General features: G+C 68.5%; 53 protein-coding genes (1 of these 53 running past the window's edge). 32 read left to right on the top strand and 21 right to left on the bottom strand.

The features are described from left to right. The first annotated feature begins 688 nt into the window (after positions 1-688). From H5398_RS15290 to H5398_RS15270, 5 genes are all read left to right on the top strand, one after another. Positions 689-991, top strand: a complete 303-nt coding sequence (locus H5398_RS15290) for a hypothetical protein (protein WP_182800634.1) — start codon at positions 689-691, stop codon at positions 989-991. 445 nt (positions 992-1,436) lie between these two features. Continuing rightward, positions 1,437-1,955, top strand: a complete 519-nt coding sequence (locus tag H5398_RS15285) for a hypothetical protein (RefSeq protein WP_182800633.1) — start codon at positions 1,437-1,439, stop codon at positions 1,953-1,955. Then, complete coding sequence (locus H5398_RS15280) at positions 1,952-4,195, top strand: MMPL family transporter (RefSeq protein WP_182781060.1); 2,244 nt, start codon at positions 1,952-1,954, stop codon at positions 4,193-4,195. The genes H5398_RS15285 and H5398_RS15280 overlap by 4 nt, the downstream gene beginning before the upstream one ends. Beyond that, positions 4,188-4,937, top strand: coding sequence for an LmeA family phospholipid-binding protein (locus H5398_RS15275; RefSeq protein ID WP_220489537.1), 750 nt, complete (start codon positions 4,188-4,190; stop codon positions 4,935-4,937). Before H5398_RS15280 ends, H5398_RS15275 begins: the two co-directional genes overlap by 8 nt. 73 nt (positions 4,938-5,010) lie before the next feature. Then, complete coding sequence (locus tag H5398_RS15270) at positions 5,011-7,056, top strand: SEC-C domain-containing protein (protein WP_182800632.1); 2,046 nt, start codon at positions 5,011-5,013, stop codon at positions 7,054-7,056. A 23-nt stretch (positions 7,057-7,079) separates the two neighbouring features. On the opposite strand, the gene H5398_RS15265 is transcribed toward H5398_RS15270, so the two are convergent. Further along, entirely contained in the window at positions 7,080-8,420 is a 1,341-nt protein-coding gene (locus H5398_RS15265; RefSeq protein ID WP_182800631.1) for a protein kinase, read from the bottom strand. 316 nt (positions 8,421-8,736) lie between these two features. Here H5398_RS15265 and H5398_RS15260 point away from each other — a divergent pair, with 316 nt between their 5' ends. Both H5398_RS15260 and H5398_RS15255 read left to right on the top strand, forming a co-directional pair. Beyond that, positions 8,737-9,285, top strand: a complete 549-nt coding sequence (locus H5398_RS15260; RefSeq protein ID WP_182800630.1) for a potassium channel family protein — start codon at positions 8,737-8,739, stop codon at positions 9,283-9,285. A gap of 30 nt (positions 9,286-9,315) precedes the next feature. After that, the gene (locus H5398_RS15255; protein WP_182781055.1) at positions 9,316-9,486 is read left to right on the top strand and encodes a hypothetical protein; all 171 of its coding nucleotides are present in this window, start codon (positions 9,316-9,318) and stop codon (positions 9,484-9,486) included. Between the two features lie 38 nt (positions 9,487-9,524). On the opposite strand, the gene H5398_RS15250 is transcribed toward H5398_RS15255, so the two are convergent. The 7 genes from H5398_RS15250 to glpA form a co-directional block, all read right to left on the bottom strand. Further along, positions 9,525-9,923 (bottom strand): VOC family protein, encoded by a 399-nt coding sequence (locus H5398_RS15250; RefSeq protein WP_182781054.1) that lies wholly within the window; start codon positions 9,921-9,923, stop codon positions 9,525-9,527. A gap of 10 nt (positions 9,924-9,933) precedes the next feature. Further along, a complete protein-coding gene (locus tag H5398_RS15245) occupies positions 9,934-10,365 on the bottom strand; it encodes a helix-turn-helix domain-containing protein (RefSeq protein ID WP_182781053.1) in 432 nt (143 codons plus the stop codon). Between the two features lie 118 nt (positions 10,366-10,483). Next, positions 10,484-11,329: an HAD-IIB family hydrolase gene (locus tag H5398_RS15240; RefSeq protein WP_182781052.1), complete on the bottom strand. Its 846-nt coding sequence runs from the start codon at positions 11,327-11,329 to the stop codon at positions 10,484-10,486. A gap of 135 nt (positions 11,330-11,464) precedes the next feature. After that, the gene (locus H5398_RS15235) at positions 11,465-12,952 is read right to left on the bottom strand and encodes an HNH endonuclease signature motif containing protein (protein WP_182800629.1); all 1,488 of its coding nucleotides are present in this window, start codon (positions 12,950-12,952) and stop codon (positions 11,465-11,467) included. A gap of 207 nt (positions 12,953-13,159) precedes the next feature. After that, a complete protein-coding gene (locus tag H5398_RS15230) occupies positions 13,160-14,431 on the bottom strand; it encodes an anaerobic glycerol-3-phosphate dehydrogenase subunit C (protein WP_182800628.1) in 1,272 nt (423 codons plus the stop codon). Continuing rightward, positions 14,428-15,672: a glycerol-3-phosphate dehydrogenase subunit GlpB gene (glpB, locus tag H5398_RS15225; protein ID WP_182800627.1), complete on the bottom strand. Its 1,245-nt coding sequence runs from the start codon at positions 15,670-15,672 to the stop codon at positions 14,428-14,430. Before glpB ends, H5398_RS15230 begins: the two co-directional genes overlap by 4 nt. Then, positions 15,669-17,246 carry an anaerobic glycerol-3-phosphate dehydrogenase subunit GlpA gene (gene glpA / locus H5398_RS15220; RefSeq protein ID WP_182800626.1) on the bottom strand — a complete coding sequence of 526 codons (1,578 nt, stop codon included), beginning with the start codon at positions 17,244-17,246 and terminating at the stop codon, positions 15,669-15,671. Before glpA ends, glpB begins: the two co-directional genes overlap by 4 nt. 328 nt (positions 17,247-17,574) lie before the next feature. Here glpA and H5398_RS15215 point away from each other — a divergent pair, with 328 nt between their 5' ends. Beyond that, entirely contained in the window at positions 17,575-17,826 is a 252-nt protein-coding gene (locus tag H5398_RS15215; RefSeq protein ID WP_182800625.1) for a type II toxin-antitoxin system Phd/YefM family antitoxin, read from the top strand. 5 nt (positions 17,827-17,831) lie between these two features. Then, positions 17,832-18,269, top strand: coding sequence for a PIN domain-containing protein (locus H5398_RS15210; protein ID WP_182800624.1), 438 nt, complete (start codon positions 17,832-17,834; stop codon positions 18,267-18,269). A gap of 42 nt (positions 18,270-18,311) precedes the next feature. Here the strand turns inward: H5398_RS15210 and H5398_RS15205 are convergent, their stop codons facing one another. Continuing rightward, positions 18,312-19,325 carry a LacI family DNA-binding transcriptional regulator gene (locus tag H5398_RS15205; protein WP_182781047.1) on the bottom strand — a complete coding sequence of 338 codons (1,014 nt, stop codon included), beginning with the start codon at positions 19,323-19,325 and terminating at the stop codon, positions 18,312-18,314. A gap of 215 nt (positions 19,326-19,540) precedes the next feature. On the opposite strand from H5398_RS15205, the gene H5398_RS15200 reads away from it, so the two are divergent. The 5 genes from H5398_RS15200 to H5398_RS15180 all read left to right on the top strand — a co-directional run bounded on the left by H5398_RS15200 (position 19,541) and on the right by H5398_RS15180 (position 25,618). Next, positions 19,541-21,007, top strand: a complete 1,467-nt coding sequence (locus H5398_RS15200; RefSeq protein WP_370586148.1) for a sugar ABC transporter ATP-binding protein — start codon at positions 19,541-19,543, stop codon at positions 21,005-21,007. Beyond that, positions 21,007-22,038 (top strand): ABC transporter permease, encoded by a 1,032-nt coding sequence (locus H5398_RS15195; RefSeq protein ID WP_182781045.1) that lies wholly within the window; start codon positions 21,007-21,009, stop codon positions 22,036-22,038. Before H5398_RS15200 ends, H5398_RS15195 begins: the two co-directional genes overlap by 1 nt. Further along, positions 22,038-23,105 (top strand): ABC transporter permease, encoded by a 1,068-nt coding sequence (locus tag H5398_RS15190; RefSeq protein WP_182800622.1) that lies wholly within the window; start codon positions 22,038-22,040, stop codon positions 23,103-23,105. The genes H5398_RS15195 and H5398_RS15190 overlap by 1 nt, the downstream gene beginning before the upstream one ends. 51 nt (positions 23,106-23,156) lie before the next feature. Beyond that, positions 23,157-24,221 carry a rhamnose ABC transporter substrate-binding protein gene (gene rhaS / locus H5398_RS15185; protein ID WP_182800621.1) on the top strand — a complete coding sequence of 355 codons (1,065 nt, stop codon included), beginning with the start codon at positions 23,157-23,159 and terminating at the stop codon, positions 24,219-24,221. A 1,037-nt stretch (positions 24,222-25,258) separates the two neighbouring features. After that, a complete protein-coding gene (locus H5398_RS15180; RefSeq protein ID WP_182800620.1) occupies positions 25,259-25,618 on the top strand; it encodes a hypothetical protein in 360 nt (119 codons plus the stop codon). Between the two features lie 52 nt (positions 25,619-25,670). Here the strand turns inward: H5398_RS15180 and H5398_RS15175 are convergent, their stop codons facing one another. After that, positions 25,671-26,237, bottom strand: a complete 567-nt coding sequence (locus H5398_RS15175) for an FAD-binding protein (RefSeq protein WP_182800619.1) — start codon at positions 26,235-26,237, stop codon at positions 25,671-25,673. Between the two features lie 242 nt (positions 26,238-26,479). Here H5398_RS15175 and H5398_RS15170 point away from each other — a divergent pair, with 242 nt between their 5' ends. From H5398_RS15170 to H5398_RS15155, 4 genes are all read left to right on the top strand, one after another. After that, on the top strand, positions 26,480-27,487 hold the full coding sequence (locus H5398_RS15170) for a TerC family protein (protein WP_182800618.1): 1,008 nt from the start codon (positions 26,480-26,482) through the stop codon (positions 27,485-27,487). 43 nt (positions 27,488-27,530) lie between these two features. After that, a complete protein-coding gene (locus tag H5398_RS15165; protein ID WP_182800617.1) occupies positions 27,531-28,460 on the top strand; it encodes a hypothetical protein in 930 nt (309 codons plus the stop codon). A gap of 70 nt (positions 28,461-28,530) precedes the next feature. Then, the gene (locus tag H5398_RS15160; RefSeq protein ID WP_182800616.1) at positions 28,531-29,517 is read left to right on the top strand and encodes an SPFH domain-containing protein; all 987 of its coding nucleotides are present in this window, start codon (positions 28,531-28,533) and stop codon (positions 29,515-29,517) included. Positions 29,518-29,545: 28 nt separating this feature from the next. Continuing rightward, the gene (locus H5398_RS15155) at positions 29,546-29,746 is read left to right on the top strand and encodes a hypothetical protein (protein WP_255421928.1); all 201 of its coding nucleotides are present in this window, start codon (positions 29,546-29,548) and stop codon (positions 29,744-29,746) included. A gap of 17 nt (positions 29,747-29,763) precedes the next feature. On the opposite strand, the gene H5398_RS15150 is transcribed toward H5398_RS15155, so the two are convergent. The 5 genes from H5398_RS15150 to H5398_RS15130 all read right to left on the bottom strand — a co-directional run bounded on the left by H5398_RS15150 (position 29,764) and on the right by H5398_RS15130 (position 36,503). Beyond that, positions 29,764-30,681: a hypothetical protein gene (locus H5398_RS15150; protein WP_182800615.1), complete on the bottom strand. Its 918-nt coding sequence runs from the start codon at positions 30,679-30,681 to the stop codon at positions 29,764-29,766. A 108-nt stretch (positions 30,682-30,789) separates the two neighbouring features. Next, positions 30,790-32,574: an alpha-amylase family glycosyl hydrolase gene (locus H5398_RS15145; protein ID WP_182800614.1), complete on the bottom strand. Its 1,785-nt coding sequence runs from the start codon at positions 32,572-32,574 to the stop codon at positions 30,790-30,792. Between the two features lie 273 nt (positions 32,575-32,847). Next, positions 32,848-34,365 carry a bifunctional UDP-sugar hydrolase/5'-nucleotidase gene (locus H5398_RS15140; protein ID WP_182800613.1) on the bottom strand — a complete coding sequence of 506 codons (1,518 nt, stop codon included), beginning with the start codon at positions 34,363-34,365 and terminating at the stop codon, positions 32,848-32,850. Between the two features lie 23 nt (positions 34,366-34,388). Beyond that, positions 34,389-34,979 (bottom strand): DUF6518 family protein, encoded by a 591-nt coding sequence (locus tag H5398_RS15135; protein ID WP_182800612.1) that lies wholly within the window; start codon positions 34,977-34,979, stop codon positions 34,389-34,391. Positions 34,980-35,105: 126 nt separating this feature from the next. Then, positions 35,106-36,503: an MFS transporter gene (locus H5398_RS15130; protein WP_370586147.1), complete on the bottom strand. Its 1,398-nt coding sequence runs from the start codon at positions 36,501-36,503 to the stop codon at positions 35,106-35,108. 239 nt (positions 36,504-36,742) lie between these two features. On the opposite strand from H5398_RS15130, the gene H5398_RS15125 reads away from it, so the two are divergent. Next, the gene (locus H5398_RS15125) at positions 36,743-37,288 is read left to right on the top strand and encodes a pyridoxamine 5'-phosphate oxidase family protein (RefSeq protein WP_182800611.1); all 546 of its coding nucleotides are present in this window, start codon (positions 36,743-36,745) and stop codon (positions 37,286-37,288) included. A 212-nt stretch (positions 37,289-37,500) separates the two neighbouring features. Here the strand turns inward: H5398_RS15125 and H5398_RS15120 are convergent, their stop codons facing one another. The 4 genes from H5398_RS15120 to H5398_RS15105 form a co-directional block, all read right to left on the bottom strand. Continuing rightward, on the bottom strand, positions 37,501-39,126 hold the full coding sequence (locus tag H5398_RS15120) for an ABC transporter permease (RefSeq protein ID WP_182800610.1): 1,626 nt from the start codon (positions 39,124-39,126) through the stop codon (positions 37,501-37,503). After that, positions 39,123-40,016 carry an ABC transporter ATP-binding protein gene (locus H5398_RS15115; RefSeq protein ID WP_182781032.1) on the bottom strand — a complete coding sequence of 298 codons (894 nt, stop codon included), beginning with the start codon at positions 40,014-40,016 and terminating at the stop codon, positions 39,123-39,125. Before H5398_RS15115 ends, H5398_RS15120 begins: the two co-directional genes overlap by 4 nt. Before the next feature lie 40 nt (positions 40,017-40,056). Continuing rightward, complete coding sequence (locus H5398_RS15110; protein WP_182800609.1) at positions 40,057-40,734, bottom strand: TetR/AcrR family transcriptional regulator; 678 nt, start codon at positions 40,732-40,734, stop codon at positions 40,057-40,059. Between the two features lie 322 nt (positions 40,735-41,056). Further along, positions 41,057-41,323, bottom strand: coding sequence for an HPr family phosphocarrier protein (locus tag H5398_RS15105; RefSeq protein ID WP_182800608.1), 267 nt, complete (start codon positions 41,321-41,323; stop codon positions 41,057-41,059). 202 nt (positions 41,324-41,525) lie between these two features. On the opposite strand from H5398_RS15105, the gene H5398_RS15100 reads away from it, so the two are divergent. From H5398_RS15100 to H5398_RS15070, 7 genes are all read left to right on the top strand, one after another. Further along, positions 41,526-42,983: an NAD(P)/FAD-dependent oxidoreductase gene (locus H5398_RS15100; RefSeq protein ID WP_182800607.1), complete on the top strand. Its 1,458-nt coding sequence runs from the start codon at positions 41,526-41,528 to the stop codon at positions 42,981-42,983. A 5-nt stretch (positions 42,984-42,988) separates the two neighbouring features. Next, entirely contained in the window at positions 42,989-43,183 is a 195-nt protein-coding gene (locus tag H5398_RS15095; RefSeq protein ID WP_182781028.1) for a hypothetical protein, read from the top strand. 70 nt (positions 43,184-43,253) lie between these two features. Further along, positions 43,254-44,495 carry an ATP-binding protein gene (locus H5398_RS15090; protein WP_182781027.1) on the top strand — a complete coding sequence of 414 codons (1,242 nt, stop codon included), beginning with the start codon at positions 43,254-43,256 and terminating at the stop codon, positions 44,493-44,495. 51 nt (positions 44,496-44,546) lie between these two features. Beyond that, positions 44,547-45,236 carry a FadR/GntR family transcriptional regulator gene (locus tag H5398_RS15085; RefSeq protein WP_182781026.1) on the top strand — a complete coding sequence of 230 codons (690 nt, stop codon included), beginning with the start codon at positions 44,547-44,549 and terminating at the stop codon, positions 45,234-45,236. Between the two features lie 152 nt (positions 45,237-45,388). After that, complete coding sequence (locus H5398_RS15080) at positions 45,389-46,822, top strand: four-carbon acid sugar kinase family protein (RefSeq protein ID WP_182800606.1); 1,434 nt, start codon at positions 45,389-45,391, stop codon at positions 46,820-46,822. Positions 46,823-46,848: 26 nt separating this feature from the next. Further along, positions 46,849-47,730 carry an NAD(P)-dependent oxidoreductase gene (locus H5398_RS15075; RefSeq protein WP_182800605.1) on the top strand — a complete coding sequence of 294 codons (882 nt, stop codon included), beginning with the start codon at positions 46,849-46,851 and terminating at the stop codon, positions 47,728-47,730. A gap of 3 nt (positions 47,731-47,733) precedes the next feature. Beyond that, positions 47,734-49,092: a GntP family transporter gene (locus H5398_RS15070; protein ID WP_182800604.1), complete on the top strand. Its 1,359-nt coding sequence runs from the start codon at positions 47,734-47,736 to the stop codon at positions 49,090-49,092. Positions 49,093-49,165: 73 nt separating this feature from the next. Here H5398_RS15070 and H5398_RS15065 read toward each other — a convergent pair whose 3' ends face one another. Next, on the bottom strand, positions 49,166-49,675 hold the full coding sequence (locus tag H5398_RS15065; RefSeq protein WP_182781022.1) for an Lrp/AsnC family transcriptional regulator: 510 nt from the start codon (positions 49,673-49,675) through the stop codon (positions 49,166-49,168). Positions 49,676-49,735: 60 nt separating this feature from the next. On the opposite strand from H5398_RS15065, the gene H5398_RS15060 reads away from it, so the two are divergent. Both H5398_RS15060 and H5398_RS15055 read left to right on the top strand, forming a co-directional pair. Next, positions 49,736-50,371 carry a LysE family translocator gene (locus tag H5398_RS15060; protein WP_220489535.1) on the top strand — a complete coding sequence of 212 codons (636 nt, stop codon included), beginning with the start codon at positions 49,736-49,738 and terminating at the stop codon, positions 50,369-50,371. 103 nt (positions 50,372-50,474) lie between these two features. Then, entirely contained in the window at positions 50,475-51,002 is a 528-nt protein-coding gene (locus tag H5398_RS15055) for a GNAT family N-acetyltransferase (protein ID WP_182800603.1), read from the top strand. A 175-nt stretch (positions 51,003-51,177) separates the two neighbouring features. Here the strand turns inward: H5398_RS15055 and arr are convergent, their stop codons facing one another. Beyond that, positions 51,178-51,645 (bottom strand): NAD(+)--rifampin ADP-ribosyltransferase, encoded by a 468-nt coding sequence (gene arr, locus H5398_RS15050; protein ID WP_182800602.1) that lies wholly within the window; start codon positions 51,643-51,645, stop codon positions 51,178-51,180. 128 nt (positions 51,646-51,773) lie between these two features. Between arr and H5398_RS15045 the strand changes: the two genes are divergently transcribed. From H5398_RS15045 to H5398_RS15030, 4 genes are all read left to right on the top strand, one after another. After that, the gene (locus H5398_RS15045; RefSeq protein ID WP_182800601.1) at positions 51,774-52,247 is read left to right on the top strand and encodes a GNAT family N-acetyltransferase; all 474 of its coding nucleotides are present in this window, start codon (positions 51,774-51,776) and stop codon (positions 52,245-52,247) included. Between the two features lie 110 nt (positions 52,248-52,357). Then, entirely contained in the window at positions 52,358-54,973 is a 2,616-nt protein-coding gene (locus tag H5398_RS15040; protein WP_182800600.1) for a Z1 domain-containing protein, read from the top strand. Further along, positions 54,954-55,934: a PD-(D/E)XK motif protein gene (locus H5398_RS15035; protein ID WP_182800599.1), complete on the top strand. Its 981-nt coding sequence runs from the start codon at positions 54,954-54,956 to the stop codon at positions 55,932-55,934. Before H5398_RS15040 ends, H5398_RS15035 begins: the two co-directional genes overlap by 20 nt. Then, positions 55,931-56,177, top strand: partial view of a hypothetical protein gene (locus H5398_RS15030; protein WP_182800598.1) — the beginning only. The gene runs 1,583 nt beyond the window's last position; 247 of the gene's 1,830 nt are visible here — the first part of the coding sequence; it begins with the start codon at positions 55,931-55,933; its stop codon lies off the right edge, out of view. Before H5398_RS15035 ends, H5398_RS15030 begins: the two co-directional genes overlap by 4 nt.

Here is a 56,177-nt window from a genome sequence, read left to right as displayed (position 1 = left end):
TTTGCGGTCCGGTATTCGTACTTTCGCGAGTCTCGCCTCCGCCTGGCCCGGTAGTGCCGAAGGATCGGTGATGACCAGCCCTGGTTCGGCGGATCTGGTGCCGACTACGCCATCAGATCCGCCCCCGAAGCACGCATCGTCTAGGCCCGGACCTCGATGACCACGCCGGCCCCGATGGGGCACAAGGGCTCGGCAGGCTCAGGCGTCTTGTGAGATGCCTTGCCGCAAGGCTTTGAGTTGCCCAGCGACGAGCGAGCTTGGGGGTGGTCGCCGTCTCGATGCAGGATTGGCAAACCTATTCGTTTCTGTGAAGCTCTCTGTTGTGGGGTTGATGATGGTTTCCGAGGCGGCTGAGCGTCTTGGGATGTCCACACGGCAGGTGCAGTATCTGGTCGCACAGGGAGAGCTGCGCCAATTGGCGCGAGGGGTCTTGGACGGGACCTCGGTGGAGCGGCTGGTGGCGGTGCGTGGCGGATCACATCAGCGGGCATGGTCTGAGTCCACGGCGTGGGCGGCGGTGTCGCTGCTGTCGGGTGGGCATGGGTCATGGTTGGGGCTGACGCAGCGGTCGCGTCTGAGGTCGCGGCTTCGGGGACTGACTGCGTCCGAGTTCGTGGAGCGTGCGCGAGCTCGTGCCGTCGTAAGGCGGTATCGGGCGCATTCGAGCGCGGGTCAGTACCGTCTCGGCTTGCTCGTATGCGCCACGGATGCCGGGAGGCAGCTTGGGCTGGCCGAGACCACCAGTATCGACGGCTATCTGGCGGTCAGCGAGGTCGAGGACGTGGTCCGTGCTCATGGGTTGATCCGTGACGACGAGGGTCGAGTAACTCTCCGCGCCACGGGGATGGATCTCGATATTGTCGGCGACCTCGCACAGCGCGGTGTTGTGTTGGCCGCCCTTGACTTGGCGGAGTCACTCGATGTGCGGGAGAGGCGGGCCGGCCTCGAGGCCCTGGACAATGCGCTGGGGGCCTTCCGTCGCACGACGTAGCTCGGCCCGTTCATGGCTGCCAGAGCGCGGCTGCGAGAGTCCGTGGAGGCCGGCGTCAGATCCGTCACCGTAGCCGCGTGGGGCCCCCGGATCATGACCAGTCGGCTGCCCGCGACTCCCGTCGCTCCCGCAACGCCGCGCCGAGGAACCGGAATGTCCATTCCTGGGCCAGTTGCCGTGTCGCGGCGAAGATGACCGGCACAATCGGCACCCCCACCGGGCACTCGGCCAGCGCCTAGGTGACCGTTGACGCCTCCGCGTGCCTGAGCTTGACGAGCGCCGAATAGCACCTCCTCGACGACGACCGCGGCCCTCACTGCCGTGTCGCGTCCGGGTCACGTGCTGATCCTGTCCGCAAACGCGGTGCCACTCGCGTTTGACAATTACGATCGCAGTACCGCTAGGCCCATCGGGCCAGGTGACGGCCTCACCACGAGGAGGATCGATGACAGGTGACGATCGCGGGAGCGCCTCGCGCCGGGGTGGCAGTTCACTCAGCGGCGGGGTGATGCTTTTCATCGGCCTTCTTGCCGGGATTGCGCTGGCCGCGGCTGCTGGCGTCTTCCTGCTGGGCATCGGGTGGGCAACCCCGATCAAGGCGCAGTCGGTCATCAGCGCCAGCCCGTCGCCGTCGCCGACGGCGGACAGCTCGAGCACGGAGCCGGGTGAGGTGTCCGACGCGTGCGTGCGGGCGGCGGAGTACAGCCTGGTGCTCGACGAGGCCATCGACGACCTCGCCAGGGGTGTGGAGGCGCAGGACGCGCGCGCACTGCAGGAGACCCTGGACCGTCTTCAAGACGCTCGCGAGACGGCCGACGGGGCGTCCGAGGAGTGCCTTGCCCAGGCCGGGAGGACCCCACAGGCCGAAGAGTCCGCCTCTCCGAAGCCCAGCCTCAGCCCCACCGTCAGCGCCGACCCCAGCGTCAACTCGAGCGCCAACCCCAGCCCCAGCCCCACGTCATGACCGCAGCACCTGGGCCGGTCGAGGTGGAGCCGCGCCGCGGCTTCATGGCGACACTCTGGTACGGCTATGCCCAAGTAGTGGTCGCGCTGCGCTGGGTCATCGTCCTCGGATGGGTGGCGGCGGCCATCGCGGCGACGTTGTTTCTGCCGCCAATGCAGAGCACTGCCAATGACATCGAAGCGCTCGGGGCCGACGACGCCAGTTTCGCGGCGGAGCAGCGGTCGATGGAGCTGTTCGGAATCCCCCTCCTGAGTCGAGCGGCGATCGTGCAGCGCAACCCTGAGGGCCTGCCTCCATTGGTCCAGGCCGAAGCCGTCATGCGTGGCATCGCAGTCAACCAGGGGAAGCACGACACGGAACTCCTCGGCGCAATCCCGGTGCCCAACGCCGAGGGCGCGTTCCCCGGCGCCGGTGAGCAGAACACCACCGTCGTCACCTTCGTCTTCGCGGACCCCGCGCTGGACTTCTTCGAGCAGACCCAGGTTGTCGAGGACTTCGCCGCCGACCAGCTCACGGACGCTTCCGACGGGTATGTGGGCGTCACAGGCTCTATCCCTGCGCGCGCCGCCCAGGGCAAGGTCCTGAACTCCTACGTCCACATCGTCGAGGCGGTGACCGTCCTCGCGGTGCTGACGATCGTGGCGCTCACGTTCGGCTCCTTGGCCGCGCCCGCGCTGACTCTGATCTCGGTGGGGGCGGCCGTGTTCGTCACGCTCGGCGTCTCCGGATGGGCCGCCACCGTCATGGACGTGTCGATCCCGGCCGACCTGAGGCCACTGATCGTCGCACTCCTCCTCGGCATCGTCACCGACTACTGCATCTTCTACCTGTCCGGTCTACGCAGCCGGCTCCGGGAAGGCCACGAACGCCTCGAGGCAGCCCGCCTGGCCACCGCGTCCGTCACGCCGATCGTCACCGTCGCCGGCGTCACGGTCGCGGCGGGAACAGCCTCGCTGCTGGTCGCCGAGTCCCCACTCTTCAGCGGGTTCGGGCCCGCGCTTTCGCTCACCGTCCTCACCGGACTCGTGGTGGCCGTCACCCTCGTGCCCGCCTTGCTGGCCATCCTCGGCCGCGCCGCGTTCTGGCCGCGAACCCTCATCGCCGAACCCGCGACCGTGCGCGCACGTCCTTCCCTCCTCACCCGGGCGGTCGCGCACCGCGGCTCCGCCTTCGTCCTCGTGCTGCTGTGCGTGGCCGGCCTGGGTGCCGCCGCCTACCAGGCGCGCAACCTTGACCTCGGCCTCGGATTCGTCCAATCCCTGCCGGATTCGACGAGCGCGCAGCGAGCAGCCGATGCGGCCAGCCAGGGCTTTGCTCCCGGCATCATCTCTCCGACAGAGATCGTGCTCGAGGGACCGGGAGTGGGGGAGAAGACCGACGAAGTCGCCGAGTTGGGCGAGGCCCTCGAGTCCCAGCCGGGAGTGGCCGGCGTGATCGGCCCCGGCGACCTCCGCGCCGCTGTCGACGTCGGCGCCTTCACCACTGAGTCGGGCGACGCCGTCCGCTTCCTCATGGTCCTCGACAGCACGCCACTCGAGGCGACGGCGATCGACACGCTCAGGCAGGTTGAAGCAGCGCTTCCGCGGCTCGCCGCCGACGCGAACCTCGGCCAGGTCACCACCCACGTCGGCGGTGACACCGCGCTCGCCTCGGGCATCATCGCGGACACCACCAACGACCTCCTCCGCATCGGGCTCGTCGCGCTTGCCGTGAACCTGCTTCTGCTGGTCATCTTCCTGCGTGCGCTGATCGCCCCCCTGTACCTCCTCGCGTCGAGCGTCCTCGCGCTCGGGGCGACGCTGGGTCTGTCGGTGCTGTTCTTCCAGGACTTCCTCGGGCACGACGACCTCACGTTCTACGTCCCGTTCGCGGGCTCGGTGCTCCTGCTGTCCCTCGGGTCCGACTACAACATCTTCGCCGTCGGCCACGTCTGGCAGGAGGCCCGTCACCGGTCGATGAAGGACGCCCTCCTCGTCGCCACCCCGGAGTCGACCCGAGCGATCACCTCCGCAGGCCTGGCGCTGGCCGCCAGCTTCGGGCTCCTCGCACTGGTTCCGCTGGGACCGTTCCGCGAACTGGGCTTCCTGCTGGGGGTCGGTATCCTGATCGACGTATTCATCGTCCGAGCGCTGCTCGTGCCGTCGCTGATCACGCTGGTGGGTCCGCTGAGCAGTTGGCCGTCCGGCATCCTGCAGCGCGAGCGGCGCACCCGCGTCAGGAAAGCACGTGCGAATGGCTGATCAGTACCCAGTCCAGCCGGACGGCAACCACGCCTCCACGTCATCGTCGCGTCGACGCCTGCGTGGGCGAGTGCTCGACTGGGCCATCGGGGCCGTTGCGATGCTCGGCCTTGTGTTCCTCGCGCTGCTGCTGTTCTGGCTGTCGATCACGCGGCCGGTGGGCAGCACCGATGCCCCGACGCCCGCCGCGTCGACAACGGCGCCCATAGCGGAACCCACCCCGCCTCCGGATCTCGCCGAGAACGAGGTCTGGCTCGGTGACGTCTCGCTGGACGCCAGTTCCGTGATCGCCGCGGGAACGCCGCTCAACGACGTCGTCGGCACGGGTACCGACGTCGTGTCGGGGCCGGACGGACTCGTCGCCCGCCACCTCGATCTGACGGCCACGGTCCCCTTCGACGTCGTGGCCGCGCAGGTCGGCCCGGACGCCACCCTGAGCGCCGCCGATGATGGTGAGGTGCGTGTCGACACCCTGGTGGAGGCATTGGGACGGAGCCTCCCCGTCGGCGCCACCGGCACTGTCGAGGTCGTGGGCGGCAAGTTGGTGATGGTGCCGACATCCATCGACATCGGAGGCCCCCAATTCGTCTCGGATCTGCTGGGAGCCGCGCTGCGGGAGTTGATCACGTTCGAGCACAGCATCGAGGGCCTGCCCGACGGGGTCGTCCTGCGAAGCGTGAAGGTGGTCGACGGCGGCTTCCGCGCCAACCTCACCGGAGACAACGTCCGCCTCGTCCAGTGAGGTCCGGGCAGGTGTGAGTTGCTCCTCCACCGACGAAGGGCACGGATGTCCGGCCCCGGATAGTGTGGCTGTCATGCCGATGTCCTCTCCAGAAGATCTTCTCGCCGCCACCCGCGACGGCCTGATCGCCCGCGGGCCCATGCACGAGCACGAGCTGAGGGAGCACCTTCTCGCGCTCGGCCTCACTCTGGACGACGAGGAGGACTGGTTCGAGGAGTTCCTCCTCGAGACCGATCCGCCGATCATGCCCGTCGCTGACGAACGGTGGGTGTGGCTGCCTGCGCTGCTTGAGGGGCGAACCTTCACCCATCGGCTCAGCGAGGCTGAGGTGGAGCACGACCTGCTCGCCACGCCGGGGGACCTGGCGCCGCTGGAGGTACTGATCGGCGACCCGCCGTACGACCGCTTCACCGACGGCGCGGACGCCGCCGTCGTGTATCCGTCCGACCCTGAGCTCCTGGACAGGGCCATCGATGCGGAGGTCGCGTCGGGGGCGATACTGCTCGAACGCGGGCGGCTTGCTGGGCTAGGGCTCGGCGTTGGTGACATCGTCGGAGTGAGGGTCGAGCAGGACGGCCTTGAGCTGCTGGCGGTGGAGGAGGCCTCGGGGACGAGCACCGGCCAGGCGTTGGCGGCCCTGGTGGGGGAGTCCCCGGATCGGCCGCATCTGATCGAGAACTCGGTGTGGGCGGTGTGTGCGGCCGACAACGACCTGCTGCGTCGGCCGGAGCGCCCGTTGGGTGAACAGCTCGAATCCTGCGGGGTGGCGCGCCGTGGCTCCCTGATCGCGACCGAGGGTTACGACTTCGACGCCGGGGAGGCCGAAGAGATTCTGCGCCGCATCCAGGAGGAGCATGACCTCGACGAATCGGAGGCGGTCGCCGTCGTGCAGCTGCTGCAGATCGTGGTCGGAATGACCCACGATCTCGACTCGGCCATGGAGACAGAGGAAGAAGCCCGGGAAACGGCAGTCTCGGAGGCTCTGGCCAGGTGGGTCGGTCCCGCGGAGGGGGCCGGAGAGTCCGAGGGCCCCGGGCTCGGGGGCTTCGAGGCCCTGGGGATCGCGGGCGAGGGCGTCGAGGCGGCGGTGTCGCTGCTGCGGGACCCCGCCGTCGCGGTGGCCTTCCTCGACGAGGCTCTGGGCGTATTCGACGGGGAGCCCGTCGTCGTCGCTGCGCTGACGAGTGCGTGGGAGCCCGACGCTCCCCGGCCTGCGCGGGTCGCGTTGAGGTGGATGCGGGGGGTGGCCGTCGAGGAGATGGGGAACGTGCTTGGTGCCGAGGAGCTGTACCAACAGGCCGAGGCGCTCGATCCCTCGTGGCCCCCGGCGCTGCTGTCGCTGGCCGTGTGCGCCAGCGACCGTGGCGACGCGGCCCGTGGCATGTCCCTGCTCCGCCGCGCCGGCGCCGAGGACGACCCGCTCTACGGCTACCTGCAGCAGTTCCTGCCGGGGCAGGGACGGAACCTGCCGCGGAACGCGCCGTGCTGGTGCGGCTCGGGGAAGAAGTTCAAGCAGTGCCATCTTCGGCAAGCGCAGCTCCCGCTCACCGAGCGCTGGAACTGGCTCTATCAGAAGGCGGTCGGCTACCTCATCGAGAAGGACACGCCGTTCATCCTCGAGCTCGCCGAGGCACGTGCCGAGCACTGGGACGGGACCGACGGGTTCGACCGGGCGCTGGAGGAGGGCCTGATCCTCGACGTCGCCCTGTGGGAGGGAGGCGTCTTCGCTGAGTACCTGAACCGTAGGGGCGCTCTGCTGCCCCCGGACGAGTTGCAGCTGGCGCAGGATTGGCTGCTGACCAGGCGGTCGGTGCACGAGGTTGTCTCGGCGATCCCCGGTAGCTCCATCACGCTTCGCGATGTCCGGACCGGTGAGGTCGAGGAGGTCGCGGAGCTGGACTGGAGCCGACGGGTCGAGGCCGGGCAGTACTACTGCACCCGCGTGGCCTCGACGGTGGTCGGCCTGAGTGTCTTCGGTGGTCTGGACCCTGTCGCAGCGTCGGAGCTGGAACCCGTGATGGCACTGCTCGACGAGGACGAGCCGGACACGGCGGAACTCGTCGAGTTCCTGTCGCGACGCTTCGCACCGAAGACGGATCCCACCGCCGCGACACTCTGATCCGCCCACCCCACGCGCCGCCTCTAGTTCTTCCCGGCCTGGGTTGGCCTCTCCTTCGCCTTGCCGTCGGATGGGTTGGTGGGCTTCTTCTCCTCGGACTTGCCGCGCGCCGGCTTGTCACCGTCGGCGGCGACGGGGGGTGCGGTGTCCTGGCCGACGGCGGATCGGGTGGAAGCCGGAGCCGGGGTCGGTGTCGGCGAGGTGGTCTCCGACCCGTCGGGCGTCGTCGAGGGCATCGTCGACGGCGATGGCACCGGCGAGGCGCTGGCAGCCGCGGCGGGTGAGCCAGCCACGGAGGTCCGCGGGTCTCCGGCGGGATCCGCGCCCTGAGTCAAGGCCATCGCCGCCAGGAGCGCGCTGGAGACAAGGACGCCAGCCGCCACCCACGGGGCCCTGCCCCGTGCCGGCCGAGACTTCGACACATGAGCATGCCGCGGCTCAGCGGGGGCGGTGCCCGCGCTCGGCAGCAACGCGGCTGAGCGGGTCATCCGAGCCGTGACCTCAGGCGAAGGGGACGCGGGGGTGGTCGGGGCGTCGCGCAGCGACATCTCGATGCTCCTCAGCCGGACGGCTACCTCGGCGGCCGACGCCGGACGATCGTCGGGATCCTTGGCCAGCAGCTCGCTTATCAAGGCCTCCAGGGCTGCGCTCGCACCGGGGCGTCGCGTGCGGAGAAGTGGCGGATCAACCCGCACATGCTGGTGGAGCGCCCCGATCGGGTGCTCGCTCTCGAACGGGGGCCGCCCCGTCGCGAGAGTCATGAGGACACATCCCAGCGCGTAGAGGTCGCTCCGCTCGTCGGCCGGCGATCCGGCTGCCTGCTCGGGGGAGAGGTAGAGGGCGCTCCCGACGATGGTGTTGGTCGCGGTCAGGGCGGATGCGGCGGCCTGGGACAAGCGGGCCACCCCGAAGTCGACCACCTTCAGCTCCCCCGACGCGCCCAGCATCAGGTTGCCCGGCTTGATGTCGCGATGCACGATCCCCGCGCGGTGGGCGGCCTCCAGGCCGGCCGCCACCTGCGCCCCGAGACCGGCCACCTCCTCGTCCGGAAGGGGTCCTCGGGAGGCGACCAGCTGGGCGAGAGTTGGCCCCGGGAGGAGTTCCATCACGATGTAGGTCCATCTGTGATGGGTGCCGATGTCGAGGACCAACACAGTGTTCGGGTGCTGGAGTGCGGCCATGGCCACCGCCTCACGACGGAAGCGCTCCAGCGCCGAGGGGTCGGCCTCCCCCGCGGACAGCAGCTTCACCGCCACCTCGCGGTCGAGGACGGCGTCGTGGGCCTGCCACACCTCGCCCATGCCGCCGGAGGCGATCAGGCGCGAGAGGCGGTAGCGGTCTCCCAGAAGAGCGTCAGCGTGCATGCCGTCGGATGTGGCGCTCGGCGCGGTCCATGTCGCGCATCGTCGCGCAGAAGAGACCGTTCAGGTTTCTTTCTGCCATTGCCTCGCCTTCCACTAGATCCTTGATCCCTGGCGTTCTTTACCTACCCACTCCCGGGCGAGACGAAACATCTGTTCTCAGGCTCGCCTGATCCACGGAGGCGCTCCGGCGGTGGATGTGGTGCCGACTACGACACCAGATCCGCCGAATACGGAAGCGCACGGCGGCGGCCGGCCATGGCGACGGCGACGCGGACTGGATCCGATATTCGCGGCCCTCTGTTCCTAGACTGACGCGGTGAACTGGCGCCTCGTGTTCAGCCGCATGCTCCTTCCGACGGCTGTGTTGACCTTCCATTTCCTGGTGCCGGTCAGCGCCAGTGACGCCCCCGTCGGGACGGTCCTCGGGTTCGTGGTGGGCGCCGTGTGCCTTGCTGCCGTCGCCGGAGCCGTGTTCAACGAGGTGCGCCAGGCCGCGAAGCGCCTCAGAGCGGTTCACCTCCTGCTCGCGTTCGAGCTGGTGCTGGTGATCTTCTCCTTCGGGTACTTCCTGCTCACCGTCCAGCAGCCGGGGCAGTTCAATGGGCTCACCACCCGCCTCGACGCCCTGTACTTCTCGATGACGACGATGTCCACCGTCGGCTATGGCGACATCCACGCCGAGGGCCAACTCGCACGGCTGCTGGTGACGGTGCAGTTGGTGTTCAACCTGGTGTTCGTCGCTTCGCTGGTGAGCCTGTTCCAGGACCAGATTCGACGGGGCGGGGCCCGCGAGTGGCTACGTCCCCGGCCAAGCGGCTCCACGCAGGAGCCGCCGGTGGAGGACGAGGCGCGTCGCCACCCGTGACCCCCGGCGGGCGGTGTCAGGATGATGATCATGAGCATCGCCGACACCACCCACCCGACGATCGCGCGACCCGGCACTGTCCACCTCGTGGGCGGAGGGCGCGACGAGAGCGCCGTCGTCGCGCTCGTTCAACGCTTCGTCGCGGAGGCGTCCGACCTCCAGCACGACGACTTGCCTCGTGCAGCTGAGTGGCGGATCTAGTTTCGACTACGGCACCAGATCCACCTCCTAGGGAGGGGTCACGCCTGGTCGACGCGCACGAGGTTCCCGGACGGGTCGCGGAAGGCGCAGTCCCGGACCCCCCACGGCTGGTCCGCGACCTCGGAGACAATCTCGGCTCCGGCCTCCGTGGCCTTGGCGAAGACGGCGTCGACGTCGGAGGAGCTGAAGTGCGCCGCGTTCATGCCGCCCTTCGCGACGAGGGCCCGGATCACCTCGATGTCCTCAGGCGAGCCGTCCACGTAGTTCGACAGCACGATCCCGACGTCGGGCTGCGTCGGCGAGCCGACGGTGATCCAGCGGAACTCACCTTGGGGCACGTCCATGCGCACCTCGAGGCCGAGCACGTCGCGGTAGAAGGCGAGGGCGGCATCCGGGTCGTTGACGGTGATAAATGAGGTCGAGAGCTTGATGTCCATGCCCGCAACGCTAGACCGGCCGCGGGCTAGGCGCTTCTCCATTCCTGCTCGGTCTGGTGGCGAGCCGGGCCACGCAACTGGGCACCCCGATCAGCGCCGAATGGTCTCCGGCCCGATAGGCGGTGGGTGTCCGCCCCACCAGCTGGGTGAACCGCGCACTGAATGACCCGAGCGACGTACAGCCCACGGCCAGGCACACCTCTGTGACGGTCAGGCCGCCACCGCGCAGCAGCCACTGGGCGCGCTCGATCCGACGGGTCATCAGGTAGGCATGCGGAGTCTCGCCATAAGCGGCCTTGAAGCGGCGCGTGAAATGCGCCGGGGACATGTAGGCCTCCGCGGCGATCGCTGCCACGTCGAGCGGTTCGGCGAAGCGTCGGTCCATCACGTCGCGCGCCCGGCGCAGCAACGCGAGCTCATCGAGGCGTGCGTCACGCGGCATGGTGGCATTCTACGTTTGGCCCGGCGTCGAGGGTGCCGTCTGAGCCGTGGGCGGCATCGTGGGAGGGAAGCGCTGGTCACGGCGCCGGGACCAGCCGAGGCTCGCGACCGCTGGCGCCTCAGAACAGCCCGAGGTCCGCGAAGAGCGTAGCCAGACCGCTATCCCTGGGGCCAGCAGCCACGCGGTCTGCTACCGCCAGGACGCGGGGGTGGGCGCCTTCGATGGCGACGCCGACGCCGGCCTCGTCGATCATCTCGAGGTCGTTGAGCCCGTCACCGACTGCGACGACTGTCGCGGGGTCCACGCCCAGCGACGACACGACCAGGCGCATCCCGACGGCCTTGTGCACACCCACCAGGTAGAGCTCGCCGGCCGCGGAGCCCAGGTCCGGGATGGAGCTCGGAAGCGCAGCCACCTCGGGACCGATCAGCTCGGCCAACTCCGGGATGAGGGTGGGGGACTCGACGCAGGAGACCTTCCCGAACGAGGCGTCGGAGAGGTCATCGGTCATCCGCAGGTTGTCGAGGAGGTCGAAGGGCCGCGATTGCGCGGGGTCTTCTGAGCGAAGATGAGGCTCCAGGTGACGGGCCACGCGCACGTCGACACCAGGCGGGCCCCACAACCCCTCCGTCGCCTCCAGCAGGAACGCCACGTCGTGCTCGAGGAGAACCTCGACGGTGCGGGCGGCCACGGCTGGCGGGAACCGGACGTCGGCGAGCACCTGTCCGTCCACCTCGACGTAGGCGCCGGCCCCGCCGACGAACCCGTCGAACCCCGCCTCCAGGATCCGGGGCGGCACCATCGACTTCGGCCGACCGGTGCACAGGAACACCAGGTGGCCGGCCGCGCGCGCCCTGCGCACCGCGGTCGCATGAGCTGGGGGAACCTCGCCGTGGTCGGCGTAGGTGCCGTCGATGTCGAGGAACACGGCGCGGCGGCCGGGTGAGCCCGATGTAGGAGCCATGGGGCTGACTGTACCGGCGAAGGCGGAAGGTCGGCTCACCGTCGTGACTTGATCGACCGCGTTGCGGGTCAGCGGCTGAGCCGACGCGGAGCCCGATCCAAGTCCAAACCACCCTCCCGCACGCGGTTCATGCACTCAGGCCGCGTCAGTGCCCCAGGCAGTGGCGCTGCGGATGAGCTCGTCGAGGGCCGGTCCGTGGTGGTCGGGCAGGCTGCACGTGTCCGGGTCCGGCGGCTCCAGATCCCAGTCGGGCGGATCCGGGGGGTCATGGACCCACTCATGCCGGTCGGGCTCCAGTGGGCATAGTGCTCCCCCGACCTGCGGTGCCAGTTGTTGAAGGCGGTGGCGCTGATGCTGCCGTGGTCGGCGGGCGGGGTCGATGTGCCGCGGTGGGGCGAACCACGGCAGGCCGGTCACTTGGTCGATGTGCACCTGCCACTGGGATTCTGCGGACTGCAGCGGATCGGGTTCGACAAGGCGATGGTGGTGGGGGCAGAGCAGAACGCCGTTGGCCAGGCAGGTGTCCCCGCCGGCCCACCAGGGAATGATGTGATGCGCCTGACACGGCGCCGGTGGGGTGGTGCAGCCGGGGAACACGCACCCTTGATCCCGCTGCACGATCGCCGCGCGCAGGGCGGGGGTGAACAGGCGATGGGTCCGGCCGACGTCCAGCGGCCGGGAGGTGGTGCCCAGCACCATGGGGATCAGGTCCGCGTCGCACGCCAGGCGCCGTGCCTCGCTGGCCGACAGCCCGTCGACCACGCCGCCGCCGAGCAGTGTCACATCGCCGAGGCCGGTGACCAGGGTGTCGTAGTCCAGGGTGATGTGGACGTGGGGGCGGTCCACCCCGTGCGAGGGCAGCGTGCCGTGACCCGCGGCATGCTGAGTCAGGAGCACCAGGGCATCGGCGCGTCGGGCGCCACGGCTCGGCGCCTCCCCGGTGTCCGTGTACTTCGACGCCGGAGGCATCAACGCATCCAGTTGAGCTGACAACAGGGCGGCGTCGGCGACAGGGAGCTGGCCCGTGATCCGCATCGACCCGTGATAATCCGGCGCCAGATGCAGGAACCGGTCCCGATGCGCGGTGCGCTCCTCCCGCGCCAGACGCGTCGCGTCGTCGGCGTCGGCGCGGTCCGGGTCGATCACTTCCGTCAGGCGCGACGCCAGGATCCGCAACTCGCTGGGGCCGAGGGTGTCGACGTGGGCCAGGATCAACTCCTGACACTCCACCAACTCGCCGCGGGTCAGGCGGGAGGGGAGTTTCTTCAACCCGGCCACGATCGCCTCGGCCTGCGGCAGAGAGACCACACCCTGACTCAACGCGGCGGCGATCAACCCGAACCGGTCCCCCAAATCCGTGGCGAGACGCAATGCGGCGGTGGCCTGCGAAGGCGTGGTGCGCACCGACTGCCGCACCCCCTCCACCACCCGGTCCGCCGCGGACAGCCTGGCCTCGTGGAGCAGGTGCAGCCTGAGCCCAGCGAGTTGGGCTTCGAACTCACCGATCGAGTCCACCAGAGCCGCCAGACGCTCCACCGCCACCGCGTCCGAACCGAGCGCGGCGGCGGCGTCCCACAGGGCGGCGAGGTACCGCTGTCCCAGGTCCACCACCGTCTCGCTCATGTGAATCATTCTGGCAACGACCACCGACAAAAACGGGCCCAGAAAGCCCGCCATGCAAGAAATTCTTGAACCAATTTCTGGGCCTTCTCCGCGCAGCTCGACCACGCGCGGAGGCATCGCTCGCAGAGGTCAACAGCCCTTGTCAGAGCGAGGTCGCGTCGGCTTCAGGTTGAGGAGTGGGGCAGGGATCCAAACCGGGCGCAAGGGTCAGCGGGTGACCACCCCGCCCAACCCGTAGGCGCGGTGCACCAGCACGATCGGGTGGACCGTCTCGACGCCGCTCGACTTCTCGATCTGCCACCGGCACGTTTCCGTGTCGCACGCGGCGAGGCCGTCGTTGTTGGCCTGAACCATGTCGAACAGCGGCTGGCCGACTGCCTGCGCGATCTCGTACTTCTCCTTCTTCAGCCCGTACGTGCCGGCGATCCCGCAGCAGGTGACGTTGCTGTCGATGACCTCGAGCCCGGGGATGAGACGCAGCAGATCCGACGCCGGGGTGCCGATGCCCTGGCTCTTCAGCTGGCACGGCGCGTGGTACGGCAGGCGCATGTTGACCGGGTGGAAGTCCGTCGGCAGCTCGCCCGCCTCGTAGAGCTCCATGAGGAACTCGGAGATCTCCCGGATTCGCGTGCCGACGTCCAACAGTTCGGGGTCGTGGATGCCAAGGATCTGGTGCGCCTCGTGCTTGAGCATGCCGGTGCAGCTGCCCGCGGTGCTGATGATCGTCAGGTCTGTGCCAGGGGTGCGGAGCTGGTCGACGAGCCGCCGGACCGACGCGCTGGCAGCCTCGAACAGGCCGTTGCTCTGCTCGGCCAGGCCGCAGCAGCCCTGCTGGGGCACGATCACTTCGTAGCCCAGGTGCTCCAGCACCTCGATGGCCTTCTTGGCCGCGTCCACCTCGAAGTAGCCGCCGGCGCAGCCGTGGAAGTAGACCAGGGCGCCGCGGGTGGCGGGCTTGGTCCGTGCGGGCCGCTTCTTCAGCCACTTGTGCAGCGATTCGCCTCGGGCGGTGGGCATGGGGGCGTCGCGGTGGACGCCCACCACCTTCTCCATGGCGTAGCGCGCAGCCTTGTTGCCCAGCACCGCGTTGGCAATGGGCGCGATGGGGGTCATGGCCTTGCCCATCAGCACCGTCTGCGTGATCATCTTGTCGCGCACCGGCACGCCGTCCTCGGCCTTCATCACGGCGCGTGCCAGGGAGTTGAGTTCGGCCACGTTGACGCCCTGGGGGCAGACGACCGAACAGGTCCCACAGCTGGAGCAGTAGTCGACGGAGTGGTCCACTGACTCGTCGTCGCGGAACCGTTCCGCCTGAGGGCCGACGAACTTCGGCCCAGAGAACAGCGGCGTGACCGCGGACACCGGGCACGAGGTCTCGCAGATGGTGCACTTGACGCACATGTCCAGGCTCATCCGCTGCAGCTCGTTGTTGAGCCGCTCCCGCAGGGCCTTGGCCCGCTCGTCGCGCTTCTCGCTCATCGTGCACCTCCGGTGATGTGATCGGCGGCCCGGACGGCCGTGGCGACGGCGATCCCGTCGCCTGACTTGTCGCGCCAGCGCTCGGCGCCGGCGATGATGCCGCCCGCGACGAACAGGTTGGGGTGGACGGCGGTGCCGGCGGCGTCGACCGGTCTGCCGGCGTCGTCGGTGCGGACTCCCACTTCGAACAGGGCCTGCGGGCCCCAGTAGACCGAGGGGATCAGCGGGGTCGCGTCCGTTGCCGTCAGCGGGAGCCCGAACACGGGCTCGGTGATCGCGCCGAACGAGTCGACGTCGAGTGCGCCGCTCTCGAAGCCGCCCGGTGCGAACACGAACGAGGCGGCCTTCAGGTGGCGGGGCCCGCCGGCCGCGGCCAGCGTGACCGAGGCCACGCCGTCGCCGCTAGGGGTGAAGCCGACGATGCGGCTGCCCTGCACGAATCGCACGCCCGCGGCGCGCACCATCGCCAGCAGCGCGTCGTAGAGCCGCAGGCCCGGCACCGACGGCGGGGGCAGGGGGATCTCGCAGATGTCGCGGCCGAGCTGGTCAGCGACCTGCCGCCACACGTCGCGGCGCTTGATGCCGAGCACGGCGGGCAGCGCGACCACGTCGGCCTTCCCCGCGACAGCCGCGACCGCCGTGGCGAACGCGGCGGCGAAGGACTGATCGTCCATCGCTCGGGCGTAGGTGAGCGGGGTGGGGTCCGCCTCACCCTTCCGCGCGGGGAGGTTGATCCAGGCTGAGTGCGCGCTCAGGGCGCCGCCGTCGGGGGCCTTCGAGCGGGCGAGGTTGCCGGCGATGAGGTCCGCCGGGAAGTCCTTGAGCTGCCGCACGCCGACGACGGCGTAACTCTTACCGCCCACCGCGTCCCCCGCGACCATCGACGGCTGGGCCAGCGCCGTCGGGCGCACGGCGCCGACCGCCGTCGGCAGGTGATAGTTGCGCGCCGGATCGCCCACGAGCAGGTTCGGGCCGAGCTCCTCGGCGAGCCAGGACACGCCCGCGGCCACGGCGTCGGCGCCGATCGAGGCATACGGGTGCTCACTGGAGACGGCCGCCACCGCATCCAGCGGTGCGGTGACCCGCTCCGGTGTGTAGCCGAGGATGTCGACGGTGCCCTGGGACAGCTGGAGCCCGCCGGGCCCCTTCGTGGTCAGGGTGACCGACTTCCCGGCGCGGGCAAGCCGCAGCGCGGCGGTGAGGCCGGCAAGTCCGGCCCCGATGACGACGACGTCGCTCATCGCACGATCTCCTCTTCAGGCTGGGGCAGGTGCTCGACGTCGAGCGTGCCGGCAAAGATCCAATGGTCCAGGGCGGTCTGGCGCACCTGTTGGCCGTACAGGATGGGCCAGATGCCGATCCACCGGTGTTTGAGGAACAGGCGCAGCAGCCCGGAGGCGCGCTCCGCGTCGATCGCCTTCTCCGAGCAGGCCAGCCCGGCGGCGCGGGCGGCGCAGAACCCGCCCTGACAAGGACCCATGCCGAGACGCAGTTGGCGGCGCAGGTCGTCGAGGGTGGCGTCGGGCTGTTCCTTGAGGAGCCGCACGAACATGGAGCGGTTCATCAGCTCGCACTCGCAGATGATCTGGTCGTCCAGGCGGTCCTTCTCGCGGTCCTCGAGGCGGTGCGTGACGGTGTAGAGCTTGCGGTCCTCGCTGCCGGGGATGACCTCGTCGGCGGTGGTGCAGGGCCGCTCCTCGCCGAGTTGCCGGTTCATGGCGTCGACGATGTGCTCGGCCATCAGCCGGTAGGTGGTGAGCTTCCCGCCGCCGATGGTGAGCATGCCGTTCAGGCCGTCGGTCTGGGAGTGGTCGATGACGGCCATGCCGCGGCTCATGTGGCGGGTGTCCTCCACCGAGACCCGCTTGTCCTTGATCAGCGGCCGCGACCCGGACCAGGCGTGCAGGGCGCGCGCCTTGCGGAAGCCGGGGATCATCGCCTCGCCGGCGTCCAGCATCTGCTGCACCTCGGCACGCGGGATCGGCAGGTGGTCGGGGTCCGTCTCGTGGATGTCCGTGGTGCCGATGATGGAGACGGTGTGCACAGGGACGAGGATGTCGCCGTCGGTGGGGTAGACGCAGCGGTTGATGACGGTGTTCACCAGGCGGTGGTTCATCGCGATCATGATGCCGCGGCCGGGGACGACCGCGACCGGCTCGGCGCCGGCCATCTCCGCGATCTGTCCCGCCCACGGCCCGGCGCAGTTGAGGACGAAGGTGCAGTTGATCCGGACGTCCTCGCCGCCCTTCTCGTCGCGGCAGATCACGGCCGCCACACGGTCGCCGTCGCGCTCGATCTTCGTCACCCGGTGGTACGTGAGCACCTTCGCGCCGTGCGCCTCGGCCGAGCGGGCGGCGCCCCAGACGAGCTGCCAGCCGTCGACGGAGCCGTCGGCCACCTCGATGGCGCGCTGGATGTGGGGGTCGAGGCGGGGCTCGCGGCGGAGCGCCTCCTTGACCGAGATCTCGGTGGCGGGGACGCCCGTGGCTTTGGCCCCGGCCAGGAACTTGTCGGCGTAGGCCGGGTCGTCGCCGGCGAGGGTGACGAAGAAACCGCCGGTGTCCTCGACCGCGCTGGCCTGGATCCGACGCAGGATCGCGTTCTCCTCGGCGCACTCGGTGGCGGAGCCGGGGTCGCTGACCACGTACCGCCCGCCGGAGTGCAGCAGACCGTGGAACCGGCCGGTGGTGCCCTGGCCGAGGTCGACGCGTTCGACGAGCACCGCGCGGTACCCGCGCATGGCGGCGTCGCGGACGACCCCCAGCCCTGTCGAGCCGCCTCCGATGACGACGACGTCGGTGTCGAGACGCTTCATTGTGTCCCCTCCTTGGGCCCCTGCTGTGGTGTCTACCATCTTCCCCCGGGAGGGGCCCCGGCAAGGGGCATTGAGCCGCATTCGTGCAGCGGGAAGGTCGCGGGGCCAACCTATTGTGCAGCGCCGCGTCGGCTCCCCCTCCTCCGGCCGGCCTTCACTCAGGCTGCGCTCGACCGTGCGCCCATCGGTGCCCGACACGCCGTTGGAAGCGCGGCCGGTGCCCGCATAGGGGCTCGGGAGGGAGTCCGGGCGGCGTTTCGTGCAGGGGGGCGTCGATGGTCACCTGGTTCCGAGATAATGTGTACACGTAGATACACAAAGGAGGGCCATGACTGCATCGGTTGGGATCCGTGAGTTCCGGGCCGGGCTGGCGGAGTACATTGCTGCGGCCGAGCCGGTCGCAGTGACCCGGCACGGTCAGACCGTCGGGTGGTTCATCCCGACCCCTGCGACCCGAGAAGCCGAGGTGGCCTCGCTGCGCACCGCGGCTGAGATGCTGGACGCTCTGTTGGCCGAGCACGGCGTGGATGCCGACGCGGTGGTCGAGGAGTTCAAGACGGCCCGGCGCGCCCCGGAGTAGGTCGAGTGCAGTCCAAGCGTGGTTTGGTGCTCGACGCCAACATTCTGATCCGGCTCGTCCTGGGGCGCCGAGTGCGCGAATTGGTCCTTGAGCACGCGGATGATGTCGCCTTCTTCGCTCCAGCCGTGTGTTATGACGACGCCCGGAAGTACCTCCCCGGTTTGCTTGTCGCTCGTCGGGTAGACCCAGGACCAGCTGTGGAGGTCCTCAACGGATTCGAGGCGATCGTGCGGGCGGTGGAAGAGCCGGTCTACTCGTCGGCGCGTGCCGAGGCGTTGGCGAGGATCGAGCTTCGCGACGCTCAGGATTGGCCGGTCCTGGCGACGGCGTTGGTGCTAGCGCTGCCGGTCTGGACAGAGGACCAGGACTTCTTCGGCACTGGCGTGCCGACCTGGACCACCGACCGTGTGGAGCTGTACCTGAACTCCGCTAGGGGAGAGTAGAACCCTGCCTTCGGGTTCCCGGCACAGGGTGACGCTGGCGGCTCAGGAGCGACGGCCGGTGGAGCGCCGCACGATCAATTCCGGCTGGAAGACCGTCTGCCGGGGGATCAGCTCCGGGTCCGCCGCCTCCTCGAGCAGGATCCGCAGCGCCGTCCTGCCGATCATCGCGCTCGGTTGCCGCATCGACGTCAGGGGCACCGCCGCCGCGGCCGCGAAGGTGATGTCGTCGAAGCCCACCAACGCGATCTCCTCCGGCACCCGCATCCGGCCGTCCTCCACCAGCGCCTGGAGGACGCCGAGCGCCACCAGGTCGTTGGCCGCGAAGACCGCGTCCGGCCTGTCCCTCGGCGGCCGCGACAGAATCCGCAGGCCCGCGGCCGCGCCCTCCGCGACACTCATCGCCGCCGTCGGGATCACCTCGATCTCGACGCCACCGGCGTTCTCCGCCGCGACCCTCGCGCCCGCGAGCCGGTCGGTCACCTCGTGCAGCTCGAAGGGGCCGCCGACGAACGCGATCCTTCGTCGGCCCCCGGCGATGAGGTGTTCCACCGCCATCCGGCCGCCGGCGATGCTGTCTGCCGAGATGGAACTGAACAGGTTCTGGCCCGAGTAGCGGCCGACGAGCACCGCGGGCATCCCTCGCCTCCGGAGCTTCTCCAGCCGGCTGAACACCTCCCCGAACGGCGCGATGAGCAGGCCGCGCACCTGGTGCTCCTCGAACAGGTCGATGTACATGCGTTCCCGTGCGGGGTCCTCGGCGGTGTCGCCGAAGAGGATCGCGATGCCGTGCTGGGTGGCCTCGTCGCCGGCCCCCCGGACCACGTCGTTGTAGAACGGGTTCTGCCCGTCCATGACGACGAAGCCGACGGTGCCGCTGATGCCCTGCCTGAGTTTCCGGGCTGCCTCGTTGCGGACGTAGCCCAGCTCGTCGATGGCCTGCTGGACGCGCAGGACCGCGTCGGCGGACACCACGTCGGGCCGGTTGAGCACGTTGGAGACGGTGCCGACCGACACCCCGGCGCGCCGCGCCACGTCCCGAATGCTCACGGCTGCCATGCCCCGGCGCCTCCCTCTCTAACGAATCCGCATCATTTGTCTCCGGTGACTTGACCTGGCGGATCGCTGAAACATACTGTAGCCATGAAACGACGTTGAATCGATTCAAAGGCGGCCCTCGGCGAGGAGGGCAACACACTCAAAGAGGAGAACCGCTAGTGACGGATACGGTACCCGAACCGGCGACGACGCCGGCTCTAGAGCTGTCGAGGGTAGTGAAATCCTTCGGCGCTGTCGTCGCGCTCCGCTCGGGCAGCCTGAGCCTGGAGAAGGGCTCCATCCACGCCCTCATCGGCGAGAACGGGGCCGGCAAGTCCACGCTCGTCAAGATCGTCGCCGGGCTCTACCGTCGCGACGCTGGGGAGTTCCGCCTCGAAGGGGAGCCGGTGGACTTCCACAGCACCGCCCAGTCCAAGGCAGCGGGCATCGCGGTGATCTACCAGGAGCCGACGCTGTTTCCGGACCTCTCGGTCACCGAGAACATCTTCATGGGGCGCCAGCCCGTCGGTCACTTCGGACGCATCGACCGCAAGGCCATGCGCGACGAGGCAACCCAGATCTTCGAGCGCCTCGGCGTCCGCATCGATCCCGACCGGCTCACCGAGGGCCTGTCCATCGCGGACCAGCAGATCATCGAGATCGCCAAGGCCATCTCCCTGGACGCCCGCGTGCTGATCATGGACGAGCCGACGGCGGCGCTCAGCGGGGTCGAGGTGGAACGGCTGTTCGCCGTCGCCCGAAGCCTCCGCGACGAGGGCCGCGCGCTCGTGTTCATCTCCCACCGCTTCGACGAGGTGTTCGAGCTCTGCGACACCGTCACGGTCATGCGCGACGGCTCCTACATCGACACCATGCCCATCGCGGATACCTCCGTCGACGAACTGGTGCACCTGATGGTGGGCCGCGACGTCACCGAGATGTTCCCCAAGCTGCCGGCCGACATCGGCGAGGACATCCTCGTCGTCAAGGGACTCACCCAGAAGGGCGTCTTCAACGACATCTCCTTCACCGTGCGCTCCGGCGAGATCGTCGGCCTAGCCGGGCTCGTCGGCGCAGGCCGCAGCGAGGTGGTCCGCGCCATCTTCGGCGTCGACCCCTACCAGTCCGGATCGGTCACCGTCAGCGGCCAGGCGCTGCCCAAGGGCAACCCGAAGGCCGCGATGGCGCAGGGCATCGCGCTCGTGCCGGAGGACCGCCGCAAGCAGGGACAGGTCCTGGACCAGTCCGTCGCCCTCAACCTCACGCTCGCCATCCGGCAGCGGCTGGCGAAGGCGGGCCTCATCTGGGGCGGGCTCGAGAATGCGAGCGCCAAGGTGTGGGCCAGCCGGCTCGAGGTCAAGACGGCGGCTCTGGACGCCGAGGCCGGCACCCTCTCCGGCGGCAACCAGCAGAAGGTCGTCCTGGCAAAGTGGCTGGCCACCACGCCACGGGTGCTGATCGTCGACGAGCCCACCCGCGGCATCGACGTCGGCACCAAGGCCGAGGTGCACCGGCTCATTTCACAACTCGCCCAGGAGGGGCTCGCAATCCTGATGATTTCTTCCGAACTACCAGAAGTGCTCGGCATGGCCGACCGCGTCCTGGTGATGCGCGCTGGTCGCATCACCGGCGAGTTCGACCGTGCCGACGCCACCCCCGAGGCCGTGATGTTCGCCGCGACGGCCGACGAGGAGGTCGCGTGATGACCGCGGCAACCGCAACGCTGCCGAGGCGTTCCGTGCTGGACGTGGCCGGCCACATCCTCAAGGCCCGCGAGACCGGCATCGTCATCGCGCTGATCCTCATCGTGATCGCCGCGACCGCCGTCAACCCGAGCTTCATCTTCTCCTCCGACGGCTTCCGCGACCTCCTGCTCACCCCGTCGCTGCTCATGGTGGTGGCGATCGGCCAGGCCGTGGTGATCATCACCCGCAACGTGGACCTGTCCGTCGGCTCCGTCGTCGGCCTCACCGCCTACATGACCGGCCGCCTGTTCATCGACATCGAAGGCATCCACCCAGGGCTCGTCTTCCTCGCCGGCATCGCGCTCGGCGGGCTCCTCGGCCTGATCAACGGAGCGCTGGTGGCGTTCGCGAAGGTGCCGGCCCTGGTCATCACGCTTGGCACCATGTACATCTACCGCGGCATCAACGTGGCCTGGACCGGCAGTGACCGGATCAACGCCTCAGACATGCCCGCGTCCTTCCGCGATCTCGGCACCCAGATCGTGCTCGGGATCCCGCTGTTGACCATCCTGGCGGTCTTCGTGCTGGTGGTCACCGCCTGGTACCTGCGCAACCTGCGCAGCGGCCGGGAGCTCTACGCCATCGGCTCAGATCCCGACGCCGCCCACCTCTACGGCCTGCGCGTCACCCGGCGGATCCTCTCGGCGTTCATCCTGTCGGGAGCGCTCGCCGGCCTGGCCGGGGTGCTGTTCGCGGCCCGCTACGGCACCGTCAGCTCCAACGCCGGCACCGGCTGGGAGCTCCAGGCCATCGGTGCCGCCGTCATCGGTGGCGTCGCAATGTCCGGCGGCGTCGGCACGGTGTGGGGCGCTGCCTTCGGCGCCTACCTGCTGCTCACCATCAACCGGGCCCTGCCGATCATCGGCATCCAGGACTTCTGGCAGCGCGCAGTGGTGGGCATCCTCATCATCGGCGCCATCATCCTGGACCGCGTCCTCGCCGTCCGTCAGCATCGACGACTCGTCGCGGCGAGGGAAGGAGTGAAGTGATGAGCACCGCCACGGCCCTCACCGACAAGCCCGCGAGGGAGTACAAGTCCTACCAGCACCCGCTTTGGCGCCGGATCATCGCCACCCGCGAAACCGCAATCATCGCTCTGCTCGCCATCGTCGTCGTCGTATCGACGCTGACGGTGCCCAACTTCGACAGCCCTCTCACCCTCACCTTCCTCATCCGCGAGATCGCGCCCATCCTGCTGATCGCCCTGCCGATGACGCTCATCATCGTCACCGAGGAGATCGACCTCTCGGTGGCCAGCATCCTCGGCCTGGCGAGCGTCGTCACCGGGCTCGGCGTGCAGGCGGGCTGGCCGCTGCCGGTTGCCGGGCTCGTGGCCATCCTCGTCGGGACGCTCGCGGGCGCCATCAACGGCGGGCTGATCACCTTCGTCGGGCTGCCGTCGCTGGCCGTGACCATCGGCACGCTCGCGCTGTTCCGAGGGATCGCGGTGGGCCTGCTCGGCACGACGGCGATCAGCGAGTTCCCCGACTACTGGACGGACCTCATCCGGGCGAACATCCCCGGCACGTCGATGCCGGTGATCATCATCCCGTTCCTCGTGCTCGCGCTCATCTTCGCGGTGCTGCTGCACTTCACCCCCTTCGGCCGCTCCCTCTACACGATCGGCCTCAACAAGGAGGTGGCCGCCTTCTCCGGCATCGACGTGGTCCGCACCAAGTTCTGGCTGTTCGTCATGAGCGGGGCGGTCTCCGGCTTCGCCGGGGTGTACTTCACACTTCTCTACAACAACGCCCGAGGCGACAACGCCATCGGCATGGAGCTCCTGATCATCGCCTCGGTCCTCCTGGGCGGGGTGTCGATCTTCGGAGGTCGCGGGGCGCTGCACGGCGTGATCGCCGGCGTGTTCCTCATCGGGACGATGTCCAGCGCACTGCGCCTGGCGGGAGTCACGAGCGACATCATCAACGTCATCACCGGCATCGTCCTCATCCTGTCGGTGGTGTCTGCAAGCTTCCTCGGCTGGATCCGGACCAAGCGGGTCGCGGCCATCGGAAGAAAGAAGGGACAGGCGGGCGCCACCGGCGCCGCAGCCTGAAAAGAGACGAAAGACCACCGGTCCAACGACGGGCCAAGAAAGGAAACTGCAATGTTCATCAAGGGACGCAAGACCGGGCGCTTCGGCCTCGGCCTCGTCGCGATCGCCGCATCCGCGGCACTCGCGCTGGCAGGCTGCTCGGACCCGGGCACCGAGGGTTCAGCTGACCCCACCGCAACCAGCGGTGGCGGCGACGCCGGGGGCAGCGTCAGCGTGACGTTCCTGCCCAAGAACCTGGGCAACCCCTACTTCGACACCTCCAACGCCGGCGGCGCTGAGGCAGTCGAAGAGTTCGGCGGCACGTTCGAGGAGGTCGGCCCGACGGAGGCATCGCCCACCGCCCAGGTGCCGTTCATCCAGACCGCGGCCCAGCAGGGCGTCGGCGCGCTCGTCGTGTCCGCCAACGATCCCGAGGCCATCTGTGACGCCCTCAACGAGGCGCGCGACGCCGGCGTGAAGATCGTCACCTTCGACTCCGACACCAACCCGGAGTGCCGCGACCTGTTCATCAACCAGGCCACCGCAGAGGGCATCGCGAAGGTCCAGGTGGATCTGATTACCGAACAGATCGGCGACGCGGGCCAGATCGCCGTGCTGTCGGCCTCGGCCAACGCCACGAACCAGAACGCGTGGATCGAGATGATGGAGGCCGAGCTTGAGGCCAACCACCCCGACGTCGAGCTCGTCGAGGTCGCCTACGGCGATGACGACGATCAGATGTCCTTCGACAAGACCGCCGCTCTGCTCCAGACCTACCCGGAGCTCAAGGGCATCGTGTCCCCGACCACCGTCGGTATCGCCGCTGCGGCGCGCTACCTGTCGACGTCGGACTACAAGGGCAAGGTCATGCTGACCGGTCTCGGCACCCCGAACCAGATGCGTGAATACGTCGAGGACGGCACCGTCGAAGCGTTCGCGCTGTGGAACCCTGCCGATCTCGGCTACCTGGCCGCCTTCGCCGCTCAGGCTCTCGTCAACGGTGACATCACCGGCGCTGAGGGCGACGAGTTCGAGGCCGGCAAGCTGGGCTCCTACACCGTCGGTGAGGGCGCCTCGGTGCTGCTCGGCGAGCCGTACGTGTTCAACGGCGACAACATCGCGGACTTCGACTTCTGAGTTCCGCACCAACCAGGCAAGGCGCCGTCCGGGGTTGACCCGGGCGGCGCTTCGTCCTGTCGCGGTGTCGACGCCCTGTAGTTCCCTGATCAGTGGGCTGGCCGCCCCCCATCGCTCCCTGAGGAGGCGCGCCGCCGAAGGCGCGGGTGCAGTCCCTGCCGCTCCCTGAGGAGGCGCGCCGCCGAAGGCGCGGGTGCCGTCTCGAAGGGTCGTGACTACCACCTTCACGCAGTTCTTGTGGTCGGGTGCGGTGAGGCGTGAGTCGATGCCCGGGCGGCCGTTGTCCAGGGTCCTGTTGTTGGCTGCCGGTCAGTGTGTGGTCGGGGTGTTGAGGCCGCCCGGGCATCGGCTCCCGTCTCCCCGCACTCGCCGTGTCTGTGGCGTCGCCGGGTTCGGGTGCGGGCCGGCAGGGCGGCGTGGGGGTCAGGTCAGCTCGAGCGGGATGCCAGTTGGGTGATCGTCGGGTTGGGCACCGCTGCGCAGTGCCGCCCTGACGTCCCCCACCCTCGCTGTCAGGTCCAAGTTCTCGACCCTTCGAGACTCCCGCGGTCGCTTCGCGACGCGGGATCCTCAGGGACCGAACTGTCGCTCCCTGAGGAGGGCCGCCCGCGGAGCGGCGTGGGCCGTCTCGAAGGGTCGTGACTACTGCCTTCACGCGGATCTCGTCGTCGTTGCGGGACCCTCAGGGACCGAGCTTTCGCTCCCTGAGGAGGGCCGCCCGCGGAGCGGCGTGGGCCGTCTCGAAGGGTCGTGACTGCAACCTGGCGAGCAATCCAGACCCGCTGAGGGCGATGCCCTGCACCCGTGGGCCGATCGTGGCGATGGCCGCATTGTGGACGGACAGCCCCCGACCCATCGCCCAGCCCCCTCTGCTGATCTGACGGAGGTGACCACCAGTCGTGTCGCGGCAGGCGAGTTGTCCACAGAAAGGGGCATGCCGGGGAAGTCCGCGGTGCGAATCCAAATAAGAGTGTGCACGTGGGAGCACGAACCGGCGACGGCCGACGAGTGAGGATGCACACCAGAAGGGACACCCCATGACCGATGACACACACGAAATCGCCGAGCTGCTGGACGAGGCCTGCCATCTGATGATGCATGACGACTCCATCCCCGGCATGTCGCAGCTGGGGGTGGTGGCCTGCTGGACGTTGGCGGCGTCCCTGGCGGCGGGGAGGCCGGTTGTAGCCCTTCGGTTTCCTGGGACGGCCGCCCGCTGCTTCGCCTGGGCCGCCTTTCGAGTCTCGAGGTGGGACCCGCGGCGGCTCACGGACGATGAGCTGTTCTTCGCGATGATGGTGCGCGACGTGGACCTGGACATCGCCCGACGCCAGCCATCGAGGGCCGAAGAGCCGTTGGTGATCGGGGCCCCACGCATCGACCTCGCCTGGAACTGACCTGCCACTTCCCGGCGTGCACGACACGCCGTCGCGATGTCCTCCCGAGCCCCTATGTGGGGTTCGGGGCCGGGTCCGACGGCGTTTCGTGCACGGCGGGCAGCGCCAACGCGGCCGCCCGCACCTCAGCCAGCGGCACGCGCGCCCCCACCGCGACACTCAAGGCTCCCGCGAGCACCCCGTCGACGATCGGGGCGCTGAAGTCCCCCTGCTTGAACAGGAACGACACGTCGAGGAGCTCGTATCGGTGGCCGCCGTCGTCGAGCGGCTCCTGGAAGCGTGAACCCCCGTCCACGAACGTGCACTCGACGGCGGGGAACGTGCGCTGAGCATCCGCCGCCCGGTCCCAGGTCCGGACGGAGGCGACGGTGTCCGCGACCGCCTGACCATACGCAGCGGAGTTCGCCCGGACGACGTCGGCCACCGTTCCCGGGATCCCCGACAACGCCTCGACGCCCATCCACCCCTCGGCGACGGCGCGTTCGACGAGCCCGTCCCAGCTCTCGTCGGCGGCCACCGTCACCTGGACCCCGCCGCAGAAGGCGAGGTCGTCGACATCGCAGGCCGAGTCGTCGATGACGAACCCGGAGATGGGCAGGGAGGTCTGCAGAGAACTCATCCCCCCATTGCACGCCGCCGCGACCCTCAACTCAAGGCCCCGCGACACTCGGCTCTCGGCCGGGACGGCATTGCACGGAAAGACGCCCTTGAACAAACCTTCAACATAGGCTTCAATAGTGCCCACGGAGGGGAGTATCCCCCAGGCGCCTCGTCGTCATTACGGTCCGCCATCGGGCCCGGCGAGCCGGTCTTCGGACCGGGAGAGACCTCCGATCGACTGACTCGATCGGAAGGTTCCTCATGGACGTCTCACTCTGGGTGTGGGTCGGCGTCATCGCCGTCATCCTCGCCATGCTCGCCGTGGACCTCGTCGCCCACCGCGACGCCCACGTCATCAAAGTCCGCGAGGCCGCGGCCTGGAGCGCCGTCTGGGTGGCGCTCGGCGTCGGCTTCGGGGCGCTGCTCTGGTGGTGGCAGGGGCCCGAGATCGGTCAGCAGTACTTCGCCGGCTACCTCATCGAGAAGTCGCTGGCCGTCGACAACGTGTTCGTCTGGGCCGTCATCTTCAGCTACTTCGCGGTGCCGCCGCAGTTCCAGCACCGCGTCCTGTTCCTCGGCGTGCTCGGCGCGCTGGTCCTCCGCGGCGCGTTCATCGCCGTCGGCGCCGTCCTGATCGAGAACTTCACCTGGATCCTGTACGTCTTCGCCGCCTTCCTCCTCTACACGGGCTGGCGGATGATCCGGCAGCGCGACGAGCACCTTGACCCCGAGCAGTCGGCGGTGCTGCGCCTGTTCCGCCGCTTCGTGCCGATGACCGACGCCTACTACGGCCAGCGCCTCCTGATCCGCAAGGGCGGCGTGCTACTCGCCACGCCCCTGCTGGCGGTGCTGGTGCTGATCGAGGCCACCGACGTGGTGTTCGCCGTCGACTCCATCCCCGCGATCTTCGCCGTCACCAGCGAGCCGTTCATCGTGTTCACGGCCAACGCGTTCGCGATCCTCGGCCTCCGCGCCATGTACTTCCTCCTGGCCGACCTCATGCACCGCTTCGTCTACCTCAAGATCGGCCTGGCACTGGTGCTGATCTGGGTGGGCATCAAGATGGCGCTCAAGATCGACGTGTTCTACATCCCCACCGCGATCTCGCTGGCGGTGATCGCGACGATCCTCACCGTCTCCGTGGTCGCCAGCCTCCGGGCCACCCGCGGCCTTGCCCCCGCGGCCGTCGTCGAGGGCAGCGGGCCATTCCGGATGGCCACCGACGACGAGTTGGCTGAGCTCGAGGGCGTCGCGGGCCGGAGGGTGTGAGCTGGGCCCCGCCTGGGGGCTCGGGGCTGCCTAGAGTGGTGCCATGTCCACCCAGACGGACGACGAGGGCACGATTCAGTGGCTGGTGGAGGGGGACGTCGCGGTGCGGTTCCAGACGCACCGCGACCTCCTCGACGACGAACGCCCGGACCTCGAGCGGCTCGTCGCCTCAGACGGTGACGCCGCGACCATCCTCGCCGCGCGCGGCGCCGATGGGCACTGGGGTCGCGGGTTCTACCAGCCCAAGTGGACCTCCAGCCACTACTCGCTGCTCGAGCTGCGCGACCTCGGCGTGGCCCCCGGGCAGGCGGAGTGCGCGTCCACCGTCGCGCTGATCGCACGGCAGAAGGGCGGCGACGGGGGAGTGAACCCGTCGGGCGAGATCAAGGAGGCCGACGCCTGCATCAACGGCATGTTCCTGGCCTACGCCTCGCACTTCGGGGCGACGGCGGCGGATCTTGAGAGCGTCGTCGACTTCCTGCTGGGCCAGCGGATGCCCGACGGCGGGTTCAACTGCCGCGCCAACCGCTCCGGGGCGTGCGTCTCCTCGGTGCACACCACCACCAGCGTGATCGACGGGTTGGCCGAGTACCTGCGGCGGGGGTACGGCCATCGGGACGGGGAGGTGAGTGTCGCGGTGGGTGCGGCTGCGGAGTCGCTCCTGGCGAGACGGCTATTCCTGCGCCGTTCGGACCTGCAGCCGATCCGCGCCGACTTCACCCGGCTCCACCATCCGCCGCGATGGCACTTCGACGTGCTGCATGGGTTGGACGTCCTGCGGCGGGCGGGGGTGTCGCGGGACCCGCGGATGGACGATGCCCTGGCCCTCCTCCAGCGAAGGCGTCGCCGCGACGGGCGCTGGGCCGCGGCTGCCCAGTTCCCTGGCGAGACCCACGTCCAGTACCCGCCCGCCGGCTCGCCCAACCGCTGGGTGACGCTGCGAGCGCTCCGGGTGCTCCGCCACTTCGGCTAGGCGCGGTTGCGCGCCCCCCGATAAAGTGATATCACTTAGATATCGAAATTCTCGCGGAAGGACGCGTACCATGAGCACCCCCCACATCCCAGATCCCTCAACAGACCTCGAGGGCGACTCGCTCGGCGGCGCACCGTCGGGCCGTCCGGTGGGCCGGGAGGGCGCACGGGTGGACATCGAGGAGCGCAAGGCCTGGTACGTCGACGGCCTGCTCGCCTTCTTCGTGGCCCTCGTCATCGGCGCCCTCGCCACCTGGCAGGGCGTCCTCGCGGGCATCCAGCTGGAGAACAACGACGGCGGCGGCTGGCGGATGTTCCTCGCCATGCTGGCGTTCCTGCTCTCCATGGTGATGTTCTCCTCGCTGACCATCATCAGCCCCGGAGACACCAAGGTCATCCAGTTCTTCGGCCGCTACATCGGCACCATCCGCAAGGCCGGCCTGCTCATGACCGTGCCGTTCACCACCAAGAAGAAGGTCTCGGTCAAGGTCCGCAACTTCGAGACCAACGAGCTGAAGGTCAACGACGCCGACGGCAACCCCGTCAACATCGCCGCCATCGTCGTCTGGCAGGTGGCCGACACCGCCAAGTCCGTGTTCGCCGTCGAGCAGTACGACGAGTTCGTGGCCGTGCAGTCCGAGTCGGCCCTGCGCCACGTGGCCACCACCCACCCCTACGACAACGGCGAGGCCGGCGAGGAGACCCTCCGCGGCTCGACGGAGCTCGTGGCGCGGGAGCTGGCCGACGAGGTGGCCGCACGGATCGCGATCGCCGGCCTCGAGGTGGTGGAGACCCGCATCTCCTCGCTCGCCTACGCCCCGGAGATCGCCCAGGCGATGCTGCAGCGGCAGCAGGCCTCCGCCATCATCGCGGCGCGCGAGAAGATCGTCGAGGGCGCGGTGACCATGGTGCAGAAGGCGTTGGAGCGCCTCGAGCGCGACGATGTGGTCACCCTCGACGACGAGCGCAAGGCGGCCATGGTGTCGAACCTGCTGGTGGTCCTCACCAGCGATTCGAGGGTGACCCCCGTCGTCAACACCGGCTCGCTGTACACCTGAGTAGCGGCGCGACGGCAGGGGGCAGGTCATGATGGCCGAACGCAAGGCGGTGCTGCTCAGGCTCGACCCCGCCGTCCACGACGCGCTGGCGCGGTGGGCCGCCGACGACCTGCGCTCGGTCAACGCGCAGATCGAGCTCCTGCTGCGTGACGCGCTCAAGAGGGCGGGTCGGTCTCCGAAGGATGCCGGCCCGCTGCCTCAGCGGGGTCGGCCCCCGAAGGAGTCGTGAGCCTTCGTGGCTCGCGGTCAGCGAGCCGACGGCACCCCGTGCGCGGCGAGCAGGTCTGCCACCGCGTCCGGGGAGGTGAGGACAGCCTGAGTGATCACGGTCCTGTGGCACGTGAGCACCAGCTCCGTGAAGCTCGGCGGCGAGGTCTTCTCGGGCCTGCGGATCTCGAAGGACGTCATTCTCCGGAACGGGACCCGGGTCACGTTGTAGGCGTAGTTGGAGCGGCGGAAGAGCGGCTCGACGGTCCTGTTGCGGTTGATGATCACCAGATCTTCGGATGACGCGAGGATCATCGCCCCAGCCGAGCGGCGCCGGCGGCCCCGCTCGTTGAGGCAGGACTGGCCGGGCTCGTCGACGTGGATCGGCTGGACGCGCTCGGTGGCGCCGGTGTTGAGGGCCAGCAACAGTGAGCCGAAGAAGTGGTACTTGGGCGGCGCAGTCGAGGAGGTCACGACGGGGGCCGCCGGCTGCTTGAGGTCGCCTGGCCCGTGGGACAGGACGTAGCGGTCCACCTCCGCGATCGTCGGGTGCGACACGGCGTTGTACTCGACGTCCAGCGCGCCTCCGTCGGCGAGGAGCAGCGTCCATCTGGCCACCAGGAGGTTGGTGTGGAGGATGGTGGCGACGACGTCGTTGCGCGGCGCCTCGCGGCTGGTGACGTCTGTCGGTCCTGCCCGCAGTACGCGCACCTTGTCGGGGAAGACGGCGATCACCGATTCGTACAGGTCCATCCCGGGGTGAACCTTGGCGCGATCGATGGGGCGCGGCACCTTGAGGAGGTATCGGGCGCCTTCAAGGTCGGGCCACCATCGGCTGAACCGGCGGGGAAGGTCTGCCGGGTCCTTGACCTCGGCGATCCAGGGCCCGAAGGCGTCGTACTCGCGCAGATCGTCGGGATCTGCCGCCGCTCGCCAGGTCGGGATTTTGGCAGCCATCATCGGAGTCTCCCAGGTGCGCGACGGTGAGGTCGTCGTCGGCCCGTCCCGAGGCGCGGTACCCCGACGACTCTACCTTCGCCAGTTCACGCGGGCCACCCCCAGTGGTCAGGCGTCCTGGCTGTAGATGAGCACCGAGTACGGGCCCACCGAGATGTTCGAGTGCGCCCCCATCCCGTCCTCGTCCTCCTCGAACGCCGTGACGTCGAAGGAGTCGTGATCGCCGAACAGCGAGCTGTAGAGCTTCGCGTCGCTGTTGAACCGCAGCTTCCACAGCCCGCCGTGCGGCATCCCGATCCGGTAGTCGGTGTAGGTGTTGGTGCTGAGGTTGACCACCACCACGACGTCGTCGCCCGCCCCGTGGTCCATCCAGCGCTGGAAGACGATGACGTTGTCCTCCTCGTTGACGTGGTAGACGTTCAGCCCGCGCCCGGTCAGTCCGCGGGTGACGCCGCCCCGGTTGAGGCGCAGGTCGATGAGCGTCTTGTACAGCTTCGTGATCCCCTCAAACCGCTTGATCCGGTCCCAGTCCAAGGGGTCGTCGTCGGAGAACCAGCCGCCCTCCAGCGCCTCCTGGCCCTGGAAGATCATCGGGATGCCGGGGCTGGTCATCACCAGTGCGCCGCCGACGGTGGAGCGCTTCTGCGCGAACCAGCCGTCGGCGTTCTCCGGGTCGATCTCGTGCGGGACGCGCGCGGAGCCGTTGGCCACCTCGTCGTGGGATTCGGTGTACACGACGCGGCGGAACGGGTCGCCGTCGTAGTTGTGCGAGATCGCCTCGGCGATGGAGGACAGCGACCGCTCCTCGTCGGTCATCGCCGTGATGGCGTGCCGCACGGGGTGCACGAACTCGGCGTCCCACTGGGCGTGGAAGCCGGCGCCGTGGTCCTCGGTGCCGACGATGCGGTCGTGGCCGTGGAGGTCCTCGGCGATCGAGATGCGGCCGGGGTACTGGCTGCGCAGGGAGTCGGTGATCCAGCGCATCAGCCCGAACCCCTCCTCCAGTTCGAACCCGCCGCCGTGGACGCTGCGCATATAGGGCGTCATGTCGAGGCGCAGGCCGTCGACGTGGTACTCGCGCAGCCACATCATGGCGTTGTCGTGGATGAAGCGGCGCACCTCCTCGCGGCCGTAGTCAGGCCGGGTGTCACCCCACGGGGTGGAGGAGCGGTCGTCGTTGTAGAAGTAGATGCCGCCCTTGCCGTTCTCGCCCCAACCGTCGAACTGCCAGAGATCCAGGTCCGAGGGGCCGAAGTGGTTGTAGACCACGTCGAGGATCACCGCGAAGCCGCGGGAGTGCGCGGTCTTGATCAGGGTCTTGAAGGCGTCCGGGCCGCCGTAGGCGCTCTCGACCGCGAAGATGTGAGCGGGGTTGTAGCCCCAGGACTGGTCCCCGGCGAACTCGGCCACCGGCATGATCTGGAGCGTGTTGACGCCGAGCTCCTGGAGGTAGTCCAGCTGCTCGATGACGTCGTGGAAGCCACCGACGCCGTCGTCGGAGGGGGCGAAGGAGCCCACGTGCATCTCGTAGATGACCATCTGGTGATGCGGCGGGCAGTGGGCTGTCTCGCCTTCCCAGTCGTAGGCGGCGTGGTCGTAGATGACGCCGTTGCCCACGGAGTTGGTCACCTGCATGGCGTAGGGGTCGATCCGGTCGAGCTCCTGCTCACCGTTGGTGAGGTGGAACTTGTACTCCTGCCCTGCCGTGGCGCCCTCGACGAAGCCGTACCAGAAGCCGTTGCCCTCGTCGCCCAGTGGGTCGGCGGTGATGCTCCACTCGTTGAAGTCGCCGGTCACGGCCACGCTGTCGGCGTGGGGTGCCCAGACCCGGAACGCCACACCGCCGTCGGTGATGATCGCGCCCATCCCGGCCAGGGTTTCGCGTTCGGCCATGGAGTCCCCCTCTGTGTTTGTTGTGCGGCGATTCGAGTGTGCCCGATCGGGGGGCTGGCTGCCAGTGCCTCCGGGAGTGTGGATTCTGGGACGGTAGACCGTCCCAGGATCCTCACCCTGCGAGGCCACCCTCCCCCCGACCCCGGCCAGGCCCACCAGTCCGGCCCCGGAGGGGCTGAATCTCGGGATTTCGGTGCTCGGGCCGAGGGAGGGGCCCGGTGCGGGCAATCAGCGAGGGCACGTCGGACACCCGGTGCCCGGCGAGGTACCGAGTCACGATCTCGGTGACGTCCACCGCCAGGCCACCCTCCGGAGCACCTCCACGGCGCCCATCGCGTCCAGCGGCCCGACCTTCCCGGCGGCGGCGTCGTAGAAGAAGCCGGCAACCCGGTAGGTGGCCCCCACATCGAGCGGCTCCTCCGCCCCGCCATGGGCCCGTCGAACGGTCACCTCGGACGTCCGCTCCCCAGCAGACCCGTCGGGGTCGAGCCGGTAGCGCACCCCGGCCGTGGCGTGCAGCCAGCCGCCCTTCCACGCCCACGGGTCCGGGTTGAGGGCGCCGTCGGCCGAATTCTCGAGCAGCCTCTCGATCGCCGCCCCGGGCACGTCGCCCACGCCCACCTGGGCCCCGACGGGCAGGTAGTGGAACAGGTCCTCGAGGCGGATCGGGCCCGGGACCACGTGGGTGCCGTACCGGAAGCCGCGAAGGTGCCCGATGTCCGCCGCGGCCTCCACCCGGATCGCCTCGGCGATCAGATCGTGCGATGTGCCCGAGATCACCGCGGGGCGGGGGCCGTCGACGAAATCGCTGCGGTGGAGCGCCACCTCGGTGTGGCCCACCACCTCGTCGATCGGACGGCTGAGCACGCTGCCGTTGATCGGATTCACGTGCGGCCGGAAATCCGCGCCGCTGAGAAACGGGCGGCGAACGTCCTCGATGAGCGCCGCGACCTCCGGGTCGGGGTCGATGGACTCGTCGACCACGTGCAGCGTGTGGGACCAGTCGGTGATGCCGCCGTCCCCGACGGTGAGGTCCAGCACTCCCAGACGGGTGCCGTCCTGCCCCACCTCGGACACCAGGGCCTCGGTGGTGGTCCGGACGATCTGGTGGGTCTCCTCGTGCATGTCGGAGGAGAGCACGACGTCGATCCCGGGGTTGTCCTCGGCGATCAGGATGTTCTCGGCGAGGCCGAACTCGGAGACCAGGACCACGATGTCCACACCTGCCGTCCGGAGGTCCGCGACATGGCCAGGGATCTCGTGGGCGTCGCCACTGAAGCGGATTCCCTCGGTCACCCACGGGCCGAGCGCGTTGATGGCGCGCTCGGAAGACAGGCCCACGAATCCGATGCGGGCGCCGTCGAGGTCAAGGATCGCGGTGGGAGGGAGCAACAGCCTGTCAGAGCCGTCGTGATAGACGTTGCAGGCCAGTGCGCCCCAGCGATGCGAGGAGCGTCCCGGTCCGCCGGATCCTGGCCCGAACAGTTCGAGGAAGCGCTCCTTCCCGTACAGGTAGTCCCAGTTGCCGGGGGCGAACACGTCCGGGCCGAGGGCATCGACGACGTCGACCAGTGCCTGGCCCCGCGTGAACAGCGCCTCGGCACTGCCCTGGATGGTGTCGCCGGTGTTGACCAGCAAAGCGTTGGGCCGTTCGGCGCGGAGCCGTGCGATGAGGGTGGCCATTCGGGCGAGTCCACCCTCGAGCCGGCCCGTCCCGTCGCCGCGCACGTTCGGGCGGGGAACCAGATGCCCGTGCAGGTCGCCGATGTGGATGAGACGGATCTGTGCCATGACACCACTGTGCAGCAGACGGCTCAGGCCATGCCGTAGATCAAGAACAACACGCGCGCCCCCAACACGGCGACGGCGAGGGCGGCGAGCCGGGCCCGCCAGGAGCGAAGCCTGGCGACTGAGAGCCACACCAGCACCGCGACACCCACAGCCGCCTGTGCCCACCAGTACGTCGACGGCGTAGTCTCCGCGATTCTCCTGATCCCGTGGGCCGCCTCGCCGAGTGCGACGGCCGGGAACAGGCCCGCCGCCACGCCACGCAGGACCGGATCCCCGTGCCCCCGCAACAACCAGACCGCCACGCCCATGGCCAGCCCGCTCACCACGCCGGCCACGCACCAGAACAGCACCATCCGCATCCCGACGGGGTAGCCGCGGAGCATGGTCGTCGCGTAGTAGCCAACCATCGCCAAGGGCCCGGCCGCTGCGCCGAGCAGCGCGTGCGTCCACCAGGTGCCGCGACAGGCCGCGGCCACCAGGGCTGCGAGCGCGACGACAGGTGTCGCGGAGTTGAACAGGGGGGCCAGTGCGTCGGGAGCGTAGGTCTGCCCGAACGACATGACCACGCCCGCGGTGAGCGAGCCGGTCAACGCTATGGGGAGACACCTGTGCATGGCCGTCATGCTAGGCGGGCACGGGTGTCATCAACACGCTCAACCGGCCCAACCCAGGGCTAAGCCAGGGGAGCACTGAGGCAAGCCCAGTGAGAACCCCCACCGCGGTACTGGGACCGACGGGGCTCAGTGCTCGGCGAAGCCCCTCCCCAGGGGGTTGGGCCCGGGTGGGCCGTCGTCGGTGGACTCCGCGACGCCCTCGTTGACGTCGCCTGCCGCGTACGACACGTTGAGCAGGCGGTAGGTCCGCGTGAAGAAGGCGGCCCCGGTGACCAGGAGCCCGGCGATGCTGAACAGCACGAAGACCAGCGCGATGCCGCGGGCGTTGCCCTCGCCGAGCAGCCAGCCCCAGTCGGTGCGGCCTTGAGGAGACTCGGCGTAGGGGATCAGCCAGAACTCGGCCACCGGCCCGATGACGAAAGCGCTCAGTGGTGCGGCCGACATCTCCACTGCCTGCGCAAAGCCGAACACCCGCCCCTGCTTCGCCAGCGGGACGACGCGTTGAAGGAGGGTCTGCTCCGACGCCTCCATGAACGGCACGATGACCATGTAGGCGAAAATGCCGATGGCGAGCGCCACGACCGACTCTCGCAGGGTGAATCCGAAGCTCACCAGCCACATCGCGGTGGCCCCGAGCAGCAACGTCCGGAGCGGCTTAGCGCCCAGGCCCCACTTGGCGATGAGCGACCCTCCGACGATGAACCCGATGCTGGACAGGCCGAACAGGATGCCCCACGCCTCCACGGACATCAGTTCCAGGCCGTACGGGTCCAGCAGGCCCATGAACACGCCGCCCAGGAAGTTGTTGAGTGTGGAGAACAGGATGAGGCCGAAGAGCCCGGGTACAGCCACGATGGCCAGCCAGGCCGCCTTGAAGTCGACGGGCTTGGGGGTGCCGTCGGCGTGCACGATGGTGGGCTCCGGAATCCGGATCAGCAGGAGGTGGACCAGCGACGCGAGGATGACGACGAGGGCGATCGCCACCACCCAGACCATCCCGAGCTGCCCGTAGGCCAGACCGGACAGGACGCCTGTGACGAGCATCGTCATCCCGTTGACCGCACCGACGAGGCCGTTGGCGTTGGCGCGCCGGTCCGACTCCACCAGCATCGTCACGCAGGTGGACAGCGCAAGGCCACGCGGCATCGCCAGCAGCGCCCCGCCCAGGGCCAACCCGGTGAAGACCCAGAACCACGGGCCCCCCAGGTCGACCAGCGTGTCCCGTGGGGTGAGGATGAACACGGCTCCAGCGAGGAGGAAGAGCACGGCGGTGCCGACGGCGGACCACACCATCACCACGTGCTTGCGGTACCGGTCGATCAGGCTGCCGAACGGCACGCCCAGGATGGCCATGCCGAGCATGTAGGCGCCGCCCATGATGGAGGTGGCCAGGACGGACCGCGTCTCGAGGTAGGCCCAGAACGTGATGCCGAACCACAGGAATGTCGTGGCGAGCATCGCCGCGGCCGTGTTGCCGAGGACGTGGTTGAATGCCCGCATGCGGTGCGCCTGATCAGAGAGCACACCGGGACCCTAACACCTGCAGGCCTGCGGGTGATGTTCCTCGAGGCGGCCCTTCGGCGCCCATCCGGTGCCGAATGCTGGCCTGGAGGAACACCTCCCGCGCAGCTGAGTCGAGGGACGGGCCCGGGTGGACAAAAGGGGCGCGCAATGAAATCCACGCGGCCGGCTACGCCCCATTCACCGGCTCTTCGGAACGGTCACAGCCGGACCCGCCTTCCCACCAGCATAGGCTGAAATCCATGGGCAAGCAGTTTCTTGAGATCACTCCGAAGATCCGCGCCTTTGTGGAGGCTCAGCACCTGTTCTTCGTCGCGACGGCGGCGCGGGATGGACGAGTGAACGTGTCGCCGAAGGGCCTGGACTCCCTGCGCGTGGTGGGCCCCAACCGCGTGGTCTGGGTCAACGCCGTCGGCAGCGGCAATGAGACGGCAGCGCACCTCCTCGACACGCCACGGATGACACTGATGTTCTGCTCCTTCGACGCCAAGCCGCAGATCCTGCGCCTCTACGGAACGGCGCGTGCGCTGCATCACGGCGACGACGGTTGGGCCGAACTGTTGGACCTCTTCCCCGAGTTCGTCGGCGCCCGCAATGTCTTCGACATGAGTGTGGAGATGGCGCAGACGTCCTGCGGTTTTGGGGTTCCGCTGATGGACTTCCGCGCCGACCGCGACACCATGACCGACTGGCTGGTCAAGAAGGGCGACGACGGATTGCGCGAGTACGAGCGCCGCAACAATCTGGTGAGCCTCGACGGACTGCCGACCGGACTCCCCGTCGCCTGATTGGCATCCCCGCTGGCTGAGGTGCCGCGCAGCGGCCGCCCCCCGTTGGCTGAGGTGCCGCGCAGCGGCCAACCCCGGTGGCTGAGGTGCCGCGTAGCGGCCTCGAAGCCTATGAAACGCGAGCTGACAACGTCACTTTTCTTAGGCTTCGAGGCTCGTCGCTTCGCTCCTCGCACCTCAGCCAGCAGGGGTGGGCTCAGCCGGCCGCCTTCTCAGTGGCCGGGGATGTCGCGACGACCGAACCGCCACAACCCGAAGGCCACCAACCCCACCGCGACAACCAACTGAACCGCCAGCGGCGCGACAGTCAGCTCCTCCGCCGGGAGCGCCGGTGTGTGCTCGAAGGGTGAAATCTGCCGCACCCAGTCAGGGAACTGCAGCATGTCGCCGAAGAGCTCGATCAGCGCACCCGCCACCACCGGGATCCACGTGAACACCACCAGACGTGGCGCCAGCGAGTGCAGCGCCACGGCCAGTCCCAGCACCATGAGCACCGACGGGATGCCGACCGCGGACCCCGCGACACCGTCGCCCACCAGTGAGTAGTCCCCGTCCACCGCGCCCGCGAACAACCCCGCGACCGCGCCGGTGAGCAGCAGCATCCCGACGCTCGCTGCGGCCACGACGGCGAGGTGACCCGCGAGCCATCCCCAGGGTCGCACCGCGGTGGCGAGCACGGGCTCGGCTCGGCCGCCCACCTCCTCGGCCACCACCCTCTGCCACGCGATGACCGCGTAGATGGCCACGGTGATCCGCATCATCGTGACGGTCAGCGTCAGGTAGCCCTCCACGGCCGCCTCGGAGCCGCCCATCAGCTGCTGGAAGATGTCGGGCAGGTCGTTGAACGCCTCCACCATGGCCGGGGTGAACGAGCCGTACATGGCTCCCGCCAGCGTCAGCGCCACCGCCCACCAGAGGGTCTGCGTCCGCTGGATGCGCCAAGCGAGGGTGAGCGGACCCCGCAGCCAGGCCGCGGCCGTCGCTCGACCCCTGCGGGGTTGCACCAGTCCGGCGCCGAGATCGCGCCTGGCCTCCATCGCGGCCCCCACGGCCACCAGCACGGCTGCGGTCAGCAGCAGCAGGCCGACGGGCCACCACCGGTCGTCGTGGAATGCGCGGGTCTGCTGCGCCCACGCCAGCGGCGACAGCCAGGAGAGCCAGCTCCCGTACTCGCCGGGCGCGGCCGCCATGTCGCCGATGCCGCGCACCACCCAGGCGGTGGCCAGCACCGCCCCGGCGATCCCGCTGCCCGCCGACGAGAACGCGCTCAGCTGCGAGGTCACCGTCGTCACCCCGGCGAACACCAGTCCGACCCCGGCCGTCCCGGCGCCCAGCAACAGCGACGACGACGCGTCGCTCCCGAAGCCGATCAGGCCGACGGCGATCAACGCCCCGACGAGCAGGTTGGCGATCAGGGCGAGGATGAGCGCGGACGTCAGCGGCGCGAAGCGTCCCACCACGCTGGCGCGGACGATCTCCGCGCGCCCCGTCTGCTCCTCCAGGCGTGTGTGCCGCGACACCAGCAGGATGTTCATCAGCGCCACGAAGATCAGCAGGTACAGCCAGTAGACGCCCGAGAAGATGATCTGGTGGGTGAGGGTGGTCGGGTCCACGTTCTTCAGCCCGAAGCCCGGGCCGGTGAACAGGGTGAGCGACGGGTTGGCCATCAGGATGGCGAGGGGGGCCAGTTCCTCGGGCGTGCCGAAGATGGTCTTGTAGGCCGTCATCATGTACGGCACGAACGCGGCCAGGGACACCACCCAGATGGTGAGCTTCACCCGGTCGCGGCGGGCGGCGAACCGCAGCAGCGGGCCGGTGGCGGTCAGTGGCTGGCTCATCGGGGGGTCTCTTCCCCGTAGTGGCGCAGCAGCATCTGCTCGAGCGTCGGGGGATGCGCGACGATGGACTGCACGCCGGCGACGGTCAGCTGGGACATGACGGTGCCCAGGTGCTCGCCGTCGACCTCCATGCTGACGCGGTCCCCGTCGACCTGGGCGTGGTGCACGCCGGTCATGTGGGCGAGGCCGTTGACGGGCTGAGCCGTGGTCGCCTGGATGGTGGTGCGGCGCAGATGGCGCATGGCGTCGAGGGTGCCGGTCTCGACGATGCTGCCTTCGCGGATGATCGACACGCGGTGGGCGAGCGCCTCCACCTGGCCGAGGATGTGGCTGGAGAGGAGGACGGTGGCGCCGCGGGCGATGAGGCCCCGGACCTCGTCCTGGAAGATGGCTTCCATGAGCGGATCGAGGCCGGAGGTGGGCTCGTCGAGGATGAACAGGTCGGCCCCGCTGGCCAGCGCCGCCACCAGGGCCACCTTCTGCCGGTTGCCCTTGGAGTAGGTGCGGCCCTTCTTGGTGCGGTCGAGGTCGAAGCGTTCGCAGAGTTCGGCGATACGGGCCGGGTCGGAGTCGCCGCGGAGCCGGGTCAGCACGTCGATGGCTTCGCCGCCGGTGAGTTGGGGCCAGAGCTCGACGTCGCCGGGCACGTAGGCGATGCGCTTGTGGAGCTCGACGGCGTCGCGGACGGGGTGTCCGCCGAGGACGGTCGCGGTGCCGGAATCCGGCCGCAGCAGGCCGAGCAGGATGCGCAACGTGGTGGTTTTGCCGGCCCCGTTGGGGCCGAGGAAGCCGTGCACCTCGCCCTGCTGGACGTCGAGGTTCAGCTTGTTGAGGGCCACGGTGCGGCCGAATGTTTTGGTGAGATCGCGGATCTCGAGGGCGTTGGTCATGGGGTTGCCTTGCAGTGGGAGGAATGGGGGGGGGCGGTGATCAGCCGGCCGACGGTGGGTCGGGGTCGGTGACGCCGTCGGCCGGGACCCTGCCCGCGTCGGCCGCGAAGGCCGAACGGATCTGGCGGAGCATGGTGTCGTCGGCGAAGAGGCCGTAGGTGAAGAACTCGGTGGAGGCGAGCGAGTAGCGGGGGAGGACGACGGGGTCCAGGAGGTGGGTGCCGCCCAGATGCCGCGACACCTGCGCCTCCAGCACTGTCGCGGCCAGGCTGAAGGTCACCAGGAGCGCGACGGTGGCGTCGAGGTCCTCGGGCTCGCGCAGGATTCCGGCGGGGACACCGACGGCGAACATCTCGCGGGTGAGCGCGCACATGGCCTCGAAGAGCCGGTCGGCGCCGTCGCCGCCCTCGCCGATGGATGCGGCGATGTAGCCGAAGAACGGGCGGAACTCGTTCTGCGCGCGGAAGACCGCCTCGGTGGGATTGGCCCCGGAGACCGCGGAGGTCTTGGTCTCGGTGAGGCGCGCCATCATCCACTCGTCGCAGGCGCGGCGGAGCCCATCCTTGCTGCCGAAGTGGTGGATGACAAGGGCGGGGGAGACGCCGGCGGCCTCGGCGATCTGGCGGACGGTGGTGGCCTTGACGCCGTGGGTGCCGAAGAGTTGGAGCGCGGCGTCGCGGATGCGGGCGTGTGCCTGAAGGTCGTCGGCTGAACCCATGTTCAGTATTCTGAACGGGTGTTCAGTCGGTGTCAAGTGCGACGTCGGTGAGCCCGCTGGCTGAGGTGCCGCGCAGGGGCTGTCCCCCGCTGGCTGAGGTGCCGCGCAGGGGCTGTCCCCCGCTGGCTGAGGTGCCGCGTAGCGGCCTCGAAGCCCATGAAACGCGAGCTGACAACGTCACTTTTCTGAGGCTTCGAGGCTCGTCGCTTCGCTCCTCACTCCTCAGCCAGCGGGGGTGGGCTCGTCGCTTCGCTCCTCGCGTTACCGCTGGCTGAGGTGCCGCGTAGCGGCCTCGAAGCCTATGAAACGCGAGCTGAAAACGTCACTCCTCGTCGAGGTCACTCTCGATCAGCGAGGCGATCGCGGCGTTGGCGTCCTCGTCATCAGACTCGACGACGACCCAGGCGCCCTTGTCGGCTCCCAACTTCACGATCTCCATCGACGACGACGCGTCGAAGGCCTCGGTCTGCGGGCCGTCGAACCTCAGCGTCATGGGGATCCCGAGCTCGCTGACCGCGTCGGCGATGATTGCGGCCGGACGGGCCCGCAGCCCGACCGAGGATCCGACGGTGGCGGTGGTGTGCGGCATGGCTAACTCCTTCGGTGAGTGGGGGAGACGGTCAGGCAGGCTGACCAGCCGACGGCTTCGTCGGCACCGCTGGAAGCGGAGGCCCCCTGCATCCGAGGATAGGCCTGCCGGCCCTGCCCCGCGCCCGGTCTGCCGGGTTGACCCCGCGCCGCCCGACCGACAGGGCTACTGTGGAAGATGCAGTCACAACGAAGGAGTTGAGATGGCTGACGTTGTCGTTCTCGGGGCTGGTGTGTCGGGGCACACTGCAGCGCTGCATCTGTCCCGGCTACTGCCGGCCGGCAACACCGTCACGGTGGTGTCCCCGAACTCGCAGTGGAACTGGATCCCCAGCAACATCTGGGTGGGGGTCGGGAAGATGACCAAGAAACAGGTGGTGTTCCCGCTTGCGCCCATCTACCAGAAGAAGGGCATCCGGTTCGTCCAGGCGAAAGCCACGGCGCTCTGGCCTCGGGGCGACGAGCTCTCCGAGCGAGCCGCCGTCGACGTGGAACGCACCTCACCGGACGCGGCCGGCCAGACCGAGCGGATCCGCTACGACTACCTGGTCAACGCCACCGGCCCGCAGCTGAAGTTCCAGGCCACCCCGGGCCTCGGCCCGCACGGCGGCCACACCGTCAGCGTCTGCACGGCGGACCACGCCGTCGAGGCGGCCGCGGCGCTGCGGGCAACCATCGAACGGCTGAAGTCCGGCGAGAGCCTCACGCTGGTGGTGGGCATGGGGCACGGCACCTGCACCTGCGAGGGGGCGGCGTTCGAGTACGTCTTCAATGTGGACCACGAGCTGCGCGAGGCCGGCGTCCGCGACCGTGCCCGCCTGGTGTACCTCACCAACGAAGCGGAGCTGGGTGACTTCGGCGTCGACGGCATGGTGTTCGAGGAGCGCGGCTTCCAGACCACCTCCGAGCTGTGGGCGGGGTCGCTGTTCCGGGAACGCGGGGTGGAGGCCATCCTCGGCGCGCACGTCACTCGGGTGGAGCCGGGAGTGGTGCACTATGAGACCCTCGACGGGCTGGAGCACACCCTGGACTTCGACTTCGGGATGCTCCTGCCCCCCTTCGGCGGGGTTCCGTTGAAGGCGTTCGACCGCGACGGGGCCGACATCACCGACCGGCTCTTCGCGCCGTCGGGGTTCATGAAGGTGGACGCCGACTACACGCCCAAGCCGTACGAGGAGTGGCGGGCAGAGGACTGGCCCAAGACCTACCAGGCGGTGGGCTACGACAACATCTGGGCGGTGGGGATCGCGTTCGCACCGCCGCACCAGATCTCGCGGCCTCGCAAGAGCGCCAACGGGACGGTCATCGCGCCGTCCCCGCCCCGGACGGGGATGCCGTCGGGGGTGATGGGGAAGGTGGCGGCCATGTCCATCGCGGACCGGATCCGGAAGGGTCCGACGGCGGTCAACCACGAGGCGTCGATGGCCGCGATGGGCGCGGCGTGCGTGGCGTCGGTGGGCGAGGGGCTGCGCACCGGTTCGGCTGCGGCCATGACGATGATGCCCGTGGTGCCGGACTACCAGCGCTATCCGACGGGCCGCGACCTCGCCGACACGCGCGGCGAGGTGGGGCTGGCCGGGCACTGGGTGAAGCTGATGCTCCACTTCCTGTTCCTCTACAAGGCCAAGGCGCTGCCCGGGTGGCAGCTGATTCCGGAGTGAGTGCGATGAGTGAGCGAGTGCACGAGCAGCAGTTGCGGGCCCCGGCGGGCTCCACGGTCGCGGACCTGTCCAAGGCGCCGCTGCCCACGGCGTCGACGTTGCGTAAACGGATGAGTCTGCCGCTCCAGCTGACGCGGTTCGTGGTGTTCAACGCGAGGATCATGCGGATGGTCCTGAAGGGGCACAGCCAGGATCACTGAGTGTGAAGAATGTGAACTGAAATCTGTGATTTTTTTAAACTTTTAGGTGTGACGAATGTAAACTGAAAGCGTGAGCAGATATCTTCCTCGCCTCGCTGACGGTGAGTTGGCCGCACAACTCGACGCGATGGGAGCCGTGCTCATCGAGGGAGTGAAGGGCTGCGGGAAGACCGCATCAGCACGTCAGCGTGCTGCCAGTGAGGTGCTCCTGGATACCGATCCGGAGGCAGAGCGCCGCGCGGCCCTCGACCCGCGACTGTTGCTCGATGGCGCCACCCCGAAGCTGCTGGACGAATGGCAACGCGCACCGCGGATCTGGGACGCCGTGCGGCGTGAGGTCGATGCCCGTGGGATTCCGGGCCAGTTCATCCTCACTGGCTCCGCCACCCCGAACAACAACCTGCAGCGCCACACGGGAGCGGGACGGTTCGGTGTGATGCGGATGCGCACCATGACGCTGACGGAGAAGCAGGCGTCGAACCCGGCCGTCTCCCTGGCCGGCCTACTGCGCGGCGATCCGGTGACCCCTGCCAACAGCACACTCGGGGTGCGGGACTACCTCCATCACATTGCGGTGGGCGGGTGGCCGTTCCTAGTGGGCGCCGACGAACGCCGGGCGCGCACCTTCCTCGACGGCTACCTGGACATCATCGTCGAGCATGACATCGACGAGGTGTCCGGGGGGCCACGGAACCCCCGGCTGGTGCGTCGTTTCCTTCACGCCTACGCGCAGATGACGGCCCACCCAGCGACTCTGAGTGCCATCCTCAAACGGATGGAGGATCGAGAGGCCCCATCTCGTCCGGCGTCGCAGCTGTACTACGACGCTCTGACTCGGATGCTCATCGTCGACGAGGTGCCCGCTTGGGATCCTGCGGTGAGATCATCGAAACGCCTCGTCAACACCCCGAAGCGGCTCCTGGCAGACCCGTCGCTCTCGGCAGGCCTGCTGCGGTTGTCCACCGACGGCATGCTCGCGGACCTCTCCACCACCGGATTCCTCTTCGAGAGTCTCGTGGCCCACGACCTGCGGGTGTACTCCGAAGCAGCCGGCGCGTCGGTGTTTCACTACCGGGAGGGTGAGGGTCGGCTGGAGGTGGACTACGTCGTCGAGGATCGAGACGGCGAGTGGCTCGCAGTTGAGGTGAAGATGGGAGATGCTCAGGTGGAGCGGGCCGCGGGCTCATTGCATGCGCTAGCGGCACGAGTGGAGCGGCCTCCACGCGCTCTGGTGGTCATGACAACCGGTTCGCTGGCCTACACCCGGGAAGACGGTGTACATGTGGTCCCCCTGGGAGCGCTGGGGCCCTGAGCGTGTGGCGTAGGCTGACCAGCCGAGAGACGTTGAGTGGACGGGGGAGGCATGAGTCGGCGGGGACTGGTGGACGAGGCCATCCAGGGAATCCTCGACCGCGTCGTCGACGGCGGGTTTCCGGCCGGCAGCGCACTTCCTCCGGAGGCGGACCTCGCGGCACTGCTCGAGGTGAGCCGCCCCACCATGCGCGAGGCGGTCCGGTCGCTGAGCGACCGGGGCGTGCTGCGCGTGGTGCACGGTCGCGGCACCTTCGTCGCTCCCCGGGAGGAGTGGCGTGACCTGCCCACGCTGATCGGAGTGCTGGCCCGCACCACGCCGTCGAGGGATCTGGGGCTGCAGCTCATCCAGGTGCGACGGATGCTCGAGGTGGGCGCGGCGGGGCTCGCCGCTGAGAACCGGAACGACGTCGACCTCACTGCGATGCGGGCGGTGCTCGACGGGTATGACGAGGCCGCGGCCCGAGCAGACGTCGACGAGGTGGTCAGGCTGGACCTCGCGTTCCACGGCCTGGTCCTGAAGGCCTCGGGCAACCCGTTCCTGGCTGCGATCATGCAGCCGTTGGCAGAGGCTCTGTCGGCGTCGCGGCAGACGACGGCGGCGCGCGAGGACGTGAGGGCGCGGGCGCAGGAGCACCACCGTCGAATCCTGGAGGCCATCTCCGGCGGCGACGCGTCGGCTGCGAAGGACGCGATGCGCGCCCACATGAAGCAGACCCACGACGACATCGCGGCGCTGTAGGTCCCGACCCCCCCGCGGTTGAGCCCGGCGTCGGCCGCGGAGCGGCTCGGCCGGTGTTGAAGCCTCATTTGCGGTGGGCAGGGTCTTGCACCCGGACAATCCTTGTGTCATTCTTTCCTAAGACCTCTGAGGTCTGAGCACAAAGGAGTGACATGACAGTGGAACTGTCCGATCTGTTGACCAACCATCCGTCCGTGGTGTCCGTGACCGCGGATGACGTCGTCGAGGCGCGCCACCGCGCGGGCGACCACACCGTCTACGTCGTCCTCGACGACGACCCCACCGGCACGCAGTCGGTGGCCGACCTCCCCGTCCTCACCGCCTGGGAGGTCGACGACTTCCGCTGGGCGTTCGGCACCGGCAAGCCCGCCGTCTACGTGATGACCAACTCGCGCTCGCTGGCCCCCGCCGACGCCGAGCGGGTCAACCGCGAGGTCGTCGCTGCGGCGCTCGAGGCCGCCCGCGACATCCCCGTCGCGTTCGTCTCCCGCTCCGACTCGACGCTGCGCGGCCACTTCCCTCTGGAGCCCCTGACCATCGCCGAGGAGATCCGGACCGCCACCGGCCACGGCGTCGACGGCATCGTCGTGGTCCCCGCGTTCGGCGACGCTGGCCGCATCACCGTCGACGGCATCCACTACGCCGGCTCCCGCGACGCCGGCTTCACACCGGTGGGGGAGACCGAGTTCGCCCGCGACGCCACGTTCGGCTACCGGTCGTCCAGCCTCGCGGAGTGGGTGGAGGAGAAGACCGACGGCGCCACCCGCGCCGCGGACGTCATCCTGATCGATCTCACCACGCTCCGCACCGACCGCGCCCACACCGTCGCGCTGCTGCGCTCCGCCTCGGACGCCCGCGTGATCGTCGTCGACATCGTCGAGGAGGAGGACCTCCGCCAGCTCTCCCTCGCGCTGATCGAGGCCGAGACCGCCGGGTCGCGCTTCATCTACCGCGTCGGCCCGCCATTCACCCGCGCCCGCATCGGCCAGGCCGTCCACCCCCCGGTGACCCTCGACGAGATCCGCGCCTCCCGCGGAGACCGCGAACTCGCCACGGGCGGGCTCATCGTCGTCGGCAGCCACGTGGACCTCACCACCCGCCAGCTCAACCACCTCCGCGAGCACAACCACCCGTTCGAGCTGGAGATCGAGGTGGCCCAGGTCACCGATCCCACCGCCCGCGACCGTCACGTCGCCGACATCGCCCACCAGGCCGCCGGGGCCCTGAACCACGGCAACGTCGTCGTCCGCACCTCCCGCACGCTCGTCACCGGGGCCGACGGCCACGAGTCACTCAACATCTCCCGCCAGGTCTCGGCCGCGGTCGTCGAGGTGGTCCAGCGCGTGCTGGCCGCCAACCCGCCGCGTTTCGTCGTCGCCAAGGGCGGCATCACCTCCTCCGACGTCGCGACGAAGGGCCTCGGCTTCCGCCATGCCAATGTCGTCGGCCCGATGCTTCCCGGCATCGTCTCCCTGTGGTCCGGCCAGGACGGCCCCGCCGCGGGAATCCCCTACGTGGTCTTCGCCGGCAACGTCGGCGCCGCCGACTCCCTTGCCGCCGTCGTCGACACGCTCACCCAAGCCTGATTCACCCTCGAAAGGACCCCACTTCCATGAACATCGCTGTTCTCGGACTCGGCGCCATGGGCCTGCCCATGGCCACCTGGCTAGCCCAGAGTTTCACCGTCACCGCCTTCGACATCGCTGAGGCGCGCGTGCAGCTCGCCACCGATGCGGGCATCACCTGCAAGCCGTCGGCCCGTGACGCCGCCGACGGCGCCGACATCGTCCTGGTCGCCGTGCGCAACCAGACCCAGCTCGAGGAGCTGCTCTACGGCGAGGCCGGGATCGTCCCGGCGCTGAGCCGCGGCGCCGCGATCATCCTCACCTCCACCGTCGGCATCCAGGCCGTCGAGGACGTTGCGGCACGACTCGCGGACGACGGCATCGGCCTGGCCGACGCCCCCGTCTCCGGCGGCCCCGCCCGCGCGGGCAAGGGCGACCTGCTGGTCACCGTCGGCGCCTACCCGGCCGTCTACGAGCACTGCCGCACCGTGCTCGACGCGATGGCCTCCAACCTGGTCTGGGTGGGGGAAGCCCCCGGCAAGGGTCAGTGCATGAAGACCGTCAACCAGCTGCTGTGCGGCGTGCACATCGCCGCGGCGGCCGAGGCGATGGCCCTGGCGGGCGAGCTGGGACTCGACCAGACGAAGGCGCTCGAGGCGCTGATGTCCGGCGCCGCGGCATCGTTCATGCTGGGCGACCGCGGACCCCGCGCCATCCAGGCCTACGCCGGCGAGGACGCCGAGGTGAAGAGCCGCCTGGACATCTTCGTCAAGGACATGGGCATCGTCACCTCCGCGGCCAAGTCCGTGGGCATGCCCGTGCCGGTGGCCGCGGCCGCCGAGCAGCTGTACCTCCAGGGCCTCGCCAACGGCCAGGCCGCCATGGACGACTCCTCCGTCATCCGCCTCGTCGCGCCGAAGAAGGGCTGAGCCATGGGAGCCGCAAGCCTGCTCGGCATAGCCGTCGGCGCAATCGTCCTGCTGCTGATCCTGGTCATCCAGATCAAGATGTCGGCCTTCGTCGCCCTGCTTCTCGTGGCGTTCGGCACCGCGCTGGCCACCGGGATCGAACTGACCGAGGTCGTCCCCACCATGACCGAGGGCATGGGCAAGACGCTGTCCAGCGTCATGATCGTCGTCGGCCTCGGCGCCATGCTCGGCCGCCTCATCGAGGTCTCCGGCGGCGCAGACGCCCTGGCGGAGAAGTTCTCCGCCGTCCTCGGGCCCAAGAGGGTCGTCGCCGCCGTGACGGCCGCCGCGTTCGTGCTCGGCATCCCCGTGTTCTTCGACGTCGGCTTCATCATCCTGGCGCCCATCGTGTTCGGCTTCGCCCGCGTGGCCAAGCTCAACCCGCTGGTCCTGGGGCTCCCCGTCGCGGGCGCCATGCTCACCGTGCACGTCGCGCTGCCCCCGCACCCCGGCCCGGTCGCGGCCGCGGGCATCACCGGCGCCGACGTCGGCCTGATGCTGCTCATCGGCCTGCCCATCGCCGCCGTCACCGCGATCGTCGGGTTCTACGCCTCGAAGCTGATCAAGGCGCACAAGTACGAGCTGCTGGAGTCGCCGGCCACGAAGGCCGCCGTCATCCACGACGCTGCCGTCGACGGCCCGAAGCGGGTGCTCGGCGCCGGCACCGTCCTGGCCCTCATCCTGCTGCCCATCCTGCAGATCATGGTGGGAACCGTCGGCAACATGACGCTCGCGGAGGGTTCCACCGCCCGCGGGCTGGCGGGCATGATCGGCTCGTCGCCGATCGCGCTGCTGACCGCCGTCGTCGTGGGCTACCTCGTGGTGGGTCACAACCAGGGCTGGTCGCTGGGCAAGCGTGGGTCGGTGCTGGATTCGGCGCTGCCGGATGTCGCGGTGATCGTGTTCGTCACCGGCGCCGGCGGAGTGTTCGCCAACGTGCTCGTCACCTCGGGCATCGGCGCGGCCTTCTCGGAGGCACTGATCGCCATCAACATGCCGATCATCCTGGCCGGCTTCCTCATCTCGCTCGCACTCCGCGCGTCGCAGGGCTCCGCGACGGTGGCGATCCTCACCGCGGCCGGACTGCTGGCCCAGCCCATCCTGGACGCGGGCTACAACCCCACCCAGATGACGCTGGTCACCCTCGCCATCGCGTTCGGCGGCCTGGGGCTCAGCCACATCAACGATTCGGGCTTCTGGATCGTGACGAAGTACCTGGGCCTCAGCGTCAAGGACGGCCTGAAGACGTGGACCGTGCTGTCGACCATCCTGGGCCTGACGGGCTTCCTGCTCACCTGGGGTGTGTTCGCTCTGGTGTCGTAGCGTTCGGGGATCGACGAGGGGGCCGCGCGGGGGTGCGCGGCCCCCTCGTCGCGTTGACGGCCAGGCTTGAGTCTCAGGGCTCGGCGGGTCCCGGAGGGTGCCGCAACGGAGCCACCCAGGGCTCGCCGAAGATGAGCTGGGTCCGGCAGTGAGCCACCTGGGGAATGGCGAGGAGCTTGTCGATGATGAGCGTCTGCAACTCCGCGCTGCTGGCCACGGCGACGTGGACGAGGTAGTCCTCGCTGCCGCTGACGTTGTAGAGCGCGAGCGTCTCGGGCAGGGCAAGGGCCTTCTGCACGAAGTCGTTGGCGGTGTCTCGTGCGTGCGGCCGGATCTGGATGCCGAGGAACGCCTGTTCGCCCTTCCCGAGGAGGCTGGGGAGCACGTGAGCGCGCGTCGCGACGATGGTGCCGTTGCGGCGCATCCTCCGGATCCGCTCCAGGCAGGTGCTCGGGGCCACACCCACCTTGGCGGCGATGTCCTTGTTGGGGATGGTCGCATCCACCTGGAGCAGTTCGAGGATCGCCCAGTCCACCGAATCCAGTTCGGGAGATCGGTGATCTTTCCTCTGGGGTTCGTTCATGAGCGAAGGGTAGCGAATCCACCCATAACGTTGCCCGGGACGGAATCTCGGGTTGGAGGCATGGTGGGAGCTGAGTCGTGGGCGGCGTTCGCCGTCGCGCTGTTGGTGGCGCTGGCCGTGCCCGGCCCGGACCTGGTGCTGGTGGTGCACTCGGCCACCCGTGGCGTGCGGGAAGGCGCTTCGGCGGCCGCCGGCATCGTCACCGGGTTGATGCTGCATGCGCTGCTCGCGGCGGCGGGTGCGACTGCTCTGCTGGTGTCCGCGCCAGGCGCGCTGACCGCCGTGCAGGTGCTCGGCGCCGGAGTGCTGCTATGGATAGGCGCGGGCATGCTGCACGCGGCGCGCAGTACGGGGGCCGGGGTGGATACCGAGGGCATCACCGGGGGGCGGGCGCAGGGAGGCTACGTGCGCGGGTTCGTCACGAACGCGACCAATCCGAAGGCGTTGCTCTTCTTCGCGGCGATCCTGCCGCAGTTCATCGGGCCCGGCGACGGTGCCGAGATGCGCACCGCCGCGCTGTGCGCAGCAGTCGTGCTCGGGGCCGGGCTGTGGTGGGCGGCGACGATCGCCCTGGTGCGGCTGTTCGGCTTCCATCGGTCCCCGGCCGCGGACCGCATCGTCACGCTCCTGGGGGGCGTGGCGTTGCTGCTCATCGGGGCCGGGCTGCTCGCCACCACGGCGTACGGCCTCGTCTAGCCGGCTGTCTGACCGAACCGGTCGACAGATGCATGGCCCGTCGTAGCCCGATACCGTCGGCAGAAAGACATCTGTGACCCACTTCGACAGAAGGACACCGAGCATGGACCTGAACTTCCGACGAGCCGAGCCGCACGACACCACGGCGGCGCAGGCGGCCTACCGGAGGATCATCGACCACCTCGCCCAGACCGTGGACTACCCCCACTGGCACACCGAAGACCACCCTACGCAGGCGGAGGTCGCCGGGTGGGTTGAAGCCGGCGAGCTGTACCTGGCCGTCGACGACGACACCATCGCCGGTGTTGTGGTGCTCAATCACGACGCAGCCGACGCGTACGAGGAGGCTGGTTGGGCGATCGAGGCGGAGCGGGACGAGGTGCTGATTGTCCACGCTCTCGGCGTCGTGCCTGACCATCTCGGACTGGGCGTGGCCCGGTTCCTCGTGGACGCCTCGATCAGGGTCGCGAGGGAACAGGACTGCCGGACCGTCCGCCTGGACACCTATGTCGAGAACATCCCCGCGCGCAGGCTGTATGAACGGTGCGGCTTCACGGATCTGGGTTGCCACACAGTGCGCTACGACGGAACTGACCTGAACCAGTTCCACCTGTTCGAGTACGTCCTCTAGAACCGACCGGCCGCCTGTCCTGATCACCTTCTCGTTCCCTGAGGAGCGTCGTCCGCGCAGCGGCGCGTCTCGAAGGGTCGTGGCGTGAGGTTCAGCACGAACTGCTTGTGGGGTCCGAGACGACCCTTCGAGACCCGCCGCCGATGACGCCAGTGGTCGAGTCCTCGCCCACCGGCTAATCCTCGATGACGTCGAGTCCCTGCTCCCGGAGCTGGGCGAGGTGGTCCAGCATGCCCTTGAGCACCACAGGGTCGTGACCCTCCCAGTGCTCAAGCTCCGCGACAACGCGCAGCGGCTGCTGGGTCCGGTAGGACTGCGTGGGGTTGCCGGGGAATCGCTTGTCGGTCACGTTGGGGTCGTCCTCGAACGGTCCCGTGGGCTCGACTACGTAGACGTGACCGCGTTCGGCGCTGTCGGCCAGGGCCGTGGCCAGCTCCGCTCCCCACACTGCCGTCTCCACCAGCGCCGAGAAGTAGATGTTGTTCGACGTCCGCCCCGCGTGGAAGTTTGAGCCGTGGCCGGGAACCAGCTCGGTGCCGGGTTCGACCGCCGACTTCGTGCCGTGGTAGAACGGCCCCTCGACGTGGGAGCAGCTCTCGAAGGTGACCGGCGTGTGGATGCCGGGGTCCTCGGCTGATGTCATCTCTCTCCTTCGTCATGGATACACCCGAGTCTGCCATCGGGGCTGATCGGGGAGCGCGTTGCGAGGCTCGTCGCAGTGGCGTCGAGTGCGCTCTCGCCCCTGCAGAGTCCTCGGGATAGCGTTGCCGGATGTCTGTCTCCCTACGCCCCTACCGCGACCTCGATGCCGAGCCCACCTGGCAGGTCTTCCACGCCGCGGTGCGCGTAACGGCCCAGGGGGACTACACGCCTGAGCAGCTGGAGGCCTGGTCACCCGACGAGGTGGACCTCGAGGTCTGGGGCCGACGGCGGGCCCAGGCGTGGACTCTGGTCGCGGTGGAGAGGGATCGGGTGGTGGGATTCAGCGACCTGACGGACGACGGGGTGGTGGACATGCTGTTCGTGCACCCGGACGCCGGTGGGCAGGGAGTGGCGAGGATGCTTGTCGAGGCCGTCCTGGGGGAGGCCCGACGGCGGGGCCTAACCCGCGTGGTGACCCACGCCAGCCGCACGGCGAGGCCGGCCTTCGAGCGGTTCGGCTTCGTCGTCGACCGAGAGAACGCCGACAACTGGACCCGGGGAGTACGAGTCCCGAACTTCGACATGCACGCGGATGTGTCCTGAGACCTGCGACTGGAGGCTGGAGCCGATCGTCGGGGAACGTAGTCCGTGGCCCCGTCGAGGCACCGGAGCGGGAGGGCGTACTGACTCGACAAGGCGATAGCCTTCTTCGCATGGTCCCTCCAACGCAGCAGGAAGTAGTCCTCCACATGGCTCGCAACGCGATCCTTGGAGCCATAACCCAGTTGCGCATGGGACTTGAAGAAGCTGCCGAGCACGCGAAGAGCTTCATGACCGACCACGCGGCTGTCGACCAGGTCTACGCGGAGTTGAAGGAGAAACAGAAGGCCCATCAGGTTGTCAGGGCTGCGGTCTTGAACCCTGAGAGCTACGACGGCGAAGGGTGGTACCTGGGTCCGAGTGAGACTGGCCATTGGAGTCGCTATGAGGCCCTGCTCAAGCACCGCCGGGAGCAAGGCATCGAAGCGTTGGGCTCCGAAACTGAGTCCATCGTCGGTTTGCTAGCAGACCCAAGTCATCACGGTCAGAAGCGCAAAGGGCTGGTGATGGGCAACGTCCAGTCCGGCAAGACCCGCAATTTCGCAGGCGTCATCGCGAAGGCGGTTGACGCCGGCTACAAGCTTGTCATCGTCCTGTCTGGGATCAATAACAATCTCCGCGAGCAGACGCAGGCAAGACTCACGAGGGACCTCTTCCACGTCGAGGGCTGGTACCCGTTGACGGACAAGGAGCGCGATTTCGTCCCCCTTCCCAAGCCACAGGAACTCATGGTGCATCAGCCGGCACTATGTGCCGTCGTCAAGAAGAACCCGACTAGGCTCAAGTACCTCGTGAAGATGATGCGAGCGATCCCGCAGGAGATTCGCCGCCTCCACCCAGTGCTCATCGTGGATGACGAGGCAGATCAGGCCACCCCCAACTCCTTGGCCGAGCGCCAGCGGATCTCCACAATCAATCGCCGTCTCCGCGAGCTGTGGGCGTCGGTGGAATCAGGAAGCTACGTCGCCTACACCGCAACGCCCTTCGCCAATGTCCTGATGGATCCAGAGGATGACGAGGAGCTCTTCCCGTCAGACTTCCTCACCACCATCGAGCCGGGGGATGGCTACTTCGGCTCCGACCGCGTCTTCGGCATTGCCGAATCCGTCGACGAGGAAGACGGTGCCGGGTCCGACGGTCTGGACATGGTCCGCAGGATCCCGAAGGAAGACTCAGATGCTCTGCGTCCACCGAGCAGCAAGGAGGCTCGGGAGTCATTCGACCCTGACCTCCCAGGATCGCTCCGTGAGGCCTTTGCCTGGTTTGTGGTGGCAACCGCAATCCGGTGGGCGCGGGGGGACATCGGGCACTCATCAATGCTCGTCCACACGACGCATTACACCGCTCCGCACTTCGCGATGGCTCTCCGCCTCAGAGAGCTTGTCGAATCGGCGCGTCAGGAAGTTGCGGCTGGACAGCTGGCCGCTTTCGTAGCTGCGTGGCAGGAGGAGTCAGGCAGGGTCTCAGGGGCCGCAACGGCCCCACTGCCAGTTTGGTCAGAGGTGGAGCAGCGCCTGAGCGCTGTCCTCAACGACATCGATGTGATCGTCGACAATGGAGCCTCGGCGGATCGGCTGAACTATGACGATGATCGCAAGCACACCGTGGTGGCCATCGGAGGCGGAACGTTGGCGCGTGGACTGACTCTGGAAGGGCTTGTGGTCTCGTATTTCACCCGAACGTCGAACACGTACGACACGTTGATGCAGATGGGTCGTTGGTTTGGGTATCGGCCCAGGTATGAGGACCTACCCCGAGTCTGGGTTACCGACGGGCTCGACGCCGACTATGCGTTCCTGGCGAGAGTAGAGCAGGACCTGCGTGCCGAGATCGGCTCGGTTCAGGGGAGCGAGTTCACCCCCAAGGAAGTTGGCGTGAAGGTCCGTGCCCACCCCGGCCGGCTTCAGGTGACTGCTGCCAACAAGATGTTCCACGCGAGTGTCGTGCAGCTTGGGTTGAGTGGTACGGCCAATCAGACATTCATCCTGGATGGGTCAGATCAAGGGCTGACTGGCAGGAACGTGGAGGCGGTGGCGGCTCTGATCCGTGGACTCCAATTGACTTCCAGTCCGGGCCAGACTTCGAGTCCGATGGTTCGGGACGTTCCTGGTCACCGAGTCGTCGACTTCCTGCGTGAATTCCGTGCGCACGATAGCCAGTCCTGGCTTCAGGATACGGACAACCGCGAGCGACTGACTGAGTGGGTGGGGAAGTGGGCTGGGGGCCCTCTCTGGAACGTCATCCTCGTCGATACCCCCCAAAAGGCTGGCTCGAATCTCGGAACGCTGAAGATCGGGGAGGTTGAACTTCGCTGCGCCAACAGGTCCGCGTTGGAGGACAGCACCTCAGACAAGATCAATCTCAAAGCGATCATGTCCCCCGACGACAGGCTCCGCGACATCGATCCTGCGGTCTACAGAGGTGACCCTCACTCAACGGATGAGCAGCGCCGCCGACTCCGACGGCTTCACGGTGGAGGCCGAGGCCTGATCCTCGTCTACCCGATCAGCAAGAACTCCGCGCCGAAGCTCGAGGGTGGGAACCGTATCGCGCTTCCAGTTGATCACCACCTTCTAGGATTCGTGATCTTCTTCCCTAACGTGAACGATGTGAATGGGGAGGCAGGTGCGTTTGTCTCGGTGAGACCAATGTGGGAGATCCCTGAGACTGTCGAAGGGGACGAGGTGCTTGACCAGCAGGAGGATGGTGATGATGAGTCGGGCGAGTGAGAGGTTCTCTCTGCTGCTCGCGGATGTGTACGCCGCGGGCACCAGCAGCAACGTGTTTGTCGTCGAGGCTGCGCACGATACGGCGGGCAGCGCACTTCTCTACGGTGCCGATCCAGCATCCAAGCTGCACATCATGGCTCCGATCGAGCCGGGGTACGCGTTCAACAGCCAGTCGGGCAAGCAGATAGAGCTCACGGACTGGACGCATCCCGAGTCCGGCGTCCGCTACCTCGACCTGACCTGCGAGTCTGGTCATCTCACCCAAGTCTTCAGCCTGCTCGCGGACAGCGTCGTGGAAAGGATGTTGAGCCGCGAGGAACTGGCCCACGCTGCACTTCTCGGCGCTCTCCACGATTGGCAGGAGCTGTTTCGCCCAGCCCGATCACTCAGCGAGGACGCCGCCAGAGGCCTCTTCGGTGAGCTCTCGGTATTGGCGATGCTGGCTGAGCGCAATCCTCTCTATGCCGTCGAGTGCTGGACCGGGCCGGATAAGGCAAAGCATGACTTCAGTACCCCCAACGGCGACATCGAGGTCAAGTCGTCCCAGAGAGATGCCCTTGAAGTCGCGATCTCGAGCCTGGATCAGTTGGATCGAATCAACGACGCACGTCTCACGCTGGTTCGGCTGCATGTGGTCTCATCGCCCGCTGGCAGGAACATCGGCGCGGTGGTGGACGATCTAGCGAAAAGGGGATGTCTACGTGACGAGCTGATTCAACGGATGGCGGGAAGCGGATTCCTGCTGGGTGTGGACAGTGACGAGCACAAGTTCGCACTGGACGGTCCAGTCCTAGCATGGGAGGTCGGAGAGGATTTTCCAGGGCTGAGGACCTCTGAGATTCCGGAGGCTCGACGGGCCGCGATCTCTCACATTACCTACACGCTGTCCCTGGCTGGCGCCCCAGGGCAACTTGACGACGAGGAGCTGAGGCGACGCATGAACGAAATGATGAGCCTGTGATTGGTCTTCCCGATCTCCAGTGGTTCCCGAAGCCTTTCGGTGCTGGTGACACGGACGGCGAGGGCTCGAAGAAGATGCTTGGCCAGCCTGAAGTGAATCCTGCCAGCCTCCTAGTGCGAGAGATGGCACAGAACAGTTGGGACGCGAGGCTCGATGGCGTGGTGCCTCGCTTTGAGATGCGCTTCAGAAGCCTCGACGACAACGTACGAGACGTCCTCAGGTGGAATGTCTTTGGTGGGAGGT

Source organism: Tessaracoccus sp. MC1679, assembly GCF_014164775.1.
Classification (GTDB): Bacteria; Actinomycetota; Actinomycetes; order Propionibacteriales; family Propionibacteriaceae; genus Arachnia.
Note: the sequence above shows the minus strand (reverse complement) of the source record. Positions and strands in the feature narration are given on the sequence as shown.

Bases quoted from the DNA above. Each gene is read 5' to 3' on its own strand.
- H5398_RS15255 (WP_182781055.1), top strand. From the start codon at position 9,316: ATGAGCATCGCCGACACCACCCACCCGACGATCGCGCGACCCGGCACT.
- H5398_RS15040 (WP_182800600.1), top strand. From the start codon at position 52,358: ATGGTCCCTCCAACGCAGCAGGAAGTAGTCCTCCACATGGCTCGCAAC.
- H5398_RS15065 (WP_182781022.1), bottom strand. From the start codon at position 49,675: ATGAACGAACCCCAGAGGAAAGATCACCGATCTCCCGAACTGGATTCG.
- H5398_RS15105 (WP_182800608.1), bottom strand. From the start codon at position 41,323: ATGCCGCACACCACCGCCACCGTCGGATCCTCGGTCGGGCTGCGGGCC.
- H5398_RS15110 (WP_182800609.1), bottom strand. From the start codon at position 40,734: ATGGGTTCAGCCGACGACCTTCAGGCACACGCCCGCATCCGCGACGCC.
- rhaS (WP_182800621.1), top strand. From the start codon at position 23,157: ATGTTCATCAAGGGACGCAAGACCGGGCGCTTCGGCCTCGGCCTCGTC.
- H5398_RS15115 (WP_182781032.1), bottom strand. From the start codon at position 40,016: ATGACCAACGCCCTCGAGATCCGCGATCTCACCAAAACATTCGGCCGC.
- H5398_RS15070 (WP_182800604.1), top strand. From the start codon at position 47,734: ATGGGAGCCGCAAGCCTGCTCGGCATAGCCGTCGGCGCAATCGTCCTG.
- H5398_RS15140 (WP_182800613.1), bottom strand. From the start codon at position 34,365: ATGGCACAGATCCGTCTCATCCACATCGGCGACCTGCACGGGCATCTG.
- H5398_RS15060 (WP_220489535.1), top strand. From the start codon at position 49,736: ATGGTGGGAGCTGAGTCGTGGGCGGCGTTCGCCGTCGCGCTGTTGGTG.
- H5398_RS15235 (WP_182800629.1), bottom strand. From the start codon at position 12,952: ATGAGCGAGACGGTGGTGGACCTGGGACAGCGGTACCTCGCCGCCCTG.
- H5398_RS15035 (WP_182800599.1), top strand. From the start codon at position 54,954: ATGATGAGTCGGGCGAGTGAGAGGTTCTCTCTGCTGCTCGCGGATGTG.
- H5398_RS15085 (WP_182781026.1), top strand. From the start codon at position 44,547: ATGAGTCGGCGGGGACTGGTGGACGAGGCCATCCAGGGAATCCTCGAC.
- H5398_RS15120 (WP_182800610.1), bottom strand. From the start codon at position 39,126: ATGAGCCAGCCACTGACCGCCACCGGCCCGCTGCTGCGGTTCGCCGCC.
- H5398_RS15165 (WP_182800617.1), top strand. From the start codon at position 27,531: ATGTCCACCCAGACGGACGACGAGGGCACGATTCAGTGGCTGGTGGAG.
- H5398_RS15160 (WP_182800616.1), top strand. From the start codon at position 28,531: ATGAGCACCCCCCACATCCCAGATCCCTCAACAGACCTCGAGGGCGAC.
- H5398_RS15150 (WP_182800615.1), bottom strand. From the start codon at position 30,681: ATGGCTGCCAAAATCCCGACCTGGCGAGCGGCGGCAGATCCCGACGAT.
- H5398_RS15285 (WP_182800633.1), top strand. From the start codon at position 1,437: ATGACAGGTGACGATCGCGGGAGCGCCTCGCGCCGGGGTGGCAGTTCA.
- H5398_RS15125 (WP_182800611.1), top strand. From the start codon at position 36,743: ATGGGCAAGCAGTTTCTTGAGATCACTCCGAAGATCCGCGCCTTTGTG.
- H5398_RS15135 (WP_182800612.1), bottom strand. From the start codon at position 34,979: ATGCACAGGTGTCTCCCCATAGCGTTGACCGGCTCGCTCACCGCGGGC.
- H5398_RS15095 (WP_182781028.1), top strand. From the start codon at position 42,989: ATGAGTGAGCGAGTGCACGAGCAGCAGTTGCGGGCCCCGGCGGGCTCC.
- H5398_RS15245 (WP_182781053.1), bottom strand. From the start codon at position 10,365: ATGCCGCGTGACGCACGCCTCGATGAGCTCGCGTTGCTGCGCCGGGCG.
- glpB (WP_182800627.1), bottom strand. From the start codon at position 15,672: ATGAGCGACGTCGTCGTCATCGGGGCCGGACTTGCCGGCCTCACCGCC.
- H5398_RS15075 (WP_182800605.1), top strand. From the start codon at position 46,849: ATGAACATCGCTGTTCTCGGACTCGGCGCCATGGGCCTGCCCATGGCC.
- H5398_RS15195 (WP_182781045.1), top strand. From the start codon at position 21,007: ATGACCGCGGCAACCGCAACGCTGCCGAGGCGTTCCGTGCTGGACGTG.
- H5398_RS15045 (WP_182800601.1), top strand. From the start codon at position 51,774: ATGTCTGTCTCCCTACGCCCCTACCGCGACCTCGATGCCGAGCCCACC.
- H5398_RS15170 (WP_182800618.1), top strand. From the start codon at position 26,480: ATGGACGTCTCACTCTGGGTGTGGGTCGGCGTCATCGCCGTCATCCTC.
- H5398_RS15100 (WP_182800607.1), top strand. From the start codon at position 41,526: ATGGCTGACGTTGTCGTTCTCGGGGCTGGTGTGTCGGGGCACACTGCA.
- H5398_RS15270 (WP_182800632.1), top strand. From the start codon at position 5,011: ATGCCGATGTCCTCTCCAGAAGATCTTCTCGCCGCCACCCGCGACGGC.
- arr (WP_182800602.1), bottom strand. From the start codon at position 51,645: ATGACATCAGCCGAGGACCCCGGCATCCACACGCCGGTCACCTTCGAG.
- H5398_RS15175 (WP_182800619.1), bottom strand. From the start codon at position 26,237: ATGAGTTCTCTGCAGACCTCCCTGCCCATCTCCGGGTTCGTCATCGAC.
- H5398_RS15205 (WP_182781047.1), bottom strand. From the start codon at position 19,325: ATGGCAGCCGTGAGCATTCGGGACGTGGCGCGGCGCGCCGGGGTGTCG.
- H5398_RS15280 (WP_182781060.1), top strand. From the start codon at position 1,952: ATGACCGCAGCACCTGGGCCGGTCGAGGTGGAGCCGCGCCGCGGCTTC.
- H5398_RS15215 (WP_182800625.1), top strand. From the start codon at position 17,575: ATGACTGCATCGGTTGGGATCCGTGAGTTCCGGGCCGGGCTGGCGGAG.
- H5398_RS15250 (WP_182781054.1), bottom strand. From the start codon at position 9,923: ATGGACATCAAGCTCTCGACCTCATTTATCACCGTCAACGACCCGGAT.
- H5398_RS15180 (WP_182800620.1), top strand. From the start codon at position 25,259: ATGACCGATGACACACACGAAATCGCCGAGCTGCTGGACGAGGCCTGC.
- H5398_RS15190 (WP_182800622.1), top strand. From the start codon at position 22,038: ATGAGCACCGCCACGGCCCTCACCGACAAGCCCGCGAGGGAGTACAAG.
- H5398_RS15145 (WP_182800614.1), bottom strand. From the start codon at position 32,574: ATGGCCGAACGCGAAACCCTGGCCGGGATGGGCGCGATCATCACCGAC.
- H5398_RS15055 (WP_182800603.1), top strand. From the start codon at position 50,475: ATGGACCTGAACTTCCGACGAGCCGAGCCGCACGACACCACGGCGGCG.
- H5398_RS15155 (WP_255421928.1), top strand. From the start codon at position 29,546: ATGATGGCCGAACGCAAGGCGGTGCTGCTCAGGCTCGACCCCGCCGTC.
- H5398_RS15275 (WP_220489537.1), top strand. From the start codon at position 4,188: ATGGCTGATCAGTACCCAGTCCAGCCGGACGGCAACCACGCCTCCACG.
- H5398_RS15265 (WP_182800631.1), bottom strand. From the start codon at position 8,420: ATGCACGCTGACGCTCTTCTGGGAGACCGCTACCGCCTCTCGCGCCTG.
- H5398_RS15230 (WP_182800628.1), bottom strand. From the start codon at position 14,431: ATGAGCGAGAAGCGCGACGAGCGGGCCAAGGCCCTGCGGGAGCGGCTC.
- glpA (WP_182800626.1), bottom strand. From the start codon at position 17,246: ATGAAGCGTCTCGACACCGACGTCGTCGTCATCGGAGGCGGCTCGACA.
- H5398_RS15080 (WP_182800606.1), top strand. From the start codon at position 45,389: ATGACAGTGGAACTGTCCGATCTGTTGACCAACCATCCGTCCGTGGTG.
- H5398_RS15240 (WP_182781052.1), bottom strand. From the start codon at position 11,329: ATGGCTCCTACATCGGGCTCACCCGGCCGCCGCGCCGTGTTCCTCGAC.